Source organism: Streptomyces sp. NPDC001858, from assembly GCF_053594615.1.
This window is the reverse complement of sequence record NZ_JBSFEV010000021.1, coordinates 81304-137368: the sequence shown is the minus strand read 5'-3', so window position 1 is coordinate 137368 and position 56065 is coordinate 81304. Positions and strand designations below refer to the sequence as shown.

The following is a 56065-nucleotide window of genomic DNA, read 5'->3' as shown; positions in this document are numbered from 1 at the left end:
CGGTGCAGCGCCGCACGCTGCCCGCCCGGCCGACGCCCGCACCCGCGCAGGCCTCCGGCCGGGGTACGGACACCGACGCCGGAGGCACCCCGCCGGCCAAGGAACCCGCGCCGGGCCCACGACCGGCCGCCCCCTCGGCCTCGTCGACCGCAGCGGCACCAACACCGCCGAAGGCGAGCGGCACACCGTCCTTGGCCCCGGCCCCGATCACGTCTACGACGTCGGGTGTGCAACCGATCGGCATCCAGCGGGCGACACCCCGCCACGAACAGGCGCTGCCCGACGCCTCCCGTCCGGCCCCGGCACCGAACACGTCCGCGGCACCCGGAACGCAGCCGATCGGACTCCAGCGAGCGACACCCCGCCACGAACAGGCCCTGCCAGACGCCTCCCGTCCGGCCCCGGCACCGAACACGCCCGCGGCACCCGGAACGCAGCCGATCGGACTCCAGCGAGCGACACCCCACCACGCACAGGCCGTACGTGACGTCTCCGGCCCGACCCCGATCACGTCCGCGGCATCCGACGCGCAACCGATCGGCATCCAGCGAGCGACACCCCACCACGAACAAGCCGTGCCCGACCCCTCCCGTCCGGCCCCGGCACCGAACACGCCCGCGGCACCCGGCACGCAACCGATCGGCATCCAGCGGGCGGAAGCCCGCCACGAGCAGGCCGTGGCCAGCGAGTCGCGTCCGACGCCGGTCCGAGTGCAGCGTGCGGTGCCGGTCGCGGGTGACGCCGGTCCGTCGCCGGTAGCCGGCGGTGCGACGCCCGCCGTGCCGACCGGCCCCGCCCGGCCCGCCACGGTCGCCTCGCCCCCTCCGCCGGGAGGTTCCCCGTCTCCGCGGACATCGAGAACGGCGCCGCTTCCGCCCGCCGCCCCGGCGCGCTCCCTTGCGGCGAACACCGCACCCAGCGTGCAGCGGGCCGTCCCGGAGCGGACGGCATCGCCGCCGCCGACGCCTGCCCCAGCCGCACCTCACCCCGTGAGCACACGCCCCGCCCCCGCCGACACCCACACCGGGTCGTCGGCCGCCCGCACTTCCGGCTCCGTTCCCGCGCGCAGCGCAGACGCCACCCCGGCAACGGCCCCGCGCCTCAGCTCGCCCTCGGGCGACAGCGGTCGGACGTCGGCCCCAGCGGTTCAACGCGCGGCGACGACACCGCACCCGACCCCGGCCCCGACCCCGGTCACGCCTCCGTCCGTACAACGCGCAGCGACAGCCCCTCGCCCGACCTCGGCCCCCCACTCGGACCCGACCTCCGGTGAAGCTGTTCGGACGCCGTCCCCCGCCGCACAACGGCCGGCAACGGCACCGGTCCCGACCTCGAGCCTGACCTCAGCCCAGGCTCCGGCGACCAGCGACGCCAATCGGACGCCGTCCCCCTCCGTGCAGCGCACGGCAACGGCACCCGACCCGGCCTCGGGCCTGGCCCCGCGCCCGGTCTCCAGCCACACCGATCGGACGCCGTCCCCTTCCGTGCAGCGGACAGCAGCCAGCTCCTCGACCTCGACCCCAAACGTGCAGCGCGCAGCGACGGCCCCCAGCGCAACCACACCGCCCGCCCCGGTCATACCGGTCAGCCTCACCCACCCCGTCGCCGCGGGCGTTGAGACGCCGACGCCCCCCGGCCCGGTGACCCCCACGCGCCCGGCCCCCAACTCCCCCACCCCCGCCGCCGGTTCCTCGTCACCGTCGTCCACGACGAGCGTCCAACGGGCGGTCGGCGCCGGCCCGGCAAGCCCCCGACCTCGCGCAGGCCTCGGCGCCCCCACGAGCCTCCCCGCGGACCGACCGCGTCCGACGACGACACCGTCCAACGCCCCCGTGCCCGCAACCCCGGGCATCCCGCGTCCGCAGTCGGAGCCGCTCCAGCGCTCCACCCCCCTCGGCGCCCCCATACAGCGCACCGCGGCACCGACGACGCCCCCCGCGCCGTCCTCCCGCCCCGCGCCCGCGCCCGCGCGCCCCGCACTGGGCAGCCCCCTCGCCGCCCGCCCCGCCGACGCCAAGCCGCTCGACGCACCGAGCGTCGCCCCGCGTACGACGACGACGTCCCCCGCCGTACAACGCACCACCGCACCACCCCCGCCCCCTCACGCCCCAGCAGCCCCGCCGCTGCCCACCCCGGCGACACCGACGACCACTTCCCCCCTGCCCCCCGTCACCCGCGCAGTCCGCCCGACGACGACAACGACCGCCAAGCCCCCGACCCCCCTCTTCTCCACCCCCGTGGTGCAGCGCCACGCGGCCGCCGCGCCGCCCGTGCCGCTCCGCCGGCCCACGCCCGGCGCGCCCGCAGGCCTCCCGGTGGCCCGCCCTTACCCCACGCCCGCGGCCACCGCCACCCCCCTGCCGAGCATCACCCCCCTGCCGCCGGCTCAGCCCGCCGCCCCGGCCACCGCCGCTGCCCCCCTCCCGCTGCCCCTGCCCCTCCCCCCTCCCCCCACGATCCAGCGACGTGCCGCGGCCCTTCCCAACCTCCCGGCCGCCCGGCCCGCGCCGCCCGCCGGGGCGCCGAAGCCCCCCCGTGCCGTCACCTCCGGCTCCCAGAGCTCCTCGCACGCCGCACCGCAGCCGGGGTTCGACCCCCGCTCGCTCACCGACTTCCAGCTCGACGAGCTGACGCACCGTCTGACCGGGCGTATCACCCGGCTCCTGCGCACCGAACTGCGACTCGACCGCGAACGGATCGGCAGGCTCCGCGACCCCCGCCGCTGACCGACACGCGCTCCTCCCTCCCCCACTCGTCCTCCGCACTCCCAGAAAGGCCAGGCGGCTCCGATGCCCTCCGATCTCGACCCGGGCTCCACCATCTTCTTCACCCTGACCATCGACGGCGAGAGCCTCGGCTACTTCAACGGGTGTGAGGGACTCTCGTCCCAGGTGGAGATCGAGCACCGCCAGGAGGGCGGGAACAACGGCTTCGTCTGGGCGCTGCCGTCCCGTGTCACGTTCTCCAACATCCGGCTGACCCGGCCCCTCACGCCGGACACCGCCAAGGTCGCCAAGTGGATCTCGTCGATCACCACCGGGGTGACCCGGCCGACCGCCCAGATCGCGGCCCTGCGCGCGGACGGCTCCGAGGTCGCCCGGTGGGGCCTGATCGATGTGCTGCCGGTCAGCTGGCAGGGGCCGTCGCTCAACCCGGACAGCCCGGGCGTGGCGACGGAGGTCCTGGAGATCACCCACCACGGCTTCACCGACTGACGACCAGGGCGAGCAGGACGACCACAACGCGCACGACGACCAGCACAAGGCAGCAGCAGGGAGTGACAGGCCATGGCCAAGGGGAGCAAAGGCGGTGCCGGCAAGAGCCTGGTCCGTGCCACCCTCGCGATCCACGAACCGCCGGTGGGCACCAGCACGACGCCCGGCGGGCTGATCAAGTCGTTCGGGTTCGACTTCAACCCGGCGCAGTTGCAGCTCGGCCGCAAGGCCCAGTGGAAGGTCACGCCGACCGCGGCCGTCCGCGACGGCTCCGTACCGGAGTTCATGGGTCCGGAACCGCGCCAGTTGACCTTGGACATCTTCCTGGACTCCTCCGACCAGCCCGGCAGCAACACCGTCCTGAAGAAGGTCGAGTCGCTGCTGGAGTGCTGTGAGGTGACGACGAAGAGCATCGCCGCCAAGCAGCCCTCGCCGCCGTGGGTGGTGTTCCAGTGGGGTTCGTTCTCGACGGCCCGCTTCACCGCCTACGTGAGCAGCATCGACGTCACGTACTCGCTGTTCGGCACGACCGGTGTCCCGATCCGGGCCACGGCGCAGGTGCGGCTGCACGAGATCCCGAGCAAGACGAAGGGCCAGAACCCGACCTCGGGCGCGCTCACCGCCCAGCGCGTGCACCGCGTCGTCGCCGGCGACTCGCTCCAGTCGCTCGCCTGGCGCGAGTACGGCGACGCGTCCGCCTGGCGGTCGATCGCCGAGGTCAACGGCATCGACGACCCCTCCCGGCTGCCGACCGGCATCGAGCTCGTCATGCCGGCCGCCGAGGAGGTGCGCTACTAGTGGTCCAGTCCGCGTTCTCCAGCGTCATCCAGGTCACGCTGGGCGGCAGCCCCCTGCCCGTCGACTTCGCGCCGCTGCTCGTCGAGGGCTGGGTGGACCAGGGTCTCGGCGTGCCGGCCGCCTTCCGGCTGACGTTCCGCGACCCGTACCGCCTGGTCCTGGGCAAACTGGGCGTCAAGTTCGGCACGCCGGTGGTCCTCGCGCCGATCGCGGACGGCAAGGGCGCGGCCGACCCGCTCCTGACGGGCGAGGTCTGCGGCCTGGAGGCGGACTACGACGGCACCGGCACCTTCACCGTGATCCGGGGCTACGACTTCGGCCACCGGCTGATGCGTCAGCGCCGGGTCGCCGCGTACCGCAACCAGAGCGCCTCGGACATCGCCCGCAAGCTGGCCGCGCAGGCCGGCGTCCCGGTCGGGAAGATCCAGTCGACCAAGACCGTCTACGAGTTCATCAGCCAGGCCAACGTCACGGACTGGGACTTCCTGGCCCGGCTCGCCGACGAGAACGAGATGGTCATGTCGGTGGACTCCAAGGGGAAGTTCCAGTTCCAAAAGCCCGACCCGGCCTCGGGCGCGCCGCCCACCTCCACCCCGGGCGAGAAGAGCCCGTTCGTCCTGGAGGCGGGCACCGACATCCTGCGGCTGCGGGCCGCCGTCGCCGCCGCCGAGCAGGTCGGCACCGTCGAGGCGCGCGGCTGGGACGTCACGACGAAGAAGAAGCTCACCGCGACCGCGCCCGCGAAGACCAACCCGGGCATCAGCATCGGGACGACCCCCGGCGAGGCCGCCGCCAAGTTCAAACCGGCCAAGCTGGTCGACGCGCAGACACCGTACGACCGGCAGTCGGAGGTGAAGTTCGCCGCCGAGGCGCTCGCCGACGACGTCACCGGCTCGTTCGCCGAGCTGGAGGTCGTCGCGCGCGGCACCCCGAAGCTCCGCCCGGGCCTGCCCGTCACCCTCGCGGACGTCGGCGCGCCCTTCGAGGGCAAGTACACCGCGACGTCCGTGCGGCATGTGTTCGGCGACGGCAAGCACTACGAGGCCTGGGTCACCGTCAGCGGACGGCAGTGGCGGTCGCTGTTCGGGCTGACCTCCGGCGGCGGGGGAGGCGGCGCGGCAAACGGCCTGAACCTCCCCGGCACGACCAACGCGCTGGTCACGGACGTCCAGGACCCGCTCAAGCAGGGCAGGGTGAAGCTCCAGTTCCCCTGGCTCGACGACCTCTACATCAGCGACTGGACGCGGGTCGTGCAGTGGGGCGGCAAGGCCGGCGGCTCCATCTTCCCGCTCGACGTCGGCGACGAGGTGCTGGTCGCCTTCGACCGGGGCGCGCTCGACCACCCGTACGTCATCGGCGGCCTCTACAACGGCAAGGACCAGCCGACCCCGGTCAAGGACGTGCCGCTGCACGACGGGGCCCGGCGGCGCGCCGTCCGGCACACGCTGTCCGACCGCGACGGCAACCGCGTCGACCTGCTCAGCCAGACCACCGGCGGCCGCAAGCAGGGCGTCCGGGTCACCTCCGGCGACGACCGGCTCGTCATCAACCTGGACCGGACGAAGACCGAGATCACCATCGACAGCAAGGGCACGGTCAGCATCAAGGGCAGCCGCGCGGTGTCCGTCGAGGCCGGCACCGACCTCACGCTCAGCGCGCGCCGCAACCTCACCATCAAGAGCGGCGCCCTGCTGACCATCCGGGGCAGCTCGGTCAACGTCAAGTCGCTGACGGGCGTGCTCTCGGTGGACTCGGCCGGGCTGCTCAGCCTCAAGTCGGCCGGCGCGGCGATGGTCAGCTCGCTGGGCACCGTCCAGGTCAACGCCACCGCCAACGTCGGCATCAGGGCCGCGACCCTCATGCTCCAGGGCGTGGTCATGGTCAACAGCAAGCCGTACCCGCTGCCATGACCACCCGGATGCACGGAAAGAGAAGAAGGCAGGTGGCCGTCTGATGGCCGAGCAATTCGTCGGATCGGGCTGGGCGTTCCCGCTGCGCATCGGCCCCACCGGTGGCATCGCCATGGTCAGCGGCGAACGCGAGATCGAGGAGGCCATCCGGCTGATCCTCGCCACCGCCCCGGGCGAGCGCCCGATGCGCCCGGAGTACGGCTGCGCCATCCACGACCTGGTCTTCGCCCCGGTCAACGAGGCGACGGCCGGCCGGATCCAGCACGAGGTGTACACCTGCCTGGACCGCTGGGAGCCGCGCATCGAGGTCAACGACGTCGAGGTCACGGCCGGCGCCGAACAGGGCGTGCTCTTCATCGACGTCCGCTACTCGATCCGCGGCACCAACAACCCGCGCAGTCTCGTCTTCCCGTTCTACGTCATTCCGTCCCACGACGAGCCGGATCTCCCCGGCTCCTCCGGTACGGCTTCCGAAAGCGACCGCTGATGGCCCTGCCCTCCCCGAACCTGGACGACCGCCGCTTCCAGCAGTTCGTCGACGACGCCAAGCGCTACATCCAGCAGCGCGCACCGGAGTGGACCGACCACAACGTCTCCGACCCGGGCGTGACCCTCGTCGAGACGGTCGCCCACATGGCCGACCAGATCGTCTACCGCCTCAACCGGGTCCCCGAGAAGAACCATCTGGCCTTCCTGGACCTGGTCGGCATCCGGCTCTTCCCGCCGTCCGCCGCGCGCACGGAGGTGACGTTCTGGCTGTCCGCGCCGCAGGAGGAGCCGGTCCTGCTGCCGGTGGGCACGGAGGTGGCGACGGTCCGCACGGAGAGCGAGGAGGCGGTCGTGTTCGCGACGGAACGCGAACTCACCGTCGTGCCCTCGTGGTTGAAGCACCTGGTCGTGCAGCAGCGGGGCCAGCCGGTCGCCGACCGGACCACGGACCTCACCGAGGCCAAGGACGTGCTCTGCTTCTCGGAGGCCCCGCAGCCCGGCGACTGCATGCTGTTCGGCCTGAGCGCCGCCGTCCCGCACTGCGCGGTGGCCCTGGAACTGGACAGCCGCGTCGACGGCGTCGGCGTCGACCCGCGCCAGCCGCCGCTCGTCTGGGAGGCCTGGACGGAGGACGGCTGGCAGGAGTGCGAGATCGACCGCGACGGCACCGGCGGCCTCAACCGCCCCGGCGAGGTCGTCCTGCACATCCCCGGCGGCCATGTGCTGTCCCGCTCGGGCGGCCATGAGGCGGGCTGGCTGCGCTGCCGCGTCACCGAGCCCCTGCCCGCCCAGCCCTTCTACACCACCTCCCCGACCGTCCGCTCGGCCGAGGTCTTCACGGTCGGCGGCACCGCCCCCGCCGTGCACGCCGAGACCGTCGAGGACGAGGCCCTCGGCGAGTCGACGGGCCTGCCCGGCCAGCGTCTGGCGCTCGTCCACACCCCCGTGGTCGGCGACGACCCGCCGCTGCTGCTCCAGACCGCCGAGCACGAGGGCTGGATCGACTGGCAGGTCGTCCCCCACTTCGCCGCCTCCGGACCGGAGGACCGGCACCTCACCCTCGACGCGGCCACCGGCGAGATCGCCTTCGGCCCGGCCGTCCGCGAACCCGACGGCCGGCTCCGGCAGTACGGGGCCGTCGCCCCCAAGGGCTCGGTCATCCGCGCCCGCCGCTACCGCACGGGCGGCGGCCGGGCCGGCAACGTGGCCCGGGGCACGGTCCAGGTGCTGCGCACCTCCGTCCCGTACGTCTCGGAGGTCGTCAACCGCGAGGCCGCGCGCGGCGGCGTGGACGGCGAGACGGTCGAGGAGGCGAAGCTCCGCGCCCCGATCACGCTCCGCGCCCAGGAGCGGGCGGTGACCCTGCGCGACTACGAGGAGCTGGCGCGCCGCGCGGCCCCCGAAACGGCCCGCATCACCTGCCTGGAGGGCGAGCCGGACGAGCACGGCTCGTACGCCGTACGGGTGTTGGTGGTCCCGCAGGCGGTCCCGGACCCCGGCGGCCGCCTCCGCTTCGAACAACTGGTCCCCGGCGACTCCCTGTTGGACCGCATCACCCGCCATCTCGACGAACGCCGCCTGATCGGCACGAGGTTGGCGGTGGGCCCGCCGTACTACCAGGGCGTCACCGTGGTGGCGACGGTCCACGCCTTCCGCGGCGTCGACACCGACCGCGTCCGCCGCCAGGCCCACGACGCGCTGTACCGCCACATCGACCCGCTGACCGGCGGCGCGGACGGCAAGGGCTGGCCGTTCGGCCGCCCGGTGCAGGCGGGCGAGATCTTCGCAGTCCTGCAACGCGTCCCGGGCGTCGAACTCGTCGACCAGGTCATGCTGCACCCCGCCGACCCCCTCACGGGCAAGCGCGGCGAGGCGACCGACCGCATCGACCTGGCCGCCCCGGCGCTCGTCTTCTCCTACGACCACCGGGTCCGCGTGATCGGGGACGGCTCATGAGGGGCTCGATCGACGGCCTCGGCTCGTCCACCCCCATCGGCGCGATGCTGCCCGCCGTCTTCGCGGACGACGACCTGGCGCAGCGCTTCGTGGCGGGCCTGGACGAGGTCATGGCCCCCATCCTCAACGTCCTGGACTGCCTGCCCGCCTACTTCGACCCGGCTCTCGCCCCGGTCGACTTCACCCGCTGGCTGACCGGCTGGGTGGGCGCGGAGACGGACGGCACGGAACCGGAGCAGCGGCTCCGGGCCGCGGTCGCGGCCGCCGCCTATCTGCACCGGGTGCGCGGCACCCGCCGCGGCCTGGCCGAGGCCGTCCGCCTGGCCTTCGGCGTGGAGCCGGACATCTCCGAGAGCGGCGGCGCGAGCTGGACGGCCCGCCCGCTCGGCCCGTTCCCCGGCGAGCCCCGCCCCCACCTGCACGTCACGCTCCGCCTCCCCGACCCGCACCCCGCGGACGCGCACCGCCTGGACGCCCTCGTGGCCGCCGCCCGCCCCGCTCACATGCCGTACACGGTCAAGGTGACCGTCGCCGAAAGGACCCCGGAAAGATGACCACCCAGAACTGCGCCGAGTGCGGCACGCGGGCCGAGCCCGGCCAGTCGTTCTGCGACGCCTGCGGGGCCGTACTGAGCTGGACGGACCGGACGGACCGAACCCCGGCAAGGACGAGCCCGACGGCGACCGCGGACACGGGTTCATCCTCCCCGCCCCGAGACCCGGCCCCCAGCACACCGGCGCCGACGCCGACGCCGGCACCCGCACCCGCACCGGCATCGCCTGAGCCCGCGCCGCACGACGACGATGACGCCCCCTCATCCTCCCCCTCCTCGGACGCCGACCACGACTCGGACGACGAGGACACGACGGAGACTCCCCTCCCGGTGATCCCCCCGGAGGAACCCACACCGCCGCCACCGGCCCCGGCCCAGGCGGCACCCGCCCCCGCCGCTCCCTCCGCGGACGACGAGGCGATGGCGGCCCGAGCCCGCTCCCTCCTCGTCCCGGTGGCCGACACGGAACCCCGCCCCACCCCGCCCCCGTCGGTCGCCCCGGTCCTGCCGGGCCGGCCGGTCGCGGACCGCCCGCAGGTCCGCGCCCCGGGCCCGGTCCAGGGCGAGATGCACGGCGTCGCCTGCCCCTGGTGCGCGACCCCGAACAACCCCGACCGGCACTACTGCATGCGCTGCGCGATGCCGATGACCCTGGAGGACCGCTCCACCCAGCGCCTCCCGTGGTGGCGTCGCCTCTTCAACCGCAACGGCGAGGCCCACTGGGCGGGCGACCGCCCGCGCCTGCGCCGTACGTTCGACCGGATCGTCACCTGGGTGGTGGCGGCGGTGGTCCTCACCCTCGTGATCCTGGCGGCGGTGAACACGCCGGCCGCGATCCAGGCCACGAAGGACCACTTCGCCAAGCGCGCCCCGGTCTTCGCGGACTCGTACGCGGCGTCGCGCTCCTATCCGGGACACAAGCCCGAGCTGGCCTTCGACAGGATCAACAACACGTGGTGGGGCCCGGGCGTCGCGCAGTCGGGCGAGGGCGAGTGGATCGAGGCCAGCTTCGACCAGCCGATCCGGCTGCTGGACGTGGTCATCACCTCGGGCACGACGACCCGCCCCGACCAGTTCACCGAGTCGGCCCTGCCGCACCGCATCAAGGCGACGATCACCTTGAAGGACGGCACGATCACGACCCGCCAGCTCACCCTCGACCAGAGCGCGGGCGGCCAGCCGCGCTCGTTCCGGGTCGGCGAGGTGTCGAAGGTCCGCTTCACGATCGAGTCGTCGTTCCTGGCCTCGGGCACCAAGCAGGTGGCGATAGCCGAGATCGAGTTCTTCGGCAGGTCGAGCGCGAACTCGACGTGACGCACAGGTAGCCGAGGACAGCCGGTCGCAGCGCGGGAAGGCGACCGGCTTTCTCACGCACGGGCAATGCTTGCGTAACTCAAGCAACAGCTTTACAGTTGCCTAAGTTAAGCAACCAACTCAGCGCTCGCTGACCCGCTGCGGAAGGACCTCGCCATGCTCGCCTCCTTCATCCGCTTCGTCGTCTTCGGCGGCGGCACCGGAGTCCTCTGCAGCCTGGCGGTCCCGGCCCTGGCCACCCAAGTCCCATGGCCCCTGGCAAACGCCCTGATCACCGCCGCGTCGACCCTTCTGTGCACGGAGCTCCACGCCCGCTACACGTTCCGCACCGGCCGCGCGGGCTGGCGCCGGCACTGGCAGTCGGCAGGCTCGGCGGCAGCGGCGTACGCGGCGACAAGCATCGCAACCCTGACCCTGCACGCCCTCGAACAGTCCCCGACCATGCTGACGGAACAGCTGGTCTACCTCTCAGCCTCAGCCCTGGCAGGCATAGCCCGCTTCCTACTCCTCCGCCTGGTCGTCTTCGCACCCCCCACGCCGGCGTCCCCCCTCCGACTCCGAACCCCCCTCGCCCTCACGGCGTGAGCCGACGCCCGCGATACCCGTCCCAGGCCCGAGCCGCCGCGCACATCCCGTGAGTCCACTCCTCCGGCCGGTCACCGTCGGCGATCGACTCCCAGAGCCTCCGCTGAGCCCGCGCGAAGGCATCGACATGGAAGCCCGGCGCAGCAGCCCAAGCAGGATGCAACGCGGCAAGCCCCTCCGCCTCCGCAACCCGATGCCCCGAGGCGACAAGCCAGATCACCCACAGAGCCGGATCGATCCACCCGGCCCCCCGCGAAGCCCAGGCCCAGTCGACGATCCGGGCCCGCCCGTCCACCACAAGGACGTTGTCAGGCTTCCAGTCGGTATGCAGCAGGACGTCCCCCTCGAAGAACCGAGCATCGTCCGGATCCCTGACATAGGAGCTCATCCGCTCAGCCATACTTTTGAGTTCGGTGTCGACGGACGTCGCAACGGAGGCAAGCCGCTCCATGGCCCGCAGAACGCACGGCAGGTCGGGCGAACCGGGCGAGTAGTCGGCATGCCGCCCACCAAGATCCTCGAACCCGAGCAGATCCCACCCCCCTGCCCTGATCCGCCACCGCAGCACCGGGGCAAGACCACCGGTGTACGCGTTGACGTCGGCCTCCCGCTGCTGAGTCCAGACCCGAGGATGATCGAGCCGCAGCCCCTTCACAAAGACGGTCCCCTCATCGAGAAACAGCCGCGCGGCGATCTCACTGTTGAACCCGGCAGCGACCACCTCCACCCCCCGCACAGGCCCGGCAACCGCCTCGATCTCCTTGACCACGGCGGCGGGGATTTCGGCCAGTCGATGAGTTGCCACGAGTCTGCTCCAGAGACGGAAAGGAAAGGCAATGGCGGAAGGCCACCGTGGGGCGACGGCTCACTCGCAAGCCCCCACCCCACAGCGCTTGATCAGTTGTACGGGTTGTCGTCACCGCAGCCCGGCAGTGTCCGTGCGGTGAGCGCGTCGTGGTGACCCCGGAGTGCGATCACCGAACGCGCGAGCCGCTTCACGCGCTCCACCTCTCCACGGAGCCCTGGCTGCTCCACGAGACCGAGCCGCCGCCGGGCCTCACCGATCGCGACCAGCGCGACCATCGCCTGCCCGTCGTCCTCGGTGCGCTCCGCAACCAACTGCTCGACTTTCGGGATCAGTTGCTCCAGGTGCCCGGTGAAGTCCTGCGCGAACAGCCGTACTGTCTGATAGCGGGGCAAGCTCACCTGACCGAGAAACCAGGCAGCCGCCGCACGCATCCCAGTGAAGTCCTGGGCCTGTGAAGGGGTATCGGCCTCCAAGTCCACGGCGTTCACCTCGCGGCCCTCTTCGGAGCGCAGGACGAGTGCCAGTAGGCGACGATCGACGAGGAGTCCCGACGGGCGAGCATGCCCCGTCGGCAACGCTCCAAGCTCTCGATCGAGTTCAGGCAAGCCGGACACGTTTCGCCCTTCGGCGCGTACGTCGTGTATTCCCACTGTCCTGCGTCGGTGTCAGCGCACACCCCGTGTCCCGTACCGGGTAGCTGCCGCGTACTACTGTCCGCCATGGCTGCCTGCTTTCCTCAGGTGGTCCACGCCCCCGGACGTTCGCCGCGTCGCGGGGGTCTTGCCCCCAGTAGAGCTTCACTCCTTGCGGGGGCCTCGCAGAACAGCGAACGGGGAACCCCGCAAGCCTGTTTGGGGAACCCCGTTCCAGCTCATTCGGGGTTCCCCGACGGATCCCTCGGGCTACGCTGGACGGCGATCACTTCGGTTCCCGCTAGGTGGCTGCATGGACGACCGCGAGACTCGGCGAAGCGGATATCCGCTGACAGTGCCTGCCGCACTCCTCAATAGCGAAGTCATGCGGCAAGCGTGTTCCACCCGGAACTTCCAGGACATCTTCCGGCTCGTCAACCGCCGTACCGGATCCAGCCACGCGGCAATGGCATCGGCTGTCGGAAAGATGACCAGTTCTCGGGTCAGCGACATCATCCGTGGTGTCCGGGGAATCCGTGGGCGTGAAGTAATCGAGCGAGTGGCAGATGGGTTCGGCATCCCCGGTTACATGCTCGGCTTACCCGCACGTCCATGGGAGGGCAGAAGCGACACGGCCGAGGCGAACATCGACCGCCGGGTCTTCGTCTCCGCGACAGCCGCCGCCGCTCTGTCAACGGCCGCAACGCAGTTGAATCGAGGCCAGCGCGCCGTTCAAGCCCTCGAAGCAATGAGCAATGACAGCGCGAGCATGCTCACCTTGACGCTCGGTGAACTGATCGACCACTACACCTTGACGATCAACTCCATGCCCCCGGACGACGTGTACGACGAACTTCTGACCGTCAGGACATACGCAAGCCGTCTACTCGACACCGCCACACCACCGGGGCAGCGAACAGAAATCACGCTGGCCGTCGGCTGGCTTTCCTGCCTGCTGGGCATCGCCGCGGGTGACATGGGTGCGCATGCGGCGGCGCATATCTGGTGCAGCGATGCCGAACGACGCAGCCAGGAGGCAGGCCACCCCGAACTGTCAGGATGGGCCGTGCTGACCAAGTCGCTGATCGCCTTCTACCAGGGACGACCTCACCAGTCCGTGGCTTTGGCCTCTCAAGGGCAAGCCGGCACTTCGTCGGGAACCCTGGTGCACGCCAAACTGGCCACACAGGAAATGCGGGCAGCGGCACTGGCAGGCGACGCAGATCGTACGGAGACGGCAAGACGCTACGCGGCACGGGAAATTACCAGGCTGCCGGCCGACGTGAAAATCACCGGCCCCTTTTCGATTTCCCTGGGGGAGGATCCCCCGTACACGGCTACGTCCTTGATGCTGTTGGGCAGACACGAGGACGCGGTCTCCGCCACCCACCGCGTAATGCAGACGCTCTACCGTCCCGAGGCACGACAGCGGGGCGAACATCCGTCGAGCTACGCCCGCGCTCTACTGATTCTCGGCCTCGCCGAAGCCGGAGCCGGAAACCTCGACGAGGCCGTCTCCGCCGGACATACCGCCCTCGCGGGAAGCCGGCCGGCATGGCCGACCCTGACGCTTGCCGGAAAACTCGGCCGCGTACTCGAACGCGACTACGCCAACGCACAACAAGTGGACGAGTACCGAACCCGCTATCTAGAAGTGACGAGTCGACTGACCGGGGTGAAATGAGCAGCGGCGAACTGTCTGCGGACCAGATCCGCGACATCGTGGACTTCGTGGACATCGAAGCCCCGCCACCGCAGGACGAGCCAACCGCCCACTTCCTGTTCGGAACAGACCAGACACAGCCGGTTGATATTGCAGCGGAGCAATACCACAAAGGACTCGCACCGCTGATCATCACAACCGGAGGAATCAACCGACACAGCGGTGTTGTCGAGGCACGGAAATTTCACGATCTCCTGATCAAGCAGGGCGTCCCTGACTCTGCGATCCGCTGCGAGGAGCAGGCTGCCAACACATGGCAGAATGTAGAATTCTCTCGCGGCTATTTGCAAGAAGCCTTGCAATCAGGACTGAAAGTTACGGCCATCAGCAAGTGGTACCACCGCCGGACCCTGCACTGCCTGGCGACTCTGGTTCCCGGCATCGGCCCCTTCTACGCCATCTCTTGGGAGCCAGTCTATGCGGGCAGGGTAGTGAGTCGCACCGATTGGCCCGCTATTCCCGACGGCAGACGCCGAGTGATCCGCGAATGGGAAGAGGTTCCCCGACGCGTGTCGGAGGGAAGCTTCAAAGGCGTATATCGCGTCAACGGCGCTTGGCGCTGAGCTGAAAACGCGGTCCAATCCTCGACACGGAAGGCCCTATCTCGGGCTCGACAACCCGGACTACCCGGACATCGAGGAGGCACCCCAACCCCTGGGCTCCCTGCCCGCGCGCGGATGCGCCCGGTGCACCGAGCAGGGGTTCACCACCACCGGGCAGGAATTCCACAACTCCACGCCGGCCGTGAGCAACTCCATTACCGCACCCCGCTCTTGGGGAGTCCATACGGCCGACTCGCCTCCGAACAGTTTCTCGTAGGCGCTGTTGTGGGGCTCCATCTGGTGGGGCAGTTTATGGGGTGCGGCGAGGCCTCGGGCGAGGTCCTCGAAGAAGTTCCATGCGTCGAGAACCGCGCCCGGTGGGAGTTTTCTCCGGGTCGGGTCCTCGAGCCAGTGGTGGACTCGGGCCAGGTCCAGCAGCGCCGGCTCGGAAGTGTCCGGTCTCCGGCCCCGGCGGCTCGCATAGGCCCTCGCCTGCCGGACCGTCCCGAAGAGCGGTACGCGCGGGCCGTCCCCCGCTGCCGGCAGAGAGAGCAAGCGGTCGAGCTCGTCGTCCCGCCCGGCCAGCCACAGGACGACTCCGCTGCGCACCCGACCACGCCCGCGAATCCGGTACGGATAGGGGCCGTAAGCCCGATCGCCGCCCCCGCGCGCGAATATGTCCACCGTTCCGGTCTCCGTCACGGCGTCACATTGGCACGGTTCGGGAGATGCGTCGCGGCAATTATCGACGCCTCAGATTTACGGGACCTGGAACTCGATCTGGGTGATGGCCGGGCCGTCGCCCGTGACCTGGCCCTCGCCGATCTTCTCCGACCAGTAACCGTCCTTGTGGAGTTTCGCCAGAACGGTGGAGGAAAGGCTGACGGTGATCTGAATGCCGCCCTCGGGCGCGGGTACGCGATCAATACTCACTTCGTGGCTCATAGGGACGACGCTACCGCCAACAACTCCCGCACCAACGGCTGTTGAGGTTTTATCCAAGGTAATGGCGTATGCGCCGATCACACCCCCGCCGTCCCCGCCGCCCTCGCTCCCTCCAGCGGGATCTCCACCTGCGCCACGAAGTCCGAGACCATGCGGTCGAAGAGGGTTGCGAGGCGGTGGAGGTCCTCCGGGGCCCAGTCGGCCAGAGCGGCCTGCATGCCCAGCAGGCCCGCGTCACGGACTCGTGTCACCGCCGTTCGGCCCTCCTCCGTGAGCCGGATGAGCTGGGCCCGACGGTCGTCGGGGTCGGGTACCCGCGCCACCAAGCCGGACTTCTCCAACTGCCGCAGCTGACGCGTGACATGCGACGCCTCCACGGACAGGCGGACGGCGAGCACGCCGGGGCGCAGCAGCTCGTCCGTGGCCAGGTGGCGCAGGATCGCCACGGCGGCCCGGTCCAGCGGGAGTCCGACGAGGGACATCAGCCGTTCGTGCTGGCGGGCGCGACCGGCGAGGTACGTGATGCGGGTCAGGGCGCGCTCGATCGTGATCACGTCTGCGGAGACCTGTGCGGCGGCGACCGCTGCCGCGGGTGGCGCTGCGGGTGGCGGTGTGGATGACGGTGTGGGCATTACTCAACAGTACAGATACTTGCCAAACTCAAGCAAGATCCCCGGATCCTGCTGCGTATCCCCCTGCGTGCGGGACAAACGAAAGAGCCCCACCCCGTCTGACACGGGATGGGACTCGATCTCTATGGAGCGCCGGGCAGGCCTTGCACCTGCATCTCCCCGCAGGAAGCGGGGCGTCTTTCCTTGGACGACCAACGCAGAGGTCGTTCACCGTTTTTGCTTTCCGGTGACCGGCTCAAGATCAAGCTTACCCCACCTTTGAGGCGGCGATGACCACTGCCGACCACGCTCGACCACCGATGAGCGGGATGTGATCAGGCGACGTCGTCGACCTTCAACTCCGGTCCCACGACCAGGGTGATGACGTCGGCCGCGGCCGAACTGTCCGCCGTCGGCTGCAGTCCGGGCAGTCGGGAGGCGAGGACGGCGGCCTTGGCGTCGAGGCCCGTCGGATAGGTGACGGTCGTCTTCGTGACCGTCTCGGGCGCGTTGCCCGTCGCGGTGACGGTGTAGCCGGCCTTCTTCAACTTCTCGGCGACGGCGGCGGCGCGTCCAGAGACCCCGGTGCCGTTGAGGACCTGGACCTTCACGGAGGAGGCGTACACCACGTTCTTCTTCAAAGCGTCCAGCTGCGCCTTGGTGACCTCCTGGTCCTTGGCCAGGGAAGTGAACAGGTTCGCGGCCTGCGGGTACTGCCAGACGACGTTGGCCTTGTCGGTGGGCTGGTCGGCCTCACGCCCGTAGTTGGGCACGGTGAGGAAGCTCAGCCGGTCGCTCGGTATCCCCTTGAGCTCGTTGGCGAGCCCGGTCAGCGGCTGGATGCCGGCCATGTCGGGGTCGGTCGTCAGCGACTTGGTGGCGGACCGCAGGAAGCCGAGCATCGCGTTCGGGTCGGTGAGCTTGGACTTGGCCTTCTTGGCGAGGGCGTCCATGAACTCCTGCTGACGGCCGATGCGTCCGATGTCGGAGTTGTCGCCGACGCCGTAGCGGGCGCGGACGTAGCCGAGCGCCACCTCGCCCTTCACGGTCTGGCAGCCGGCGTCGATGTTCAGGTTGGCCTTCTCGGAGCGGATGGCCTGCTCGGGACAGACCTCGATGCCTTCCAGCGCGTCGACCATGCCCTTGAAGCCGGAGAAGTCGACCGACATGAAGTGGTCTATGCGCAGCCCGGTGTTGGTCTCGACCGTCTTGATGGAGCAGGCGGCGGCCTCGGCGACCTTGCCGTTGCTGCCGCCGATCGCGAACGCCTCGTTGATCTTGGCCTGGTGCACGGTGGACGAGTTGCCGTCGCCCTTCTCGCAGCCCGGTATCTCCACCCACGAGTCGCGCGGGAAGGACACGACCGAGGCCCACTTACGGTCGGCGGGTATGTGCAGCACCATCAGCGTGTCCGACTGCATGGTGGTCAGGTCCTTGCCGTACTTGGCGTTGGCGCCGTCGCGGCTGTCGGAACCGACGATCATGATGTTCTTCGAGCCGGGACTCAGGTTGGCCGGGCGGTCCTCGCCCAGCTTGTCGTCGACTTCCGCCACGTTGATGTTGTTGTTCAGGTCGTTGTAGACCCAGGCGCCGACCCCGCCCATCCCGAGGATGACAACGGAGGTCACGCCCGCGCTCCACGCGAGGATCCGTCCGCGCCTGGTCAGCCGCGTGCCGCCGCCGGCCTTGGATCCTGCCGCCCGGCCCCTGTTCCCCCGGCCGGTCGTCGCCTCCATCGGAGGCCGTCCACGCCTTCTCGTCCCGCTCACCGGCGCTCGCCCCTCCGTTTTCGGCCGTTTCACCCCGTACACCGTGCTCGGATCGTCGGCGTTGGTCACCGCCGAACGACGGAACCCTACATGCGTGTAGGAATACGTCCGAGAAGCACAGGCGACTCAGAAGACTCACGGAGACACACAAGGGTTGCCCCCGCGCGCCCCCGGACTGCCCTCACACGCCCGCCGTCCGCACCACGTCGAAACGCGGCCCATCAGGACCGGACGGCAAGGATCGACGAACGCACACCCCCACCCGATCGTCTCTTGCCCCCCACCTGTTCGTCTCTTGCCCCCCATCCGTTCGTCGGAAGGCTCATCCGTGGCTGCCCCCACGCCCCTCGACCACTCGGCCTCCGGTTACTCCGTCGCGCACGCCTACTGGCTCGCCGAGGCCGCCCGCGCCGCCTACAAGTCGCCGGAGGAGGCCGAAGACCTGTCCCGTTCCTGGGGCTTCGACCGCTTCCGCCACTTCTCCTCGCCGCACACCATGCCGTTCCCGATCGACGACACCCAGGTGTACGTCGCCTCGAGCGACCGGATGGTCGTCGTGGCGTTCCGCGGCACCGAGCCGCAGAACCTGCGCGACTGGCTGAGCGACGCCAACACCCCGCCCGTGCCCGGCCCGGCGCGGAAGGGGTTCGTGCACTACGGCTTCCACCGGGCGCTGGACGTCGTCCATCCGCAGGTCAGGGACACGGTCGCCGAGTTCAAGACGGACGGGCAGACGGTCTGGTTCACCGGGCACAGCCTCGGCGGGGCGCTCGCCATGCTGTCGGGCGCGCGTATGCACTTCGAGGCCCCGAACCTGGTCCCGGACGGCGTCTACACCTACGGCCAGCCGCGCACCTGCGACCGCGACCTGGCCAAGGCCTACGACACCGCGCTCAAGGGCCGTACGTTCCGCTTCGTCAACAACAACGACATCGTGCCGCAGGTGCCGCCCTCGCCCGCTTTCCAGCACGTCGACGCGGTCCGCTACTTCGACTCCGCCGGCAAGCTCCACGACCGTATGCCCGCGTTGGGCCTCCTCGGCGACAAGGTCAAGGGCGCGACGGCCGATCCCTTCGCGCCCGCGTCGGACGGTGTCCGCGACCACTTCATGGACACGTACGTGACGCTGCTGGAGAAGAACCTGTAGTGGGGCTCGGCCCCGATCCGCTCAGGCGGACCGGGGCCGGCCGTCGGGCTGCGTGAGGCAGGCGGGTCGGTTACGGGGCGTCGATCAGGTCGACCGGCGGGACCGACACCGTGCGGGCGCCCTCGGTGCCGCCGAGGACGACCTTGCGCAGGGAGACGTTGTTCTTGGTGCTGGTCTCCTGGAGGCGGTTCGCCGGGTTGGCGACGACCTGGATGTAGTAGGTGCCGTTCGGCAGGTCGGTGATGTCGAAGGACTGGCCGGGACGGTACTGGGTGTACGTGTCACCGGAGCCGACGTCGAGGACCTCGCGCACGGAGATGGAGTTCTGCTGGCCGCAGGCGGTCGACAGATCGGTGTTGTAGGGGTGCCAGTTGGCGTTCTTCACCGTGTAGTCGACGGCGTCGGTGTTGGCCAGGCAGAAGGCCTCCTTGCCGCTCTTCACGATGTCCTTCTGGTCCGCGGACAGCAGGTGGTAGCTGGCGAAGTCCGTGAAGTGCCAGTGCTCGTGGCCGATGCGCGGGTCCCACTCCATGGTGCCGGCCGGGGTATAGCCGATCTGCTTGCCGTCGGCGTCGTAGAAGTACTGGTACGAGTCCATCAGGTCGGCGCCGGGCTGGCGGAAGCCGTCCACGACGAGCGGGGCGGGGCCCGCGTTCCAGACGTTGGCGCTGAAGGCGAGGTAGTCCTTGCCGGGCGCGTCGCCGTCCTCCCCGTCGGTGACGGCGATGTCCCAGGCCGGCAGCGAACGCAGGTCCGGCTTGGGCACGTTGGCCGGGAGGCCGGCCCGCCCGGTGGGCCGCTGGGCGTTGGCCTTCAGCCCGGGCGCGATCCGGGAGCCGTCGGTGTGACCTGCGCCGTCGCCGAGGTGGTGGGCGAGACCGCGGTCCTCCAGGGCGTGGGAGAGCGCGGACGGGGTGGGAGCGTCGGCGCCGCGGGGCCCGTAGTGATGATTGCCCCCGGCCGCACTCGTGCCCCCGGCGGAGTGCCCCCCATGACCGCCATGGCCCGACGACGATGACGACATGGACGAACGCAGTCCGGCGCCGCCCGAACCGCCCGCTGCGCCTTCCCCGCCCTCGTCGTACTGCCGGACCGTCACCTTGATGGTCTGCTGGTCGTTCGGGATCCCGAACAGGTCGCGGTACTTCTTCGCGACCGACACCTCGGCCGTGTACTCGCCCGCGGGCAGGTCGATCTGCCGGTCGTAGTCGACGGCGGTGGTGTTGGCCGCCCAGCCCTTCTCGACGCCCCACACCGAGCCGAGCGTGAACGGGTTGGTGGGGCAGCTCTCCGGATAGTGCGAGGTCGCCGGGGCGTCCGGACGCAGCCGGCCGGAGGCGTTGTTGGGACAGAACGCGCCCGTGGTCTTCTGCACCTCGGCGCCGGACGCGTCCTTGATGGACACCTCCAGGAAGCCGGGCAGCCCGCTGAAGTCCTTGACGGTCCCGGCGGGCAGCGTCTTGGTCTTCACCTTGGATCCGTCGCGCAGGATCTGCTGGGCGACGACCGGGTCCTTGTACGACTTACGCGTCACCTTGAATTCGAGGGGCGCGTTGTCGACCGTGACATACGTACCGAGGTCGAAGTCGAGGTTGAACCCGCCCTCCCACTCGTACCGGTCGAGGATCACGGACTTCGAAGCGGCGACGAGCTTGAGCTCCGGCACGCCGGGTGTGCTCGCGGGCGCCGCGCCGGCGCCGGGAGCGGCCCCGGCGACGGCGACGACGGTGAGCGCGGCCCCCGCGGCGAACGCCGCACGCTGAAGGCCCTTGCGGTGGTGCTGTCTGGTCATCGGTTCCTCGTCTGCGAGTGCCATGGTCAGTGGCATCGGACTGGACAGCCCACAGTCCGACCACCTACCCCGGACGCACCCCACGCGCCCCGGCCATGACTGTGAGCACCCTGTGAGAGGCCCAAATGCCACCACCGGGTTGCCTGTTACCGAGAATCACCGACAGATCGCCCGCCAACTCCCCACCATTCACGCCCAGTTCCCCAAAAGGTTCACCCGTCCGAGTGACCCCTCGCCGCCCCCTCCACAGCGCGCCGCGGAGCGACCGACGCAGCCGACGCGGCCGGCGCCGTCGGCGACTCCAGGTGGACGACGACGGTGGAGTGGAAGCGCTGGACGGCGTCGTCGACACTGCGGATGAAGCCGGACTCGGCGTTGCCGCGACCGCTGCCCATCCCCTTGATGAGGCTGAGCCGGAATCCGCTGATCGTCGCCCCGTTCTTCGGCAGCAGGTCGGCCGGCTCCGGACGGAGTCGCTCCAGGGTCCCTCGGGGCCCGCCCGAACCGCCCTCGACCAGGGTCTCCACATGCAGGTCGGCAGGCGCCTCCGCCAGTCGCCGGACGAGCCGCTTCGCCCAGGTCAGCGGGTAGCCCTGGTCGGGCGCGGGAATCTCGACGGACGTCCGCAGCCGGCCGGTGCGCAGGTCGGCCCCGACCGCGAGCACCCCCGGCGTCCCCTCGATCCGCAGCTCCGCCTGCAGCTTCCCCTCCGCGCACAGCTCGTCGGCCATCCGGGCCCTGCGCTCGCCGGGATCCGCGCCCCGCCGGGCCCGCTGCACGGGCAGCACCTTCTGTCCGAGCTCACCGCCCAGCCCCAGGCTGACCTGCCGGATGAGCCGCTCCCAGCTCTCGACGACCTCCAGCGCCCGCGCGTCGCCCGGACACAGGGTCTCGTCGTCGATGCCCTTGCGCACGGGAACCCAGGACGCGCCCATGTTCTGGAAGCCGTGGCAGCCCGAGTTGTCGTGCTGGAGGTAGCGCAGCAGTTCCTGGAGCAGCCAGGCGTGTGCGCTGTTGCCGACTCCCTCGTGCCGGATGAGCAGTTGGGCCTGGTGGGCCACCTCGGCCCAGGACAGGTGCCGCAGCGCCACCTTGTGCTTGCGCCGGCCGTCGATCTTGACGTCGACGAGCGGACTGCCTTCGAGGGCGACGTCGTTGGAGAGCGTGATGACGGCCTCGTAGCCGCGCCGGGCGGCGATGTCCATGTAGGCCTGCACCTGCTCGGGGCGCAGCGCGTTGCCGTTGGTCTTCGTCTCGACGAGCGCGGTCCACAGTTTGCCGGCGCGCTCGACGCGGATGACGCCGTCCGGGCGGCGCGGGGAGTCGCCGTGCGGCAGGGAGACCTCGGTGAACGTCTCCATCCGGCCCGCCGGTGCGCCGAAGGCGGCCGTGAGCCGCCGCCCGAACTCCGGGACCTGCGCCATCACCGACAGCAGGACCGAGGTCGCCCGGGTCTCGCGGTCCGGGTCGCTCTTGAGCGCGGAGACGGGGAAGAGCCGGGCGTTCTTCCACGACTCGTTCTCCGCGAGGGACTTCTTCGCCGTCTTCGGCAGAGTCACCTTCTTCTTGGCGGTGCGGGGCCGGGCGGCGGCCTTGCGACCCGACTCCGCGTCGTCGGCGGCGGGACGCGGGGCGGGGACGGCGGGGAGCGGCGCGGCGGGAAGCGAGGCAGCGGCCTCCGTCGTCACCGGGTCGAGCTCGACGGCGGGCTGGACGGCGCCGTCGGCCTCCCCCGCCCCAGCCAAAGAAGCACCGGCACCGGCTTCGGCGTCCACGGTGTCCGCAATACCCGCAGTGTCCGCCGCGTCCGCCGCGTCGTCGATGTCGACGCCGAAGTCCGATGCGAGGCCGGCCAGGCCGGTGTCGTAGCCCTGCCCGATCGCGCGGAACTTCCAGTCCGCCCCGCGCCGGTACAGCTCGCCGAAGATGAACGCGCTGACCGATCCGGCGTCGTCGATGGCGAACCGCAGCAGGTCCTCCCCGGCCCCGTCGGCCAAGGTGACCCGGAGGTCGTCCAGTTCACCGAAGCCGGCGCCCTCGTAGCGGCTGGCGGCGACGACGATCCGGTCCACGTCGGCCGGGATCGCCGTCAGGTCGAAGCCGATCCGGTCCTCGCTGCCCTCCCCCACGGGCGCCTTGCCCAGGAGTTGAACGCTTCCGTCCGGGGCGTCGGGGTGGTTGTAGAAGTAGAAGTCGGCGTCGCTGCGGACCTTCCCCTTCTCGTCCAGGAGGAGGACGGAGACGTCCGCGTCGCCCTCCCCGGTCGGGCTGGCCCACCCGAGGCTCACGACCACCGCGTCGACGTTCTCACTCAGAGCCGCCAGACCCACGTTGGCGCCCTTGACCATCTCGTGCACAAGCCCCCCTAAACGGCCCCCACCGATGTGACACGCGCCACACACGACGCGCGGTCAGACTCTAATACCGACAGGGTGGATCTCGGGGCGTTCAGCAGGAAAAGCCGTACGGCGACGACCGGGGTGGTCGTCGCCGTGGAGAGAGGATCCGGGAGGATCAGAGGCCGTATCTGGGTTTCAGGTGGCGCCAGAAGTCGCGGAGCATCCACTTGTCGAACTCGGTGATCTGGGTGGCGCTGCCGGCGTTCATGAGGAAGCAGCACTGGCCGGTCGGGGTCCAGTCGTAGAAGTCGTCGAGGCCGAAGGTGTGGCCGACTTCGTGCAGGTAGATGTGGATGTTCTCCTGGTTCACGACGGACGTGAAGTACTCCTGGCCGACCCGCTGGCCCCAGTCGCCGCCGGCGCCGCCCTGGAAGCCCTTGGTGAGCCAGAGGGACTGGTCGTAGTGGCGGGCGGTGCCGCCTGGGCAGCGGGAGTAGTTGCCGTCCTGGTGGAAGAAGCGGCCGCAGTCGGGGGCGCACTGCGGGGCGCCGGCGCCGTCCAGGACGTTCGTGTAGACGTCGACCGAGGTGTCCGTCCACTGGAGGGTGGCGCGGTTTTTCACCGCCCAGCCGACGATGTTGACCGGGACGGTCGTGTACGGCCAGTTGTTGTAGCCCCGGCCGTTCTCCACCTGCGCGGCCATCCACTTGGCGAACTGCTTCTTCAAGGCCGCGTGGATCTGGTCGCGCAGCGCCGTGCTGACGGGGGCGTCGGACTCCCAGCGGACGCAGTAGTTGATGCTGCCCCGGTTGGCCATGACCTGGTCCCAGCCGTAGTTCCGGAAGCCGTAGAGGTCGGGGTATGTCGTCGAGACGTGGTTCCACACCTGGTTCAGCGGCTGGACCAGGTTCGACGGCGGGCTCCACTCCTCGGCGGCCTCGGCGCGGGGAGCGGCGACGCCGGCCGAGTGGAAGAGGAACGCGGCGAGCGCCGCGAGGACGGTGAGCAGTCTTACGGGATGCCTGTGCCTGTGCCTGTGCACGGTGAACTCCTCGTGTGGGGTACGGGATTCACTTGCCGGACTTCGTTGCCTGCAGCGTTCTTCTCTCGGTTGCCGCCGGGGGCGTCCAAGTTGCCGTGTTTCGGCCGTGACATCGTCCGGGTGGTTCCGTGGCGAGTCCGGGGTGGGGAGGGGGGCGTGGCCGTCATCATGAGCCGGTGTTTCGCTCCCTTCGCGCCCTTCGGGTCCCGTTGTCCGCGCTGCTCGCCGCGCTCGCGCTGCTCGTCGGGCCCGCGTGCGTTCCCGTCGGGCACGGGGTCGGTGCGCCGCCGGGGGCGTTCGGGGCGTACGTCGGGTACGACGACGCCGGCGTGCGGCGGATCGCGGAGCTCGACGCGTGGCTCGGCGCGGCCACCCCGCGCGTCGGGCACGCCTATCTGCCGGGCGATCGGTGGAGCAACATCGAGGGCGCGCCCGGGTATCTGGAGTACTGGGCGCAGTGGCGCAAGGCCCGCGCCGACCGGATGTTCGTCCTCAACGTGCCGATGCTGGAGGGCACCGAGGAGCATCTGCCGGACGCGGTCGTGCGGGAGGAACTGCGCAGAGGGGCTCGCGGCGACTACGACGAGCACTTCCGGACGCTGGCCCGGCGGCTCGTCGCGCTCGGGGTGCCCGATGCCGTGCTGGTGCTGGGGTGGGAGATGAACGGGATCACCTACTCCCATCGGTGCGGGCCCGATCCGCAGGCCTGGAAGCGGTACTGGGTGCGGATCGTCCAGGCCATGCGGTCGGTGAACAGGGGCGAGGACGGGGACGGGGGCGGGAGCGGGGACGGGAGCGGGGACGGGGGCGGGAGCGGGGACGGGGGCGGCGGGCGGCCTGGGTTCCGGTTCGAGTTCACGCCCAGTCGGGGGCTGGACGCCGTCCCGTGGACCGAGTGCTATCCCGGGGACCGGTATGTGGACGTCCTCGGCATGGACGCCTACGACCAGCCGCACGGCATGTCCTTCGAGGAGCAGGTCGCCGAGCCGTACGGGCTCGCGGCACACGTGCGGTTCGCGCGGGCGCACGGCAAGCCGGTCTCGTATCCGGAGTGGGGGCTGTACCGCAACGGCGACAACCCTGAGTATGTGCGGGGCATGCTCACCTGGTTCGCCGAGCACCGTCCGCTCTACCAGACCGTCAGCGACTACTGCCCGCACGGGGTGTGGCGGTGTCCCGACAATCCTCGGTCCTCGGCGGTCTACCGTGCGCTGGTCGCAGGGCCGTTCGGCTGAACCTCGCCGACCCGCCCGGCCCCTTCCCCTCCCCGGCCGCGCCACCGGTCCGATGATCGCAGGATGGGACGAGAACACCACGCGCATCTCCGCGCCGCACCCGGGGTCCGGGCCGCCCTCCTCGCCCTCCTCGCCCTGCTCCTGCTCGCGCTCGCCACCGTGCCGGCCGACGCCGGAAGCAACGGGAACCACAGGAACCAAGGGAACGGCAGAGACGGCGAGGCCGCCCGGGCCGTCCGTGCGCACGAGGCGGCTCGCAAGCGGGTCGACAGGCTCCGGCAGGCCGACGCCCTGGCCACGACGATCCAGGACGCCGAACGCCGCCGCCGGACCGTCCGCGACGAGCTGTGGGACCTGCTGCGGGCCGGGGCCCGCGGTTCCGGCGATCCGGTCGCCGTCGACCCCTCCGGGCGGTCCGGCCGCTGCCGCTTCGGACAGCGCAGCCGCCCACCCGAGCCCGACTCCGCGTGGAAACCCGACTCCGCGGCCGAGTCGCGCGCCGAGCTCTGGATCGCTCCGACCCGGCGCTACTGGCTCTCCGCCGGTTACGCCGCCAAGGGCTCCCGCTGGGCCCGCCGCCACACCGGCCAGGACTTCGCCGTGGACTCCGGGACGCCCGTGTACGCCGTCGGCGCCGGGACCGTCCGCGCCACGACCTGCGGCGACGGCTTCGGCAACCAGGTGCTGATCCGGCACGGCGACGGCTACTTCACGCAGTACGCCCACCTGTCCCGCATCGACGTACGCAAGGACCAGCGGGTGACGGCCGGCCAGCGCATCGGCCTGTCCGGCGCGTCCGGCAACGTCACCGGCCCGCATCTGCACTTCGAGGTGCGGATCACCCCGTATCACGGCTCCGAGGTGGCCCCACTGCCCTGGCTGCGCCGGAAGGCGGTCCTGGTGTCGGGAGCGCCGACGCTCCCCTGAGCCTCGGGGCTGCCCCACCGACCAGGGGCAGCCCCGAGTGCCGCCGGGGGGAGGCTCGGCGCCGGACGCCTTGCCATGACGGCCGTAGGGGTCCGGCCTGTCGACTCCCGGCGTGTCCGTCCCCCGGGCGGCGACTCCAGGCTGCCGTGCCCGGGGCGTCGACGCACACCGGTCCCGGGAAGATCCGTACACCTAGACGCCCTCCCGGCCGGGACGGACGCCCCTCCCCCGTATTACCTATACCTAGGTACTCGCGGGGATCTCCGTGCGTGAGGCGATCCTCAGCTTGGCGAGGATGTGCTCGACGTGCGCGTCGACCGTCCGTTTGGAGATGACGAGCCGTTCGGCGATCTCCCGGTTGGACAGCCCCTGCGCGACGAGCGCGGCGACCTCCCGCTCCCGCCGGGTGAGGGCGTCGGCGGAACGCGGCGGGTCGGGCGGCGTCCTGGGCGCGGGAGGACGCACAGCGCCACCGCCACCGCCACCGCCACCGCCACCGGCACCGGCACCGGCACCGGCACCGAATCCAGCACCCGAGTCAGCACCCGCACCCGCGTCGGCACGGCTTTCGGCGCCGGCCGCCTCCGGCACGTCCGCGTCCGCCCGTACCGCCGCCAGCACCTCCCGTCCCGACAGCCGCGCGCCCGTGTCCCGCCACCGCTCGAACCCCTCCGGGCCGAGTGCCGCCCGCACTGCCCGCTGCGCCGCCTCCTGCTCCTCGACGAGTCGCGGTAACAGCGCCACCGGATCCCCGCTGAGCCGGCGCGCGTTCTCCGCGTACCCGAGCAGCCAGCAGGCCCGTACGTACCGCTCCTGGCGGACCGCGTGCCAGGCCAGCCCCAGACAGGCCAGCGCCGCGACCAGCACCTCGCCGATCTCGCTGGTGGCCTCCAGGCCACGGCGCAGACACTCCTCGCCCTGCGCGTCCTGGCCGGTGAGCATGAGGATGACGCCCCGGGTGGCCATCGTGGACGCGTACAGCTGGCGCTCGCCGCGGCCCTCCAGATACGCGAGGCCCGTCGCGCACAGCTCCAGCGCGCCGTCGGTGTCCCCGAACACGGCCCGCAGCAGCGCGGCCTCGTAGTGGACGACGCCGATGCCGAGGCCGTCGCCCGACGCGACGATGCGCAGCCGGGCCGACTCCACCTGCGCGAGCCCCTCCTCCACCGCCCCGCCGAACGCCGTCAGCGCGCCCAGATAGGCCTCCGCGGACAGTTCGACCCGCGTCTCACCGCACCGCCGGGCCACCGCGTAGGCCTGCGGGAACCGTTCCAGCGCCGTGTCCATGTCGGCCGTCCAGACGGCGAAGATGCCGGTCATCAGGAGCCCCCAGGCGCGCTCGGGACCGTCCTGCGGGACCAGCTCCAGCCCCTTGTCGATCCAGTGCCGGCCCTCCGACAGCGTGCCCGCGGCCCGCCAGTACGGGCCGAGCCGGGTGGCCAGCCACAGCGCGTCCACCGCCCGGCCCTCGGCCGCGCACCCGTACTCCAGGGCCGCCCGCACATCGGCGGTCTCCTCGCGCACGGCCCGGTGCAGCACGGCCTGCGCCGGGCTGAGGAACTCGTCCCAGAACCGGCCGACCAGCCGCTCGTAGTAGGCGAAGTGCCGCTCGCGGACGGCGTTCCGCTCCCGGACGGCGTCGTCGGCGTCGCCCTCCGCGGCCGGGCGGCCGGCGCCGTACTCGCGGATGGTGTCCAGCAGGCGGTAGCGGGAGCCGTCCTCGCCGATCCGCTGTACGACTGACTTGTCCACCAGGCCGATCAGCGCGGCCACCACCTCGCTCGCGGGCAATGCGCCGCCGCCGCAGACCAGTTCGGCCGCCGACAGCTCGAACGAGCCCGCGAAGACGGACAGTCGGGCCCACAGCAGCCGTTCCTGCGGGGTGCACAGGTCGTAGGACCAGTCGATGGCCGTGCGCAGGGTCTGATGCCGGGTCAAGGCGGTGCGGCGGCCGCCGGTGAGGACCTCGAAGCGCTGGTCGAGCCGGGCGACCAGCTCGGCCAGCGGCACCGCGCGCAGCCGCACGGCAGCGAGTTCGAGCGCGAGGGGCATGCCGTCGAGCCGGTCGACGAGCGCCAGCGTCCGCTCCCGGTCGCCTTCCCCGACGGCGTTCCCGCCGGTGACGGCCGCGGCCCGCTGGAGGAAGAGGCTGACGGCGTCGCCCCTGGTCAGCGGGGCGATCGGGACGCAGTGCTCGCCGGGGACGTCCAGCGGCTGCCGGCTGGTGGCGAGCACGCTCAGCCCGGGGGCCTCGCGCAGCAGGATGTCGCAGAGCATCGCGCACGCGTCGACGAGGTGCTCGCAGGTGTCGAGCACCAGCAGCATGCGGCGCTCCCGCAGATGCTCGACAACCGCGTCCAGCGGAGTCATCCCGGACTGCTCGGGAAGCTCCAGCACTCCCGCGAGGGTCGCGGGCACCAACTCCGGGTCGTGCAGCGCCGAAAGCTCCACCAGCCGGACGCCGTCCGCGAACCGGGCCGCCGCCGCGCCCGCCGCCCGCAGCGCGGTACGGCTCTTGCCGACGCCGCCCGGCCCGACCAGGGTGACCAGCCGGAACCGGCCCAAGACCCCTCTGATCAGGTCGAGTTCCTCGATCCGTCCCACAAAACTGGTCATCTCCACGGGGAGTTGTCCGCCCCGCCGCTGACCGAAGCCGAATCCCATGCCACCCCCGCGCGCGCCCTTCACCGATCGACCACCACCATCACACCGTAAGCACACGACTGCCGAGCGTGAACGGCGTGGGGTGATCCTGATGGACGTAGGTATCACCCGGGACGGGGACGGAATTCGCGCGCCCGCACGAAGGATGACGGCGTCCCGGTCTCACCCGGACGAGTGAGTCCGGTGGCACTGGTGAGGTCAGTAGCACTGGTGAGGTCAGTGGGACTGGTGAGACCCGTGAGACGAATGCGGCCGGTAGACGGACAGGGCCCAGATCACGAAGACGTCGATGGCGATCTGGACAACCGCCCAGAACGGCGCGTACGGCAGGAACAGGAACTGCAGGATCAGACTCAGCGCGGCCAGCGCGATGCCGCTGACCCGCGCCCACTCGGCCTTCTCGATCCCGCCGAGCAGCGCCCAGCCGGTCAGGGTCGCGACCACGCCGACAATGAGCAGCAGCCAGCCCCACCCGGTGAGGTTCATCTCGTAGGCGTAGCTGCCGACCCGGGCGTAGACGTCGTCCTCGGCGATCGCCGCGATGCCCTGGAACACGGCGAGGACCCCGCTGACGAACATGAGCACGCCGCCGAAGACCACCCCGCCGGCGGCCAGCCCACCGCCCCCGGACGGAGCCGACGCCCGGCCGGGCGTGCCGGTGCCCTGGTGGGACGGGTCCCAGACGGGGGAGTCCTCGGGCCTCGACGGCTGGGGCCGGGCGTGCGCCTGGGACCGGGAGTGCGGCTGATCGCTCATGTTCCGACCATCCGTCCGGGGGAGGGCCGCCACCACGGGGGTGCGCCGTATGGGTGAGCCGGCATGCGGGCGGACCGGTCGGCCCCTTGACTGGAGTCTCCGGAGGATCGGTCTTGGAGGCGAGATGGCACGGACGAGCCCGACGACGGGCGTACTGCTGGCGGTGACGGCGCTGTGTTGTACGGCGTTGCTGACCGGCTGCTCCGACGACGACACCCCCTCCTCCGTGTCCAGCGCGGCCAGCAAGGCGGCCTCCGCCGCCGAGTCGGCCGCCCGGTCGGTGGCCGGCGAGGCGACGGCGGCGGCGTCCTCCCTCGCGTCGGAGGCCGGTGACGCGTACGCGTCGGCGACGGCGGAGCTGGGCCGCGAGCTGGACGAGATCAAGGGCGGCACGGACGTCGCGGACGACGTGAAGCTCGGCACGCCCGAGGCGGACGGCGACCGCAGCACGGTCGAGGTGACGGTCACCAACCGCGCCGACTCGACGAAGTCCTTCGCCGTGCAGGTGGACTTCGAGGACGCGAGCGGCAACCGGCTGGACCTGGTCCTGGTCACCGTCTCCGACGTGGCGGCGGGCAAGACCGGCACAGCCACGGCCCGCAGCAACCGCACACTCTCCGGCGAGGTGAAGACACAGGTGGGACGGGCGGTGCGCTATTAGGGCAGGCGGGCGACCGCCAGGACTGTCCTAGGCCATCCAGAAGAAGACGGCCGTCATCCGCCTCTCCTCCAGCGTGGTGCCGCAGTAACCGGTCGCGGTGTGCACGAGGTTGGCGTGGTAGAGCAGCAGCCGGTTGTACTTGTGGGGCACCCGGACGTCCTCCTCGAAGGCGTCCGGCGCGACGAACCGGGTGCCGAGGGCTTCGACGAGGTTGTCGTGCGGGGCCTGGACGACGTTCCCGCCGAGCCGGCCGCCGGGCAGGGACTGCCGGTAGAAGCTGGTCCCGCAGTCCTTGGGGACGGACGGGTTGAGGTAGAGCACGGCCGCGTACCGGCACAGCGACCGCGAGTCCGAGTGCGGCCGGGGCGTGCTCTCGCCCTCGCCGACGACCTGGACGCAGTTGTGGTTGAGGGTGCCGCCGCCGGGAGCCTGCTGCACCCACAGCTCCTGCGCGCCGGTCGCCTTCCTCACCAGCCGCTCCACGCGCCCGAGTTCGGCGGGTTCCAGCCCCGGCATGGCGCGCAGCCCCGGCCAGCTCTCCGCCGTGTACGGGTACCCCTTGACCCAGTCCTCCTCGGCGAGACAGCGCGCGCGGATGGCGGCGATGTCGGCGTCGGGGAAGACATCGTCGAGGACCCAGTAGTCCCGGCCCTTGGTGGGCTTGCGGTAGGGCAGGACGGGGAGGAGCGGGGCCTGCGGGGTCCGCTGCGGCCGCGGTGGCCGCTGTGGCATGGACATGCAGCGAACCTAGGGCGAGGCTCGACCAGGACTCGCCCGCGTTCTGGTCGGGATTCGCCCGAGAAGTGGTCAACATTCCGTCAACGGAGCCGGCGGAGACAGCGGCATATAGGACGGATTCTGTCCTCCAGGGCTGTCAGAGTGCCTTCACAGACACGAGCCCTATCACGCATACCATCACAAACCCCGCCACGAACGGAGTACCGCGATGAGCCGTCAGATCCAGGTCACCTTCGACGCCCATGACCCGCAGGCGCTGTCGTCCTTCTGGCGCGACGCGCTGGGTTACGTCTATCCCGCCCCGCCCGGCGTCGACCTGCCCGAGGGTGCGGATCCGCTGGCCGCGTGGGACGAGTTCCTCGCGGGGATCGGCGTCCCGGAGGCGGAACGGAACACGATGTCGGCCATCGAGGACCCGGACGGGCCCGGCCCACGGCTGTTCTTCCAGCAGGTGCCGGAGGACAAGGTCGCCAAGAACCGCGTCCACCTCGACGTCCGTGTCGCTCCCGGCCTGGAGGGGGAGGAGCGGATGGCGGCGCTGGAAACCGAATGCGTCCGCCTCGTCGCCCTCGGAGCGACCCGCGTACGCCGCCACGAGCCGGCTCCGCCGATGAGCACGGGCTGGATCGTGATGACCGACCCCGAGGGCAACGAGTTCTGCCTGGACTGACGCGGGGCCCTACCCCCGGTAGAAGAAGACCGAGCGCAACTGGAGCCGCTCCGAGGCGGGACGGCCGTGCGGACGCAGGGTCCAGGTGTCGCCGGCGCAGCCGGGCTCCGTGAAGACGATCGCGAACTCGTCGGTGTCGTTGTGCGGGGCGAAGGCGGGCGAGGACGCGTCGGGGTCCGCGACTTCGGCAAGCGTGATGCACTCGCCGCTGGCCGGGTCGGCGAGGCTGACCGACAGCGGCTGCCCGTCGAGGCCGATCACCTGGTACCCGAAGGTGCCGGTCGCGGCCTGGGCGGGGGTGGCCAGCACGGCCGTGAGGGCGAGGGCCCCGCAGGCGGCGGCGAGGGAGCGCAGAAGACGCACGAGGTTTCTCGTTTCGTGAGGAGAGCCGGGTTTCGCCTGCACCTTTGCCACCGGCTGCGCCCCCTACTCCACGATCAGCAGCGGGAAGGTTTCTCCGTCATCCGTTCGGACCAGCGAACAGATCGTCGGCGACGACGGCATGCACAGCCCGCTCGGACCAGCGCCATGCCCCGGCCGCTTTCCGCGTCCGCGAGCTCCTCCAACCTGCTGGGCGGGTCCGGTGGTTCGGGGTCCGCGTCCCACGCGCCGATCTAACGCCTGCCTCGAGCTCGCCTCCGCCGCCGCCGCTCGGGATCTCCGCGAGTCCGACGAGCCCGTCGCCGTGCTCACTGCGGCCCCCGCCCCCCTCGCTTACCTTCTGTACGCGATACACACAGGAACCTGCGGAATTGTGGCCTCCACCACAGCGCGCGGGGATCGGCCCTGCTGAAGTGACCGAATGATCGGTCTCCTGCTTCGCGCGCTCCCGTTCTGGGTGCGTGAGCCTCTGCTCGTCGTCTTCGGCGTCGTCTTCAGCGGCTTCCTCTTCTACGCGGCCGTCCGGGACGACGAGTGGAAGATGGCCGCCCTCGGGGCCGCCGTGGTCGTGTTCACCGCCATCCGTGTGCACACCATGAACCGCGCGTTCAAAGCCCGTCGACTGCTCAAGGACGCCGAGGGCTCGCCGGCCGCGTGACCTCGTCGCCTACCGAGATCTTTCCCTCGCGGTGCACGGTGAAGTATGCGCCGAAGGCGATGCCTCCGTCGGCGTCCGTGGTGCGGCGGTAGGTCGCCAGCGTGCGTAGGGGTTCCGGGCCCGCGCGTTGACCGGTTTCCTGGTCGACCATCGTGATCGCGCAGCGGATCGTCCGTTCGGTGAGGGTCAGTTCCGTGCCTGCTATGGCCAAGTGCGGGGTGTCGTCCTCGGTGTGCGGGGTGGGCCAGCCGTCGATGACCAGGTTGGGGCGGAAGCGGTTCATGGGGAGGGGGGTCGAACCCCGAGATTTCAACCGGTCGTTGAGGGAATCCAGGCTCGCGCTGGACACGACGTGCAGGCGGTTGCTGTTGCCTTCCGGGGGACTCACCCGGACCAGGGTGCTGGGGACGCCCAGGAAGTCGGTGAGCCAGGCGTTCGCCGCCGTGCCCTCGGCCTCGGCCTGGATCGGGTCGACGCCCGGGGCGCTCAACGTCAGTTCGTCGTCGACGAGTTGAGGGGTGATCAGGGCCAGGCGCGGGTCTCCCCACTGCCAGCGGACGTCGCCCCGCTCGTCGAGGATCGCGTAGGCGCGGTCGTTCAGGAGACCGCTCGGGGTCACCGTCGCCTCGGTGAGCGTGATGCCCGCACACCCCTTGACCGGGTAATACGTGATTCCCGCCAGCTTCGCCGCCGGCCTCGCTGCCGTCATCCCCGGCTCCCCCCCGTACCGTCCCGTCTCGTCCCGTCTCGTCCCCTACGGTCCTCCCCCTCCAAGAATTTTTTGCCAAATCCTGTGAGTCCGAACCGTGTCCCGCCCGTATTCCTCTCTGTCGGCGCCCACCGGGCAGCGACACAGCGGCGGATTCCCCGACCGGGCAGGAGGAACGGTGCAACTTTCGCGAAACGCGATGGGAACTCTCTTCGTGGGCGGCGCGATGGCTCTCACGCTCGGCGCGCTCGCCTACCCATCGATGCTCGGACTGGACACAGTGTCCACGTCCACCGACAGAATCATCGCCAACACCCAGTGGGGGCCGCTGACGGAAGGCGACCGCAACTTCGTCGTGGCGGTGCGCGCGGCCGGCCTCTGGGAGCACCCGGTCGGGCTGATCGGGCTCCAGAAGGGGCAGAGCCAAGAGGTCAAGATCGCGAGCCAGCACCTGGTCGACGGTCACGCGGCACTGGACGAGACCTGCCGCAAGATCGCGCCGATGCTGAACGTCACGATCCCCAACGTGGCGAGTCCGCAGCAGGAAGGGTTCGTCGCCACCCTCAAGGCCGACCAGGGCAAGCAGTTCGACATCGACTTCGCCAACATCCTGCGCCAGACGCACGGCTCGATCTTCAACACCGTGGCGAAGATCCGTTCGACGACGAAGAACACGCTGGTGCGCGCCCTGGCCGACCAGGCCAACGACACCGTGCTGGACCACATCACGGTGATGGAGAACACCGGCCTGGTCGACTTCGACACCACGCTGTTCAACCAGACCACCCCGCCGAAGCTGCCCAAGTCGGACATGACCCCGCCGGTCCCGCCCGCCGGTCAGCCGCTGGTCGTCCTGACCCCGCCGCCGAACGCCACGTCCACCCCGGTGGACCTCAGCAAGGCCATCAACGGTCAGCAGCAGCAGCCGCAGGCTCAGTAGGCGGTCTGTCGCTCAACGCTTCACGACAGCCAGGCCGTCGTGTCCGGGGGGAGGGTTCCTTCGAGGACTCCTCCTCCCGGTTCGTGGTCGTCCACGAGCGTGCTGGTGAGGAGTACTTCTCCCGGTGGCAGCGGTACCGGTGCGCTCGACAGGTTCGTGATGCAGCGCCAGGCGACGTCCGAGCGGGCGAAGTACAGCACGCCCGGGGTGTCCGTCGTCGTCGAGAGCCACGTGAGTTCTTCGCCCGACAGCAGTTTGCGGCGCAGGCGCAGGGCCGTCCGGTAGAGCTCCAGCGTGGAGCCTTCCACGCCGCTCTGCGCCTCGGCCGCGTAACGGGCGAAGGACGGCGGCTGCGGCAGCCATGCGCCGCCCGCGCCGAAGCCGTACGACGGTCCCGTCGTCGTCCAGGGCAGCGGGACCCGGCAGCCGTCCCTGCCCTTGCTCGCGTGGCCCGTCTGTTCCCAGAGCGGGTCCTGGAGGGCGTCCACGGGCAGGTCCGCCACCTCGGGCAGGCCCAGTTCCTCCCCCTGGTAGAGGTACGACGATCCCGGCAGCGCCAGCATCAGCAGCGTCGCCGCCCGCGCCCGGCGCAGGCCGGCCCGCTCGTCCACGCGCGGGGCGGCGCCGTCGGAGAGCAGCCAGGCGTTGTCGTCCGTGCCCGGTGGCAGCATCAGCCGTGAGGAGTGGCGGACGACGTCGTGGTTGGACAGCACCCAGGTGGCGGAGGCTCCGACCGCGCGGGCCGAGGCCAGCGACTCGGTGATGACCTCGCGAAGCTGCTCCGCGTCCCAACCGGCCTGCAGATACTCGAAGTTGAAGGCCTGGTTGAGTTCGTCCGGGCGGGCGTAGAGCGCTCGACGGGCTCCCGGGACCCAGGCCTCGGCCACGGCCGTGCGGGGCGGGGTGTAGGAGTCGAGGATCGTGCGCCAGTCGCGGTAGATCTCGTGGACCTCGTCGCGGTCGTAGAAGGGGTGCGTTCCGGGCGGCAGGTGGGACAGGGCGTCCTCGCCGCTCGACTCTGCGCTGCCCAGGTCGCGCAGGGGCTCGGTGAGGTCTTTGGCGAGGGCGTGGGCGACGTCGATGCGGAAACCGTCGACGCCTCGGTCGGACCAGAAGCGGAGGGTGGTGCGGAAGTCCTCGCGGACCTCCTCGTGGGACCAGTCGAGGTCCGGTTGCTCCCGGGTGAAGAGGTGCAGGTACCACTGGCCGTCGGGGATCCGCTGCCATGCGCTGCCGCCGAAGACCGACTGCCAGTCGGTGGGCGGCAGTTCGCCGTCCGGGCCGCGGCCCTCGCGGAAGACGTAGCGGTCGCGGGCCGGGGAGCCGGGGCCGGCCGCCAGCGCCTCCTGGAACCAGGGGTGCAGGTGGGAGGTGTGGTTGGGGACCACGTCGACGATCACCTTCAGGCCGAGCCGGTGGGCCTCGGCGGCCAGCGCGTCGAAGTCGGCCAGGGTGCCCAGACGCGGGTCGACGTCCCGGTAGTCGGCGACGTCGTAGCCGCCGTCGGCCAGTTCGGAGGGGTAGAAGGGCGAGAGCCAGAGTGCGTCCACGCCGAGGGCGGCCAGGTGCGGCAGCCGGTCGGTGACGCCCCTCAGGTCTCCGAGGCCATCGCCGTCCGCGTCGGCGAAGCTGCGCGGATAGACCTGGTAGACGACGGCCTGGCGCCACCAGTCGGAGTGGTGGGAGGAGAAGTCGGTCACGACCGGAAGTCTGTCCAACTTGCCGGGAAAGCGAACGTGCAGGTCATTCGGAGTAGATCATTCCGTACACGGCCGAAGTGCGGTGAAAGTGTGACGGATTCTTGGGCTCTTCGAGGTTTGACGCAGGTTGACAGCGGTCTGACCTGCACACGACGATGTGCTCACACTGTGACGCCCGTTACCAGAGGCACCAGTGTTCCTCCTGAGTTTTCCCCCTGAGTTTTCCTCCTGCCTGCTTCTCCTGCCTGCTTCTCCTGAGTTCTCCTTTCGAGCTCTTCTCCTGATCTGACCAGTCAGCCCTGGCGGCCGCCGAGTAGGCGAGTCGTCAAGAATGGGATTCGCATGTCCATAGCGAGACGTGTCACCGTGCGCCGCCTGCTGGGGACGGGCGCCGCTTCGCTCACCCTGTGCGCCGCCTCCGTCGCCGCCGCGTCCGGCGCCTTCGCCGGTACCGGGACGCCCGGCGGCGACGGCTGGAAGTCCGGCGGCCAGTACCAGCCGGGCACCGGCGCCGGCACCGAGACGGGGACCGACCGCTGCCAGTTCTCGCTCGACGGCAAGAACTTCTTCGACTCCGTGCGGGTCGACGACCAGAACCTCAAGCCGAGCCAGGACGGCAAGATCCACATCACCGTCCGGGCCGCCGCCAACGCCGGCACCTGCACCGCCTCCCTCGCCTCCTACCTCGCCCACGGCGCGACCTTCCGCACCTCCGGCGAGCAGGTCTTCGTCGACTTCGACACCGTGACGGTCAAGCCCGGCCAGACCGACACCCTCGACATCGCCGTGCCCGACGCGGGCTGCTACGCGCAGATCGACCTCTACCGGGGCGCGGTCAAGTTCGACGGCGAGCTCGACGCCAAGGACGGCTTCGTCCACGGCGAGCTGCCCAAGGGGCCGGACCGTCCGGTCATCAAGGACAAGCTGATCGCGGCCTGGAACGGCGGCACGAAGGACTGCACGGTCAACGAGGAGCCGCCGCCGGCCAACCCGCCGGCCAAGCCGCCGACCGCTCCGTCCACGCCGCAGACGCCGTCGACTCCGGCCACGAACACGCCGTCCGGCACTCCCTCCGGCTCGCCGTCCGGCACCCCGCCGCAGGGCACGACGACGTCCCCGTCCCCCTCCGGCTCGACGAGCCCGTCGCCGTCGGCCTCCGAGTCGACGACCGCCCCGGCCCCGACGCCCAACAGCGGTGGCGGCGACCTCGCGGAGACCGGCGCCAACAGCGACACCCCGCTGATCGCGGGCGGCGCCGCGGCGCTGCTGGCGGGCGGCGCGGCCATCGTCGTCGCGACCCGCCGCCGCAAGGCGACCCGCGCCTGACACCTGCTCCCCCCTCGATCGCCCCGGCACGCTCATCGTGCCGGGGCGATCGCGTGTGCGGATCGCGTGTGCGGACGGCGGCCCGAAAACCGGTGGAGCGGCGTCGCCGTGCGCCGCTACCGTGCTGCCCGACCGAGTCGCCTGGGCAAGGACGTGCCGTTGTACACCGTGTGAGACCCCCCGAGTGCTGATCTGTCGCGCGTCGCGCAGTTGCGCCGCGCTGCTTTTTGCTGCGGACTTCTCACTGAAACCGGTGTACTTCTGTGCTCGAAAACTGGGTGGTCATGCCCACCTGCCTGCCGCTCGTGCTGCGCCGTTGCCCTACGTGCGCGTCCGAGCGCTTCCGGGCGAACGGCAAATTCCGCGTCAACGCCCACCACAAACTCCTCGACGCCTGGCTCCTGATGCTCTGCACCGGGTGCGGGGAAACGGCGAAGCTCACGGTCCTGGAGCGGCTGCGGGTGCGCTCCGTACGGCCTGAGCTGCTGGACCGGTTGCACGCCAACGACCTCGGCCTGGCGGCCGAGTTGCTCCAGGATCCGGTCGTACGGCGCCGCAACCGCATCGCCCTCGACTGGGACGAGGCCTGGCGCCTGGACACCGGCGAACCGGACCGGGAAGTCAGAGACGTGATCGATGTATCGGTCCGCTTCGCGGCCCGGATCCCGGTCCGGCCGGTGCGGCTGATCGCCGAAGGCTGCGGTCTTCCACGGGCCGAGGTGGAGCGCCTGATCACTCAGGGCAGTCTCGTCTCCGCGGTCCGGCTGACCGGCAAGCTCTCGGACGACTTCACCTTCACCCTGAAGCGCTGAGCCCTCCTGGCGACGCTGGAGTGCCTCTACGGGCCTTCCAGCGTCGTCAGCCACAGCTTGACGTAGCGCTCCACGTCGACGTCCAACGCCACGTCCACCAGGGCCTGTTCGCGGATGCCGTCGTGGGTCTCGGACTCGCCGTGGCGGGGGCGGCGGTCGACGATCGTCTGGCCGCGGGACGGGCCGGCGGCGAGGGAGACCTCGACCGGGAGGCGTTCGGTGGTCAGGCCCGCCGGGTCGGCCACCGCGCAGACCGCGCCCGCGTCGCCGAGACCGCCGGTGGGGGCCGGGTCGCCGGAGGCGGCCGGGTCACGGTGGGCGAGCAGTTCGCCGGCGAGGCGCAGCCGGGGCTGCGAACTCGCCCGCAGCCGGGCCACGTCCGCCGCCGGGACCAGGACGCGGTTGAACACGTCCAGGCCGTACATCGTGATCGGCACGCCCGCGGTGAGCAGGACCGCCGCCGCCTCCGGGTCGTGCCAGACGTTGAACTCCGCGACCGGGGTGGCGTTCCCGGTCGTCACCGCGCCGCCCATGAACACGATCCGCTCGATGTTGCGGGTCACCTCCGGGTGGGTGCGCAGCAGGAGGGCGATGTTCGTCAGCGGGGCGGTGGGGATCAGGGTGACCGGGCGCGGGGAGGCCAGGATCTCGCGGCGCAGCAGGGTGACGGCGTCGACGTCGACCGGGCGGCGGGTCGGGGCGGGCAGGCCCAGGTCGCCCATGCCGTCCTGTCCGTGCACCGACGCCGAACGGGCGGGCTCGATCAGCGGGCGTTCGGCGCCCCGGGCGACCGGGATGTCCCCGGCGCCCGCGTGCTCCAGCACGGTCAGCGTGTTGCGGACGACCCCGTCCACGTCCGTGTTCCCGGCGACGCAGGTCACCGCCCGCAGGTCCAGGCCGGGATGGCGTACGGCGAACAGCAGGGCGAGGGCGTCGTCGACGCCGGTGTCGCAGTCGATGATCACGGGGATGGGCAGTTCACCGCTCTGCTCGGTCACTTAAGGACTCCTTCCGAACACCGACCCGGTCATCCCCGACCCTATGCGGCCACAACCACCCCCACAGCCCCACCGACCGACTCCCCCGGCCCGATCCGCCTGACGGGTCCCGCGGCCCGATCCCGCAGGCGGGTCCGGCGGCCTGAGTCCGCAGCCCGTCCTGCAACCCGGTCCCACGGCCTGATCCCGCAGGCCGACCCCACGGCCTGATCCCACGGCCTGATCCCACAGCCCGGCCTGCAGGCCGACCCCACAGCCCGGTCCCCCGCCCCGCGCCGCCCCCGCCTCGCCGAGACGGCGGCCGCCCCGCGGCCCGACGGCCGCCCGCCGGACTGTGCGCCCCACTTCCCAACCCCTGCCGGTCGCAGCCGGACCGGCTGCGACCGGCACCGCGTGCCGACCCGGCGACGCACCTCGGCGGCCTGGCACCGCCTCGCCGCGGCCCGGAGCCCGGCCGGTGGGCCGACAGGCCGGTGGCCGGGCGGCCGGGCCGGGGGGCCGGGGGCCGGGCGGCCGGGCCGGGGGGCCGGGGGCCGGTGGGCCGGTGGCCGGGCGGCCGGGCCGGGGGGCCGGGGGCCGGGGGGCCGGGGGCCGGTGGCCGGGCGGCCGGGCCGGGGGGCCGGGGGCCGGGGGCCGGTGGGCCGGGGGCCGGGGGCCGGTGGGCCGGGGGCCCACTCGCTCGCAGCAATGCAGTTAACCCGTACGGACCGCCTCGCTGGTCGGGGCGCAGCTGTGGTGTTGCCGTGGGAGGAGGCGGACCGGGACAGCCCGGCACGACCCCGCGCGCACTTCTGGAGGCAACCCCCGATGAGCCGTCGTACCCTCCTGGCCTCCTCCGCCCTGTTCCTCAGCGTCCTCACCGCCCTCACCGGTTGCGCCACCCTCGGGCTGGAGCACCCCCCGGCCGCCGCGCCCGCCAAGCCCACCGTCGTGCGGTCCTCGGCCAAGCCGACCGCGCCGGCCACCGCGCCCGTGCTCACCGAGGCGCAGGCGCAGGCCGCTCTCATCACCGAGACCGACCTCGGCGCGCCCTGGACCCGCACCCACGGCACGGCCACCTGGCGGGACGGGATGCTGAAGGCCACCACCCCCACCGCCGACTGCCAGAAGCTCCTCGACGACCTCTACGCCGACGAACTGCTCGGCGGCCCCGCCCGCGTGGTCGTCGCACTCGACGACGCCGACGCCGGCGCCCAGCTCCGCTACCAGCTCACCGGCAACCGCCCGGCGGACGTCGACCGCAAGCTGGCCTGGCTGAAGACGATGCCCCAGAAGTGCGCCCGGTTCACGGCGAAGGCGACCGGCGACACCGTGCTGGACGTGCAGGTCTCCGAGCTGCCGCTGCCGGAGGTGGGCGACGTCCGCCAGGGCCTGCGGGTGAGCCTGACCGTCTGGGCGACCGCCGAGGAGAACGGCGGCGACCCGACGGTCCTCACCCTCGACGTCGCCGCCGTCCGCACCGGCGAGGACGCCTTCGCCCTCACCAACGGCGGCCTCGCCGACCCGCCGAACGCGGCGACCCAGGCCGCCGTGCAACTCGGCGTACGGCGGCTCGCGGACGTCCGCAAGCAGGGGCGCGTGCAGGTGTGAACCCGGGAAGCGGCGTCCGCTACGGCTTTTCGTAGGGGTCCGCCGGCTGCTTCACCCGGGTGACCGTCGTCGCGGTCAGCAGCGGCGGCCAGGCCGCGTCGGAGCCGAGCTCGCCCTTCGGCAGCCAGGTTCCGGTGACGGCGACCCAGGTGTCGGCGGGCAGGACGGCGTCGTCCGCGCCCCGGATCTCGACCTTGCCGGTGGTCGCGTCGGCGGCGCAGCAGGTGACGGTCAGACGGGTGACGTACCAGGCGCCGTCGTCGCCGTGGGTGACGAAGCCGGTCAGCCGGACGGTACGGCCCGTCAGCGAGCGTCCGCTGTCGTAGATCGCGCGGGAGCTGAACTCGCCGACGGTGAGCGTCAGCGGGTTCCCGGCCGGGAGCGCCGGGAAGGTGCCGACGCCCTGCGCGGCCCGCTGGGCGGCTTCGCGGCCGGCGCTGTAGGAGCCGAGGGCGGGGGGCGGGAAGAGGAGGAGGGCGAGGGCGGGGAGGGTGAGCAGCCAGGCCACCCGGGGTCCGGCCGGGCCGTGCGAGTGCCCCTCGTGGCCTGCGTCCTCCTCACTGTGGTCCTCGTGGTCCTCGTGGTCCTCGTCCGGTGTGCGGTGGCGCAGGACCGCCGTCACCAGGCCCAGCAGGACCAGCGCGACCCCGGACAGGATCAGGTACGGCCGTAGGCCCGCCTGCACGTACCGCAGGTACAGCTCGCTGCCGAGGGTGATCCGCAGGACCGCGCCGCCGGTGAGGAGGAGCAGTGCCGCCGGTCCGTACCGCCTCACAGCAGCCACCACCCCACGAGGACGCTGGCGGTCAGGGCGACCACCCAGGTCGCCGACGCGAACCGCACGGCGAAGGACCGGCCGAAGGTGCCCGCCTGGAGGGCGATGAGCTTCAGGTCGACCATCGGGCCCACCACCATGAACGCCAGCCGCGCGGTGGGCGGGAAGGCGCTGAGGGAGGCGGCGACGAAGGCGTCGGCCTCGCTGCACACGCACAGCACGACGGCCAGCAGCGCCAGCAGCGGCACCGCGAGCCACGGGGACCCGGTGAAGACGTCGAGGACCGAGCGCGGGACGGCGATGTTGAAGGTCGCCGCGGCCGCCGCGCCCAGCACGAGGAAGCCTCCGGCGTGCAGGAAGTCGTGCTGAAGACCGGTGAGGAAGGCGCGGGGGCCCGTGGATTGAATTTCCGCTCCGGCGGCCGTCCGCGGCTTCGGCAGCCGCAGCCACTTCTCCTTCCCGAACCGCGCCCACAGCCAGCCCATCACCACGGCCGTGCCGAGCGAGGCGAGCAGCCGGGCCAGGACCATCTTGGGCTGCCCGGGGAACGCGATCGAGGTCGCGACGAGCACGACCGGGTTGATCGCGGGCGCCGAGAGCAGAAAGGCGAGGGCGGCCGCCGGGGCGACCCCGCGCCGCATCAGGCTCCCGGCCACCGGCACGGAGGCGCACTCGCAGCCGGGCAGCACCACCCCCGCGATCCCCGCGACCGGCACGGCGAGCGCGGGGTTGCGCGGCAGGAGCCGACGGAACACCCGCTCCGGGACGAACGCGCCGATCGCCGCCGACACGACCGTCCCGAGGAGCAGGAACGGCACGCCCTGGACGGCGATCGCGGTGAAGACCGTCCACCAGGCCGCCACCGGCGGGGTGTAGAGGTCGAGCGCGAGCAGCGGTCCGAGGACGGACACGACGGTGGCGATGGCGAGCAGCGCGGCGCCGCCCAGCACGGCGTACACGAACGCGCGCACGGCGAGCCGCAGGCCGTCGGCGACAGTCCGTTGGTTGTACACCCGCGGCACGCTAGCGACGACGGCTGTGCGTCACGTCAGACTTTCCGGAGAGCTTGCTGTGCGGGCGTCTGTGTGCGACCTAGGGCCTCACTACATCCACTTGAACAAGTTACTGCTGACGTAGATGCCGTCCGCCATGTACATGTGCTCGCAATAGGCGCCTTGCCCCGAAGCGATGATGAACCTCATAGCCACATCGCATTTGTCAATGCTGGGGTAGTTTTTCACAAGCTGCCAGCTTGCCGCCGCCGAGGCGTCGGCGGACGCCTGCGGGGTGGCGGCAGCGACGAACCCGAGGACCGCGACGGCCGTAAGGCCGGCGGAAGCGATCTTTCGCTTGAGCTTCATTGAACTGATCCTTAACGAAATGCGGAAATAGAGGAGTTGCACCTGGCAACACCCTCATCGTGGGTATCGGCATGGAGACACCGGACGCCCAACTGCCGTAACAGCCACGGTGCATGACGTGGATCACGCTGGAGGGTCGGCTACAGCGGGGGTTGGGCCGGGGCCGGGCCCAGGGTGGTCGTGCCGGGGGCCGTGCGGTGGCCGAGGCCGGTGCGGTAGGCGTCCAGGGCGGCCTCGACGCGGCCGGTGCGGCGCAGCAGGTCGCCCAGCAGGCGGCACAGGTCGGCGAGGTCGCCCGCCGCGCCCGCGCGCTCCAGGACGCTGAGGGCGCGCACATAGTGCTCCTCGGCGGCCTCCGTGTCGCGGGCGTCCTCGGCGATGATGCCGAGCAGCCGGTGCGCGCCCGCGGAGTGCACCGCGCCGCGCTCGGGGGAGAGGTCCCCGAGGACGTCGTTCAGCAGGGCGGCGGCCTCGTCGGACTTGCCCCTGCGGTGCAGTACGTCGGCCAGTTCGACGGCGACCTGGCTGCTGTAGAGCGCGGCGCGCTGGGCCGAGAGCATGGTCTGCGCCTGCTTCAACTCGTCCTCGGCGCGCTCCAGTTCGCCGTTCTGCGCGTAGACGTAGCCGCGCATCCAGTGGCAGTTGGCGAGTTCGGTGCGCAGCTGGAGCTGGCGGTACAGCTCGGCGGCCTTGGCCAGCGAGGCGTCGGCCTCGGCCAGGCGGCCCTCGGCGAGGAGAGTACGGGCGACGGAGCGGTGCATCCGGGCGACGAGCGCGGGGTCGCCGACCTGGGGCGCGAGGGCGAGGGCGAACTCGGCGGCCTGTGCGGCGCGGGCCGCCGCGCCCATGTCCATGTACGGGCCGATGACGGAGGCGTACAGCAGCAGCAGCGCGTCCGGGTCGTGCAGTCCGCCCCGGTTGAGCTCGTCGAGCGTGGACTCCAACAGGTAGACGGCGTATCGGAGTTCACCCGCGAGGTAGTGGGAGACGGCGCGTCCGCGCAGGGCGGGGACGCGGGCGGTGAGCGGGGCGTCGGCGAGACGGTTCTCGGCGCGCTCGAAGCAGCTTCGGGCCGCCTCCAGGTCGCCCGTTTCGAGCCCGCACTCGCCGAGGCCGAGCAGTGCGGTGGCCTGTTCCTCGGCCAGGCCGTGCTGCTCCGCCTCCGCGAGCAGCTCGGTGTACTGCCGGGTGGCCTCCTCGGCGTCGCCGGTGGCCAGCGCCCGCTGGGCCTCGGTGAGCCGCAGCCGCAGGTCGGTGACGAGCCGGGCGGGCCGGCCGGTCGCCAGCTCCTCGAAGTCGACGCCGAGCCGTTCGGCGATGTGCTTGAGCGCCTCGTCGGAGGGCCGCACGCGGCCCGCCTCCAGGGTGGACACATAGGCAGGGGTGTAGGTCGGCTCGGCCAACTGCCGCTGCGTCAGGCCTCGTTCGACGCGCAGCCGCTGCACCCGGCGGCCGACGACCTCCGGTTCGTCCCGCTCTCCCACGTTCGACTCCCCCAACTCCCCCTGTGCCTCTTGCCGTTGGACTATCTCAGCCCCTAGGTTAAACAGCGAGTTAAGCACGCTTAATGGCTTGCTGACGTGAGTATCGCAGTCGCCGACGTTGCGAGGTAGCCGTGCCCGGACGCACAGCCGCACGCCCTTCCGCGCCCTACGTCAGGGCCGTCGCCGCAGCGCTCCTGGCTGTCACGGCCCTGATCACCGCGGCCAACGCGGGCCCGGCCAGAGCCACGGCCACCGACGACCCCACCCCGGCCTCACATCAGCCGGCGGAGCGCCGCTAGGCGCTCCGCTGGAGGTGCCGCGATGTGCCGTCGTTTTGCCGCAGCGCCGTCGTGGCTGGTCGCGCCCGCGCGGCGGAGCCGCAAATGTGAGCGCCCCGCGCCCCTTCAGGGCGCAGCCGACCTCGCCCGACCCGCTCAGGGCGCCGGGGCGCTCCACCGGAAGTGCCGCGAGGTGCCGTCGTTCCGCTGCCGCGCCGTCGTGGCTGGTCGCGCCCGCGCGGCGGAGCCGCAAATGTGAGCGCCCCGCGCCCCTTCAGGGCGCTCTCAGGTCGCGCTCAGCTGTCGTAGTTGCTGGTGGACGTGGTCCAGGGCGCCCTCGCGCCGGCCGGGCACTCTGGCCCGCAGCTCGGCGAGCGCCGGGCCGAGCTCGCGGGCTCGGGCCGCGCTGTCGATCCGCCCCCACTGGTGGTGCGCCCGGTCCACGGCCGCCTCCACGGCGGGCGCGTCGAACGGCTGCCCCACCTCCAGCCGGACGACGGCGACGGCCATCCACGTCCGGCAGCTCCGCTCGGCGTCCCCGGCGAACATCGCCAGATCCGCCCGGACCTCGGCCCAGTGCAGGGCCTCCTCGGACCCCCGCCCATGGGCGACCACGGCGGCCTGCTCCCAGCGCGCGGCGAGGGAATCGGCATCGGCGTGCCGCCCGGCCTGCACGGCGCCGGAGATGGCGGTATGCGGATCGGCGACCTGGTCCTTCAGCCGGTCTGGGGCCGACGGCACGGACAGCACCAGGTCCGCCGTCTCGCCCTCCCCCGCGAGTCGAGCGAGCGCGGCGTGATGCAACCGCGAGATCTCCGGCCGCTCCCCGCTGCGCAGTATCGTCGCGACCGCCTTCATGTAGGACGGCGCCGCGATCCCCCGCCGCCCCGCAGGGGGAGGCGCGACCCGCCCGTACACGGCGGCCCCGGGCCCGCAGTCCAGCGCGTTCGCGCCCAGCCACTCCCAGGCCTCGGGGTCCGCGTGCAGATCGAGCACGATCGTCGTGGACCCGGCCGCCCGCAGCCGCAGCTCCTCCCGGAACCAGTGCCACGGCAGCGCCGTGTACCGCACGGTCGACGGCGTCGTGCGCGCCAGCGCGAGATGCGGCAGCCGCTGGCGGCGGTCGAGGTGCAGCTGTCCGGCGACGAACAGGGTCAGCGGTCCGGGCGCCGCCGCCGCGGCCCGCAGCCGCGTCAGCACGGCCTGCGGCTCCAGCGGATCGGCGAGCTCGACGACGTTCGCGGTGTCGGCGCCGGCCAGCACGGAGGGCGACACGGCCGCCAGCACGGGGAGCACCGAGGCCGCGTCCACCAGACGCCCCTTGCCCATGGGCGAGGCCGCGAGCACCAGCACGGTTCCGGTCATGGTCCCCTCCCCTGTCGATCACGTACGTCAGCACGGTAACCGCTGCTGCTGCAAAGGGAGGTCTCAGGCCTGCAGCCGCCGGACGGCGAAAACGGTCGTGTCGTCGTCGAGACGCCCCCCGCAGTGCCGCAGCGTGCCGTCCCGCACGAAGACGACCAGGCGGCCCGGTTCGGCGTCGCGCGGATCGCGGGCGACGGCCGCCGCGACCTCCTCGGCCAGCGGATAGAACTCCCCGGCGCGGTCCCGTGCCTCGGTCACCCCGTCGGTGACGAGCAGCAGCGTCTCACCGGGGGCGACGGCCACCCGCAGGACCGGCGGCAGCGGCCGCGGCCCGTCCTGCGGCTCGACGAGCTCGCCGAGCCCGAGCGGCAGCCGGTCGCCGTTCGGCAGCACCCGTACCGCGCCGGCCGCCCCGCCGACCGCGAGCACCGGCTCATGCCCGAACCCGACGATCTCGACGGTCTCCACGTCCGCCCCCACCTCGCCCTCCTCCCGGACCGGGAAGCCGATGAGCACGGCGGTCGCGAAGCGGTCGCCGTCCGCCCGGCCGAGGGCCACCGTGTGCTGACGATGCCGTCGCATCCGGGTCTCCAGCCGCGCGGCGACTACGCCCAGGTCCGCCTCGTGGTACGCGGCCTCGCGGAACGTGCCCAGCAGCGCCGCCGCCGTCTCCACCGCGCCCAGCCCCTTGCCCTGCACATCGCCGAGCAGGACGCGGGTGCCGTGCGGGCCGGGCTGGATGTCGTAGAAGTCGCCGCCCATCCGCGCGTCGGCGTCGGCCGCGAGGTAGGCCGCCGCGTGGTCGAGGCCGCCCCAGCCCGGCGGCAGCGGGCGCAACACCGTACGGCGGGTCGTCTCGGCGACGTCCATCATGTGCAGCATCCGCCGCTCGGCGCGCACCCGGACCGCCGCGGCCAGCACCGACAGCAGCCCGCCGACCAGCACCAGGACGAAATCGGCGGGGCCCTCCCGGTACTCGGAGGGCCAGGTGGCGTCGCTGGTCGTGTAGGCGAGCAGGGCGAGCCCCGCGAACAGCGCCGTCGTCCAGACCCCGCACAGCGCGGAGGCGATGGCGGCGACGAACACACACCACGAGACGATCCGGAACTCACCGGTGGTGTTGAAGTCGGCGTAGGTGATGACGACGAGCACGAGCAGCGGCACCAGCCACGTGATGCTGCGGCCCTTGATCTGGAGCAACTGGTGACGTTGCAGGACGTCCCGGCGCCGGACCCGCGGACGACGACGGTCCATGGGACGAGCGAAACACGCCCCGCGACCGCCCGCATCCGGGAACCCCGCCCCGGGCTAGCTCGTCGCCCGACTTGCCAGCGCACCGCCCCAGGTGTGCCCTGGAGGGAAGGCGGGACGAGGAGAGGAGTGCTCCCATGGCTCATGCGGCGCCCACGCCGGCAGTGCCGGCCGTGCGGAACCCGTTCGCCCGACCACGCACACCCGACGTGTTCAGCGAACGGTTCCATCAGAACGCCCAGCGGTCGACGGCCGTGGTACTGGGGCTGGTCTACGGCTACTGGGTCGCGGCCAACAACCGCTCCGGCGGCCCGATCACCGGCTGGAACCTCCTGCTCGGCTTCGTGAGCGCGTTCGTGTTCGCGGCCCTGTACCTGGTCATCCACTCCCTGGCCCCCCACATGCGGCGCGAACTGCACGCCTTGCTGTGGACGGCCTTCACCGGCTGCGCCTTCGGCTTCCTGTACGCCCAGACCGGGGCGTCCGTCCTGCGGGCCACGGGCATGTCGCTGGCGGTCTCGGCGATCACCCTGGTCACGCTCTTCTACCGCTACTACACGCGCGAGGACGGAGAGGGACACCGCGTCCGCTGACCACTCCTCACACGGGCCCCGGCGTTGTACGCCGGGGCCCGTGCATTCCCTCATCCCTCCACTCACCGGCCGGCCGGGATCCGCTCCCAGCCGTCCGACGAGGTCTCTCCCCCAGAACCAGGAAACACCCGTTCGGCCGAACCCTCCACCGGAACATGTCACGGCGCGCCACCCGTACGGCCGCGACGGGCTCGCGCTCCGCGCCCCGACCCCGTTGCCTTGAGGCGTGTCCCGAAGCCTGCGGACCGCTCTCTCGGCCGCCCTCATCGCGCTGTCCTGCCTGTTCGTGCCGTTCGGCGCGCTCGCAGCCTGGGCGGCCTACGGCCTCACCGACACCCGCGGCTATGTGACGACGATGGCCCCGCTCGCCTCCGACCCGGCCGTGCGGGACGTCGTCGTGGACACGGTGGGTGACGGGGTGGCCCGCGAGTCCGGGCTGAACCCGGTGTTCCTGCGGGAGGCGGTCCGCTCGTTCACCGCGACCCGCGCCTACCGCAGCGCGTGGGACGCGGGCAACGAGGCGGCGCACACGGCGGTGATGCACGCCCTCCGCGACGACGGCCACGAGGGCCGCGGCGGACGCGGCGGGCGCGAGGGGCGCGCCGAGGAGCCGGTCACCGTCGACCTGGCGACCGTCACCGCCCCGCTCAAACACCAACTGACGGTCGATCACGTGCCGTTCGCCGACCGCATCACCGTCGAGCACACGCGCGTGGCGCTGCTCCCCTCCGAGGACCTGGCCGCACTCCGGAAGGGCTATCGCGTGCTGGACGTGGCCGGTTTCTGGCTTCCCCTGGCGGCCGTCGTGTTCGCGGTGGCCGGGATCGCGGTCGCGGCCTGCCGGCGCCGGGCGATCACCGCGACCGCCCTCGGGACGGCCCTGGGCGGCGCGTTCCTGGGCCTCGCGGTCGCCGTCGGCCGCCGGTTGACCCTCGCCGACCTCCCCGACCCGGCCCACCGCCCGGCCGCGGGCGCGGTCTACGACGCCCTCACCGCCACCCTGCGCACGGCCTCCTGGCTGCTGCTCGCGGTGGGCCTGACGGTGGCGGCGGCGACCTGGCTCAGCCGGCCCGGTTCCCCGCCGGCCCGGCTGCTGCGACGGCGGCGAGGGTCCGCAGCGCCCGCGCAAGCTCCGGGGGCGGAGCCGACGCAAGTCCGAGCCTGACCGCGTCCGGCGTGCGATGCGGGTCGACGGCGAAGGCGGTGCCCGGGGTGACGGCGATGCCGTGCGCGGCGGCAGCGGCCGTGAAGGTGTCCGCCCGCCACGGCGCGGGCAGCTCCCACCAGGCGAAATAGGCGCGCGGATCCGTGCGGACGGTGAACCCCGCGGGGTGCCCGACGAGGTGCTCGGCGAGGATCGCCTGCCGCCGGGCGACGTCCGCCCGCTTCTCCTCGACGAGCCGGCGCACCACCCCGTCGCCCGTCCACCGCACGGCCGCCTCCACCGCGAACCGCCCCGCGCTCCAGCCACCGGACCGCACCGCGGCCCCCACCGCCTCCGTCCGCTGCTCGGGCACGACGAGCAGCCCGACGGTCAGCCCGGGCGCGACCCGCTTGGACAGCCCGTCGACGACATGGGTGAGCCCGGGGGCGTGCACGGCGAGCGGCACGGCGTCCGGGTGGAGGAACGACCAGATGCGGTCCTCGACGACGGGCAGCCCCGACGCGACGACCAGCCGCCCGAGTTCGTGCCGCCGCCGCTCGCTCATGGTCGCGGCCGTCGGGTTGTGCAGGGTGGGCTGGAGGTAGAGGGCGGAGAGGGGCGCGGCGCGGTGGAGGGCGGCGAGGGCGTCCGGTCGCACGCCCTCCGCGTCGCCGGGCAGCGGCACGAGCACCAGCCCCAGCCGCCCGGCGATCTCCTTGACCAGCGGATACGTCAGTTCCTCCACGCCGACCCGGCCGCCCGGCCGGACCAGGGAGGCGAGGGCCGCGGCGATGGCCTGACGGGCGTTGCCGGTGAAGAGGAGCCGGGCGGGGTCCGGCCGCCAGCCGGGGAGGGCGAGGAGTTCGGCGGCGGCCTCGCGGGCGGCCACGGTCCCGTCGGCGGCGCCCGGTCGCATCGCCTCGGTCAGCGCGTCGGCCCGCAGCAGCGGCGCAAGGGAGGGCGCGAGCAGCTCGGACTGGCCCGGCACGGCCGGGTAGTTGAGCTCCAGGTTGACGGGCGTGGCGGTGGCCGACTCGATGAGCGCGCGCCCCTGCGGCACGCCCGGCGCGGCCCGCACGAAGGTGCCCCGGCCGACCTCCCCCACCACCAGCCCGCGCCGCACGAGTTCGCCGTAGACGCGTCCGGCCGTGGAGGGCGCGATGCGGTGCCGGCGCGCGAACCAGCGCTGCGGGGGGAGCCGTTGGCCGGGGCGGAGCCGACCGGCCGTGATGTCGTCGGCGATGCGGTCGGCGATGGACCGGAAGTCAGACCGGAAGTCACCCACCTCCCCGCCCTCCTCTCTCCGATGATTCTCTGAATCTTTGACTCTCTGGGATTGCACCGAGGGCAAAGATCTTATTGCACCGAGGATTTGGGCCGCCCTAGTGTCGATCGCATGGCGCTTCCGCTACCACTTCCGCTTCCCCTGGTCCTCGTCCACGGCCACCCCTTCGACCACACGATGTGGAACCCGCAGATCGAGGCGTTCTCGCCGACCCGCCGGGTGATCGCCCCGGACCTGCGCGGCTACGGCGCCTCCCCGGCGGCGGTCCCCGGCATCACGCTGCTCTCCGACTTCGCGCAGGACATCGCGTCGCTGCTGGACGAGCTGGAGGTGGAGACCTTCGTGCTGGCCGGTCTGTCGATGGGCGGCCAGATCGCCATGGAGTGCTGTGCGCGGCTCGGCGACCGCGTCCGGGGCCTGGTCCTCGCCGACACCTTCGCCGAGCCGGAGACCCCCGAGGGCCGCCTCGCCCGCAACGCCATGGCCGACCGGCTGCTGGCGGAGGGCATGACCGGCTACGCCGACGAGGTCCTGGAGAAGATGGTCGCCCCGTACGCCGACCCGGCCGTCAAGGCGCATGTGCACCGCATGATGACGGCCGCCTCCCCCGAGGGCGCGGCGGCCGCCCTGCGCGGCCGGGCCGAACGCCCCGACTACCGGCCCCTGTTGACCCGGATCACGGTCCCCGCGCTGGTCGTGGTCGGCGAGGACGACGAGTACACCCCGGTGTCGGACGCGGCGGCGATGCACGCGGCGCTCCCCGACTCCACGCTCCATGTCGTCGCCCGCGCGGCCCACCTGCCGAACCTGGAGCGGGCGGCGGAGTTCAACAAGGTGCTGGCGGACTTCCTGGCGAAGGTCGAAGCGAACATCGAGGCGAACGTCGAGGCGTAGGTAGCCTGGCCGGGATGCGTTCGACACGCGTGCGGCTGCTGGGCGCCTGGTGCGCGGGGCTGCTGCTGGCCGGGGTGAGTGTGGTCGTCGGGTGTCGGGTCGCCGACGCCGACGGCGTCACGCCCGTGCCGCAGCTGCTGGCCTTCCTGCCGTGGCTGATCGTGCCCACCGGGGCCGGGATCCTCGTCACGCTGCTCGCCCGCTGGTGGACCGGGCTGGTGTGGGGGGCCGTCGTGCTCGGGCTGCTCGCCTGGTTCGTGGAGCCGTACGGGACCGGCGACGAACCCGGGGGACCGGCGCTGGCCCGGCTGCGGGTGCTGACGTCGAACGTCGAGTTCGGGTGGGCGACCGACGCCCTGATCCCGGTGGTCCGGCGCGAGCGGCCGGACCTGGTGTTCGTGCAGGAGTGCGAGTACACCTGCCAGGCGGCCGTCCGGACCCGGCTCGGCGGCGCGTACCCCTACCGGCAGGCCGTGCCCGGGGAGAGCTCCGTCGGCTCGGTCGTCCTCAGCCGGTTCCCGCTGACGGCGGCGCGGGCCGTGCCCGGCGAGATGGGGATGCCGGGGGCGGTCGCCGACGTCGACGGACGGACCGTACGGCTCCAGCTCGCGCATCCCAAGCCGCCGCTGCCCGGCCAGGTGCCCGTGTGGCAGCGGGAGCTGGGGCGGCTGCGCGACTTCGCCGCCGCCCACCGGGACGGTCCGCTGATCCTCGCCGGGGACTTCAACGCCTCCCAGGACCACGCCGTCTTCCGCCGCATCCTGGACACCGGGCTGCGCGACGCGGCCCGGCTCGCCGGCGCGGACCGCGAGCCCAGCTGGCCGAGCCGCACCACGCCCGCGTTCGGCGCGCAGATCGACCACGTCCTCGTCTCGAAGCAGTTCGCGGCGAGCGACGCCCGCTTCCTCCACCTCGACGGCACCGACCACCGAGCGCTGCTCGTGACCCTCACCCTGCACGAGGCCTGACGGCCCGGACGACGGCGAGAGCCCTGAGCAGGTCGGGCGAAGTCGGCTGCGGTTCGGTAGCGCCCTGAAGGGGCGCGGGGAACTGCGCGACCGGCCACGATGGCGCCGCAGCGGAACGACGGCGCATCGCGGCAGATCGCGGCACTTCCGGCGGAGCGCTCAGCGACCGATGTCGTCGCCGTCCTTGCGCCAGACGGCCACGACGGCCGGGCGGACGTACTTGCCGGCGCCGTCCGGCCAGGCGCTGGCCGGCTTGTCGACGGTCGCGCCGTCGATCTCGCCCGGGTGCTGCACGGCGACGAGGACCCGGCGGTCCTGGATCAGCGGACCGCAGGTCTCCGCGCCCTTGGGCACGGTCAGGAACTGCTTGAGCTCACCGCGCCGCGGACCCGTGGTGGCCACGCCGAAGAGCCCGTCGTGCGAGCCGAGCTGGGCGCCGTCGGTGGATATCCACAGGTTGCCGTACGGGTCGAAGGCCACGTTGTCCGGGCAGGAGATCGGGCTGACGTCGTCCTTCGGGAAGCCCGCGAAGTAGGTCGCCGGGTCGTCGGGATCACCGGCGACCAGGAACAGCGACCAGGCGAAGGCGAGGCTCTCCGGGCGGTTGCGGGCCTCGGTCAGCTCCAGGATGTGCCCGTGCTTGTTGGCGTTGCGCGGGTTGGCCTCGTCGGCCTTGGCGTTCGCGCCGACGCCGCGGTTGGTGTTGTTGGTCAGCGCGACGTACACCTTGCCGCTGACGGGCGACGGCTCGATGTCCTCGGGCCGGTCCATCTTCGTCGCACCCACCTTGTCGCCGGCCAGCCGCGTGAAGACGAAGACCTCGTCCGCGGTCATGCCCTCGACGTGGCTGACGGCGCCCTTGGCGGTGGCGGTGGCGATCGGGATCCACTCGCCGCTGCCGTCGAACTCGCCGTCGGCGGGCAGCTTGCCGGTGCCGTCGATCTCGATGGCTGGGGAGTCGCCGGTCAGCCTGGCGACGTACAGGGTGCCCTCGTCGAGCAGCGACAGGTTGTGCTCGCGCACGGCCCGGCTCGACCCCTTCTTCATGCGCTTGCTGCCGACGAACTTGTAGAAGTAGTCGAACCGCTCGTCGTCGCCGGAGTAGACGACCGGCCGCCCGTCGGAGGTCATCCGCACGGTAGCGGCCTCGTGCTTGAACCGGCCGAGCGCGGTGTGCTTGCGGGGAGTGGAGGTCGGGTCATACGGATCGAATTCCACGACATACCCGAACCGGTGCACCTCGTTGGGCTCCTGGGCGACGTCGAACCGCTTGTCGAACCTCTCCCACTTGCGCTCGGTGGCTCCGGTCCCGATCCCGTAACGCTTGTCGGTGGCCCGGCTGCTGTTGGCGAAGTACTGGTTGAAGTTCTCCTCGCCGTGCAGCGTGGTGCCCCAGGGGGTGGTGCCGCCGGAGCAGTTGTTGAGCGTGCCGAAGACCTTGCGGCCGGTCGGGTCGACGGAGGTCTTCAGCAGGTCGGACCCGGCGGCGGGCCCGGTCAGCCGGAACTCGGTGGTCGCGGTGACCCGCCGGTTGAGGTGGTGGCGCGGGACGGCGGTCAGCTTCCCGGTCCGACGGTCCTCCTCGACGACGACGGCGGCCAGCCCGTGCGCCGCCCAGGCGACCTCGACCTGCTGCCGGGTCGGGTTGGCGGCGTCGTAGCCGCGGAACATGAGGATCTCGTCGGTGTACTCGTGGTTGGCGACGAGCAGCTGCCGGTCGCACTCGCCCGGGAGCGGCAGCAGCGCCAGGAAGTCGTTGTTGTACCCGAACTGACCGGCCTGCGCGGCGGCGGTCTGGTTCTCCGGGTCGAAGGCGGGAGCGCCGCGCAGAATGGGCTCGCCCCAGCGGATGACGACGTTCTGCGCGTACCCGTCCGGGACGGTGACGGCGTCGAGGGTGTTCGGAGCGACGGAGCTGTAGCGCAGCCCGCGGGCCGCCTTTCCGGCTCCGCCGGGTTTTTTGGTGCCCGGCGCGGCCGCCGCGGCCGGCAGCGCACCGGCGGTCCCGGCGGCGGCCGCGACGGTCACGACGGCGGCGGCGCGCATCACCGTCCGGCGGCCGATGGCCCCGGCGATGACGTCACCGACGTACTCGTTGTCGCTGGTGTTGGGCACCTCGTGGAAACAGGCGTCACCACACCGGAAACGGCAGGTCATGGCGGAGCGACCGCCGGGATGGGACTGGGACGGCGTTCCGATCAACGGCAGAAGCTTGCGCACCTTTAATCTCCCCTTGCATGCCCTTGGTGTGAGCGTGACGGTAGGGGTACGTATGTGCGCAGGCGCTGCCGCAGCGTGAACGAAGGGTGAATCCCAGGCAGCCACAAGGGTGTTGGGCTTGCGCGCAGGGGGCGGGGAGGCGGTATTGACACACCTGGATTCCCCACACTCACCCCTGCCCAAGATCACCACCCAGGGCCGCTAACCTTACGTGTCCGTCCTGGCCAGGGATTTACGGGCATCAACTCATGCGAAGGGTTGCGCATATGGGCATTCTCACTCTCCTGCGGAACGCGTTCGGCAGGTCCCGCAAGGGGCGTCCCGCCGAGGCAGAGGGTGCGGAACAGGTTCCTTCGCAGGAACGAACCGCCGCCCCCGAGGAGCGGGACCACGAAACGCCGGCCCCGAAGCCGGAACCGACGGTCCCGTCCCCGTCCCCCGAACCCACCCCGACCGCCCAGATCCCCGAACCCCGCCCGTCGACCGACGACGAACACGACCTGGTCGCGGCAGCCTTCGACAACGTCTCAGTCCCAAAGCCCACAAGGCCGACCGACGCCGAGACCCCCACCCCCGAGCCGACGAAGAAAGCGACTCCGGCCGCGACTGCACCGCTCCCGGAGGAGGCCGACGCCTCAGAGGCCAAGGTGACGGCTGAGGCCGATGCGAGCCCTGAGGCTGCGACGACGGCCCAAGCCGGGGCGACCGCTGAAGCCGAGGCCGAGGTGACGCCTACGGCGGACGCCGAGGCGAAGGCAGAGCCGACGTCCGAGGAGCCGGCATCGGAGACCCAGGCCGAGGCCGAGGCACCGACGGCGGACGCCGAGGCGGAGCCCGAGCCTGCGGCTGTGGCCGAGGCCGAGGCCGAGTCGACGACCGAGGAGCCTGCGGCGGAAGCCGCGCCGGCCGCCGAGACCGTCGCTGAGGCACCCGCAGAGGCGGCGGCGTCCGAGGAGCCCGCGTCAGAAACGGCGACGGTGGCCGCCGAGACCGAGCCGACGGCGGAGGCCGAGGCACAGCCCGAGCCTGTGGCCGAGGCCGAGGAGCCGACGTCGGCCTCGACGACCGAGGACGCCGAGCCCGAACCGACGGCGGAGGCCACGCCGACCGCCGAGACCGCGGAGCCGACGTCCGAGCCCGAGGCGGCAAAGCCCGCGCCGGAACCGACGGCCGAGACCGCCCCCGACACTGAGCCGGAGGCCGAGACCACCCCCGAGCCCGAGGCTGAGGTCGCCCCGGAGCCGGAGCCGGTCCCGGTTCCCGTCGCCGAGGAACCGTCCGCCGAGCCGGAGGCCGCTCCTGCCGCCGAGGCGGAGCCCGAGGCCGAGGTGTCCCCGGAGCCCGCGCCCGCCGCCGAAGCGAAGCCCGAAGCCGAGGCCGAGCCCGCTGCCGCAGCAAAGCCGGAGGCCACGCCCGCCGCCGAGGCGGAGCCCGAGGCCGAGGTGTCCCCGGAGCCCGCGCCCGCCGCCGAAGCGAAGCCCGAAGCCGAGGCCGAGCCCGCTGCCGCAGCTA

At 71.8% G+C, this 56065-nt stretch carries 51 protein-coding genes and 2 pseudogenes (1 of these 53 cut by a window edge); 27 read left to right on the top strand and 26 right to left on the bottom strand.

Features of this window, described 5'->3' with window-relative positions; translation table 11 throughout:
• A protein-coding gene (locus ACWCPF_RS27095; RefSeq protein WP_451047698.1) for a hypothetical protein crosses the window boundary here: on the bottom strand, positions 1–244 show its 5' portion. It extends 176 nt beyond the left edge of the window; the window shows 244 of its 420 coding nt (coding positions 1–244); it begins with the start codon at positions 242–244; its stop codon lies beyond the left edge, outside the window.
• A gap of 1588 nt (positions 245–1832) precedes the next feature.
• Between ACWCPF_RS27095 and ACWCPF_RS27090 the strand changes: the two genes are divergently transcribed.
• The 9 genes from ACWCPF_RS27090 to ACWCPF_RS27050 all read left to right on the top strand — a co-directional run bounded on the left by ACWCPF_RS27090 (position 1833) and on the right by ACWCPF_RS27050 (position 10820).
• Positions 1833–2726, top strand: a complete 894-nt coding sequence (locus ACWCPF_RS27090; RefSeq protein ID WP_451047697.1) for a hypothetical protein — start codon at positions 1833–1835, stop codon at positions 2724–2726.
• A 63-nt stretch (positions 2727–2789) separates the two neighbouring features.
• Entirely contained in the window at positions 2790–3215 is a 426-nt protein-coding gene (locus ACWCPF_RS27085; protein WP_363169642.1) for a phage tail protein, read from the top strand.
• 72 nt (positions 3216–3287) lie between these two features.
• Entirely contained in the window at positions 3288–4013 is a 726-nt protein-coding gene (locus ACWCPF_RS27080) for a CIS tube protein (protein ID WP_451047696.1), read from the top strand.
• On the top strand, positions 4013–5923 hold the full coding sequence (locus ACWCPF_RS27075) for a VgrG-related protein (RefSeq protein ID WP_451047695.1): 1911 nt from the start codon (positions 4013–4015) through the stop codon (positions 5921–5923). Before ACWCPF_RS27080 ends, ACWCPF_RS27075 begins: the two co-directional genes overlap by 1 nt.
• A gap of 43 nt (positions 5924–5966) precedes the next feature.
• On the top strand, positions 5967–6410 hold the full coding sequence (locus tag ACWCPF_RS27070; protein ID WP_351905984.1) for a GPW/gp25 family protein: 444 nt from the start codon (positions 5967–5969) through the stop codon (positions 6408–6410).
• Positions 6410–8368 (top strand): putative baseplate assembly protein, encoded by a 1959-nt coding sequence (locus ACWCPF_RS27065; RefSeq protein ID WP_451047694.1) that lies wholly within the window; start codon positions 6410–6412, stop codon positions 8366–8368. The genes ACWCPF_RS27070 and ACWCPF_RS27065 overlap by 1 nt, the downstream gene beginning before the upstream one ends.
• Positions 8365–8922 carry a phage tail protein gene (locus ACWCPF_RS27060; protein ID WP_451047693.1) on the top strand — a complete coding sequence of 186 codons (558 nt, stop codon included), beginning with the start codon at positions 8365–8367 and terminating at the stop codon, positions 8920–8922. Before ACWCPF_RS27065 ends, ACWCPF_RS27060 begins: the two co-directional genes overlap by 4 nt.
• Entirely contained in the window at positions 8919–10235 is a 1317-nt protein-coding gene (locus ACWCPF_RS27055; RefSeq protein ID WP_451047692.1) for an NADase-type glycan-binding domain-containing protein, read from the top strand. Before ACWCPF_RS27060 ends, ACWCPF_RS27055 begins: the two co-directional genes overlap by 4 nt.
• Before the next feature lie 156 nt (positions 10236–10391).
• Entirely contained in the window at positions 10392–10820 is a 429-nt protein-coding gene (locus tag ACWCPF_RS27050) for a GtrA family protein (RefSeq protein WP_451047691.1), read from the top strand.
• Here ACWCPF_RS27050 and ACWCPF_RS27045 read toward each other — a convergent pair.
• Both ACWCPF_RS27045 and ACWCPF_RS27040 read right to left on the bottom strand, forming a co-directional pair.
• The gene (locus ACWCPF_RS27045; protein ID WP_451047690.1) at positions 10810–11625 is read right to left on the bottom strand and encodes an aminoglycoside phosphotransferase; all 816 of its coding nucleotides are present in this window, start codon (positions 11623–11625) and stop codon (positions 10810–10812) included. The two genes, ACWCPF_RS27050 and ACWCPF_RS27045, sit on opposite strands and share 11 nt — an antisense overlap.
• A 92-nt stretch (positions 11626–11717) precedes the next feature.
• The gene (locus ACWCPF_RS27040) at positions 11718–12233 is read right to left on the bottom strand and encodes a DUF6415 family natural product biosynthesis protein (protein ID WP_451047689.1); all 516 of its coding nucleotides are present in this window, start codon (positions 12231–12233) and stop codon (positions 11718–11720) included.
• Positions 12234–12573: 340 nt separating this feature from the next.
• Between ACWCPF_RS27040 and ACWCPF_RS27035 the strand changes: the two genes are divergently transcribed.
• Together ACWCPF_RS27035 and ACWCPF_RS27030 are read left to right on the top strand one after the other, a co-directional pair.
• Positions 12574–13944 carry a hypothetical protein gene (locus ACWCPF_RS27035; RefSeq protein ID WP_451047688.1) on the top strand — a complete coding sequence of 457 codons (1371 nt, stop codon included), beginning with the start codon at positions 12574–12576 and terminating at the stop codon, positions 13942–13944.
• Positions 13941–14546: a YdcF family protein gene (locus ACWCPF_RS27030; protein ID WP_451047687.1), complete on the top strand. Its 606-nt coding sequence runs from the start codon at positions 13941–13943 to the stop codon at positions 14544–14546. Before ACWCPF_RS27035 ends, ACWCPF_RS27030 begins: the two co-directional genes overlap by 4 nt.
• 60 nt (positions 14547–14606) lie before the next feature.
• Here ACWCPF_RS27030 and ACWCPF_RS27025 read toward each other — a convergent pair whose 3' ends face one another.
• The 4 genes from ACWCPF_RS27025 to ACWCPF_RS27010 form a co-directional block, all read right to left on the bottom strand.
• On the bottom strand, positions 14607–15227 hold the full coding sequence (locus tag ACWCPF_RS27025; RefSeq protein ID WP_451047686.1) for a hypothetical protein: 621 nt from the start codon (positions 15225–15227) through the stop codon (positions 14607–14609).
• A 57-nt stretch (positions 15228–15284) separates the two neighbouring features.
• Positions 15285–15470, bottom strand: a complete 186-nt coding sequence (locus ACWCPF_RS27020) for a hypothetical protein (RefSeq protein WP_451047685.1) — start codon at positions 15468–15470, stop codon at positions 15285–15287.
• A gap of 77 nt (positions 15471–15547) precedes the next feature.
• Positions 15548–16102 (bottom strand): MarR family winged helix-turn-helix transcriptional regulator, encoded by a 555-nt coding sequence (locus ACWCPF_RS27015; protein ID WP_451047684.1) that lies wholly within the window; start codon positions 16100–16102, stop codon positions 15548–15550.
• A gap of 314 nt (positions 16103–16416) precedes the next feature.
• Positions 16417–17817 (bottom strand): LCP family protein, encoded by a 1401-nt coding sequence (locus tag ACWCPF_RS27010; protein WP_451047683.1) that lies wholly within the window; start codon positions 17815–17817, stop codon positions 16417–16419.
• A gap of 361 nt (positions 17818–18178) precedes the next feature.
• Between ACWCPF_RS27010 and ACWCPF_RS27005 the strand changes: the two genes are divergently transcribed.
• Entirely contained in the window at positions 18179–18997 is an 819-nt protein-coding gene (locus tag ACWCPF_RS27005; protein ID WP_451047682.1) for a lipase family protein, read from the top strand.
• A 70-nt stretch (positions 18998–19067) separates the two neighbouring features.
• Here ACWCPF_RS27005 and ACWCPF_RS27000 read toward each other — a convergent pair whose 3' ends face one another.
• The 3 genes from ACWCPF_RS27000 to ACWCPF_RS26990 all read right to left on the bottom strand — a co-directional run bounded on the left by ACWCPF_RS27000 (position 19068) and on the right by ACWCPF_RS26990 (position 24170).
• A complete protein-coding gene (locus tag ACWCPF_RS27000; RefSeq protein ID WP_451047681.1) occupies positions 19068–20789 on the bottom strand; it encodes a lysyl oxidase family protein in 1722 nt (573 codons plus the stop codon).
• A 212-nt stretch (positions 20790–21001) separates the two neighbouring features.
• Complete coding sequence (locus ACWCPF_RS26995; protein ID WP_451047721.1) at positions 21002–23137, bottom strand: TerD family protein; 2136 nt, start codon at positions 23135–23137, stop codon at positions 21002–21004.
• Positions 23138–23303: 166 nt separating this feature from the next.
• On the bottom strand, positions 23304–24170 hold the full coding sequence (locus ACWCPF_RS26990) for a hypothetical protein (RefSeq protein WP_451047680.1): 867 nt from the start codon (positions 24168–24170) through the stop codon (positions 23304–23306).
• Positions 24171–24346: 176 nt separating this feature from the next.
• Here ACWCPF_RS26990 and ACWCPF_RS26985 point away from each other — a divergent pair, with 176 nt between their 5' ends.
• The gene (locus ACWCPF_RS26985; RefSeq protein ID WP_451047679.1) at positions 24347–25405 is read left to right on the top strand and encodes a glycoside hydrolase family 26 protein; all 1059 of its coding nucleotides are present in this window, start codon (positions 24347–24349) and stop codon (positions 25403–25405) included.
• A 63-nt stretch (positions 25406–25468) separates the two neighbouring features.
• Positions 25469–26332 carry a M23 family metallopeptidase gene (locus ACWCPF_RS26980; protein ID WP_451047678.1) on the top strand — a complete coding sequence of 288 codons (864 nt, stop codon included), beginning with the start codon at positions 25469–25471 and terminating at the stop codon, positions 26330–26332.
• 243 nt (positions 26333–26575) lie between these two features.
• Here the strand turns inward: ACWCPF_RS26980 and ACWCPF_RS26975 are convergent, their stop codons facing one another.
• Positions 26576–28996, bottom strand: coding sequence for a LuxR C-terminal-related transcriptional regulator (locus ACWCPF_RS26975; protein WP_451047677.1), 2421 nt, complete (start codon positions 28994–28996; stop codon positions 26576–26578).
• Between the two features lie 216 nt (positions 28997–29212).
• Positions 29213–29752 carry a DUF7144 family membrane protein gene (locus tag ACWCPF_RS26970; RefSeq protein ID WP_451047676.1) on the bottom strand — a complete coding sequence of 180 codons (540 nt, stop codon included), beginning with the start codon at positions 29750–29752 and terminating at the stop codon, positions 29213–29215.
• A gap of 124 nt (positions 29753–29876) precedes the next feature.
• Here ACWCPF_RS26970 and ACWCPF_RS26965 point away from each other — a divergent pair, with 124 nt between their 5' ends.
• Positions 29877–30413, top strand: coding sequence for an FxLYD domain-containing protein (locus ACWCPF_RS26965; RefSeq protein WP_451047675.1), 537 nt, complete (start codon positions 29877–29879; stop codon positions 30411–30413).
• 27 nt (positions 30414–30440) lie between these two features.
• Here the strand turns inward: ACWCPF_RS26965 and ACWCPF_RS26960 are convergent, their stop codons facing one another.
• The gene (locus tag ACWCPF_RS26960; protein ID WP_451047674.1) at positions 30441–31151 is read right to left on the bottom strand and encodes a DUF6445 family protein; all 711 of its coding nucleotides are present in this window, start codon (positions 31149–31151) and stop codon (positions 30441–30443) included.
• A 208-nt stretch (positions 31152–31359) separates the two neighbouring features.
• On the opposite strand from ACWCPF_RS26960, the gene ACWCPF_RS26955 reads away from it, so the two are divergent.
• On the top strand, positions 31360–31821 hold the full coding sequence (locus ACWCPF_RS26955; protein ID WP_451047673.1) for a VOC family protein: 462 nt from the start codon (positions 31360–31362) through the stop codon (positions 31819–31821).
• A 9-nt stretch (positions 31822–31830) separates the two neighbouring features.
• On the opposite strand, the gene ACWCPF_RS26950 is transcribed toward ACWCPF_RS26955, so the two are convergent.
• On the bottom strand, positions 31831–32184 hold the full coding sequence (locus tag ACWCPF_RS26950) for a hypothetical protein (RefSeq protein WP_451047672.1): 354 nt from the start codon (positions 32182–32184) through the stop codon (positions 31831–31833).
• 140 nt (positions 32185–32324) lie between these two features.
• A pseudogene (locus ACWCPF_RS26945) lies at positions 32325–32435 on the bottom strand (ATP-binding protein); the annotation flags it as partial.
• Between the two features lie 188 nt (positions 32436–32623).
• Here ACWCPF_RS26945 and ACWCPF_RS26940 point away from each other — a divergent pair.
• Positions 32624–32860 carry a hypothetical protein gene (locus ACWCPF_RS26940; protein WP_451047671.1) on the top strand — a complete coding sequence of 79 codons (237 nt, stop codon included), beginning with the start codon at positions 32624–32626 and terminating at the stop codon, positions 32858–32860.
• Here the strand turns inward: ACWCPF_RS26940 and ACWCPF_RS26935 are convergent.
• Positions 32829–33569, bottom strand: a complete 741-nt coding sequence (locus tag ACWCPF_RS26935; protein ID WP_451047670.1) for an MOSC domain-containing protein — start codon at positions 33567–33569, stop codon at positions 32829–32831. The genes ACWCPF_RS26940 and ACWCPF_RS26935 overlap by 32 nt on opposite strands.
• 199 nt (positions 33570–33768) lie before the next feature.
• Here ACWCPF_RS26935 and ACWCPF_RS26930 point away from each other — a divergent pair, with 199 nt between their 5' ends.
• Positions 33769–34509 (top strand): DUF4142 domain-containing protein, encoded by a 741-nt coding sequence (locus tag ACWCPF_RS26930; RefSeq protein WP_451047720.1) that lies wholly within the window; start codon positions 33769–33771, stop codon positions 34507–34509.
• Positions 34510–34529: 20 nt separating this feature from the next.
• Here the strand turns inward: ACWCPF_RS26930 and ACWCPF_RS26925 are convergent, their stop codons facing one another.
• On the bottom strand, positions 34530–36209 hold the full coding sequence (locus ACWCPF_RS26925; RefSeq protein ID WP_451047669.1) for a glycoside hydrolase family 13 protein: 1680 nt from the start codon (positions 36207–36209) through the stop codon (positions 34530–34532).
• A 342-nt stretch (positions 36210–36551) separates the two neighbouring features.
• Here ACWCPF_RS26925 and ACWCPF_RS26920 point away from each other — a divergent pair, with 342 nt between their 5' ends.
• Positions 36552–37535 carry an LAETG motif-containing sortase-dependent surface protein gene (locus ACWCPF_RS26920; RefSeq protein WP_451047668.1) on the top strand — a complete coding sequence of 328 codons (984 nt, stop codon included), beginning with the start codon at positions 36552–36554 and terminating at the stop codon, positions 37533–37535.
• A 284-nt stretch (positions 37536–37819) separates the two neighbouring features.
• On the top strand, positions 37820–38347 hold the full coding sequence (locus ACWCPF_RS26915; RefSeq protein ID WP_451047667.1) for a DUF1062 domain-containing protein: 528 nt from the start codon (positions 37820–37822) through the stop codon (positions 38345–38347).
• A gap of 26 nt (positions 38348–38373) precedes the next feature.
• Here the strand turns inward: ACWCPF_RS26915 and ACWCPF_RS26910 are convergent, their stop codons facing one another.
• Positions 38374–39345, bottom strand: a complete 972-nt coding sequence (locus tag ACWCPF_RS26910) for a nucleoside hydrolase (RefSeq protein ID WP_451047666.1) — start codon at positions 39343–39345, stop codon at positions 38374–38376.
• An 807-nt stretch (positions 39346–40152) separates the two neighbouring features.
• Here ACWCPF_RS26910 and ACWCPF_RS26905 point away from each other — a divergent pair.
• Positions 40153–40935 (top strand): hypothetical protein, encoded by a 783-nt coding sequence (locus ACWCPF_RS26905; protein WP_451047665.1) that lies wholly within the window; start codon positions 40153–40155, stop codon positions 40933–40935.
• Between the two features lie 19 nt (positions 40936–40954).
• On the opposite strand, the gene ACWCPF_RS26900 is transcribed toward ACWCPF_RS26905, so the two are convergent.
• The 4 genes from ACWCPF_RS26900 to ACWCPF_RS26885 form a co-directional block, all read right to left on the bottom strand.
• A complete protein-coding gene (locus ACWCPF_RS26900) occupies positions 40955–41710 on the bottom strand; it encodes a TIGR03943 family putative permease subunit (protein WP_451047664.1) in 756 nt (251 codons plus the stop codon).
• Complete coding sequence (locus ACWCPF_RS26895) at positions 41707–42723, bottom strand: permease (protein WP_451047663.1); 1017 nt, start codon at positions 42721–42723, stop codon at positions 41707–41709. The genes ACWCPF_RS26900 and ACWCPF_RS26895 overlap by 4 nt, the downstream gene beginning before the upstream one ends.
• Before the next feature lie 90 nt (positions 42724–42813).
• Complete coding sequence (locus tag ACWCPF_RS26890; protein ID WP_451047662.1) at positions 42814–43071, bottom strand: hypothetical protein; 258 nt, start codon at positions 43069–43071, stop codon at positions 42814–42816.
• 140 nt (positions 43072–43211) lie between these two features.
• A complete protein-coding gene (locus tag ACWCPF_RS26885) occupies positions 43212–44555 on the bottom strand; it encodes a tetratricopeptide repeat protein (protein WP_451047661.1) in 1344 nt (447 codons plus the stop codon).
• Positions 44556–44686: 131 nt separating this feature from the next.
• Here ACWCPF_RS26885 and ACWCPF_RS26880 point away from each other — a divergent pair, with 131 nt between their 5' ends.
• On the top strand, positions 44687–44854 hold the full coding sequence (locus ACWCPF_RS26880) for a hypothetical protein (RefSeq protein WP_451047660.1): 168 nt from the start codon (positions 44687–44689) through the stop codon (positions 44852–44854).
• Between the two features lie 264 nt (positions 44855–45118).
• Here ACWCPF_RS26880 and ACWCPF_RS26875 read toward each other — a convergent pair whose 3' ends face one another.
• Positions 45119–46198: a hypothetical protein gene (locus ACWCPF_RS26875; RefSeq protein WP_451047659.1), complete on the bottom strand. Its 1080-nt coding sequence runs from the start codon at positions 46196–46198 to the stop codon at positions 45119–45121.
• Between the two features lie 63 nt (positions 46199–46261).
• Positions 46262–47452: a PP2C family protein-serine/threonine phosphatase gene (locus tag ACWCPF_RS26870; RefSeq protein WP_451047658.1), complete on the bottom strand. Its 1191-nt coding sequence runs from the start codon at positions 47450–47452 to the stop codon at positions 46262–46264.
• Positions 47453–47586: 134 nt separating this feature from the next.
• On the opposite strand from ACWCPF_RS26870, the gene ACWCPF_RS26865 reads away from it, so the two are divergent.
• Both ACWCPF_RS26865 and ACWCPF_RS26860 read left to right on the top strand, forming a co-directional pair.
• Positions 47587–48042: a hypothetical protein gene (locus ACWCPF_RS26865; RefSeq protein ID WP_451047657.1), complete on the top strand. Its 456-nt coding sequence runs from the start codon at positions 47587–47589 to the stop codon at positions 48040–48042.
• 226 nt (positions 48043–48268) lie between these two features.
• Positions 48269–49207 (top strand): hypothetical protein, encoded by a 939-nt coding sequence (locus ACWCPF_RS26860; RefSeq protein ID WP_451047656.1) that lies wholly within the window; start codon positions 48269–48271, stop codon positions 49205–49207.
• Here ACWCPF_RS26860 and ACWCPF_RS26855 read toward each other — a convergent pair.
• A complete protein-coding gene (locus ACWCPF_RS26855; RefSeq protein ID WP_451047655.1) occupies positions 49104–50471 on the bottom strand; it encodes an aminotransferase-like domain-containing protein in 1368 nt (455 codons plus the stop codon). The genes ACWCPF_RS26860 and ACWCPF_RS26855 overlap by 104 nt on opposite strands.
• Before the next feature lie 111 nt (positions 50472–50582).
• On the opposite strand from ACWCPF_RS26855, the gene ACWCPF_RS26850 reads away from it, so the two are divergent.
• Both ACWCPF_RS26850 and ACWCPF_RS26845 read left to right on the top strand, forming a co-directional pair.
• The gene (locus ACWCPF_RS26850; RefSeq protein ID WP_451047654.1) at positions 50583–51365 is read left to right on the top strand and encodes an alpha/beta fold hydrolase; all 783 of its coding nucleotides are present in this window, start codon (positions 50583–50585) and stop codon (positions 51363–51365) included.
• A 14-nt stretch (positions 51366–51379) separates the two neighbouring features.
• Complete coding sequence (locus tag ACWCPF_RS26845; RefSeq protein WP_451047653.1) at positions 51380–52333, top strand: endonuclease/exonuclease/phosphatase family protein; 954 nt, start codon at positions 51380–51382, stop codon at positions 52331–52333.
• Between the two features lie 159 nt (positions 52334–52492).
• On the opposite strand, the gene ACWCPF_RS26840 is transcribed toward ACWCPF_RS26845, so the two are convergent.
• The gene (locus ACWCPF_RS26840; protein ID WP_451047652.1) at positions 52493–54553 is read right to left on the bottom strand and encodes a PhoX family protein; all 2061 of its coding nucleotides are present in this window, start codon (positions 54551–54553) and stop codon (positions 52493–52495) included.
• Between the two features lie 266 nt (positions 54554–54819).
• On the opposite strand from ACWCPF_RS26840, the pseudogene ACWCPF_RS26835 reads away from it, so the two are divergent.
• A pseudogene (locus ACWCPF_RS26835) lies at positions 54820–56065 on the top strand (VWA domain-containing protein); the annotation flags it as partial.

What these genes read in the sequence shown, in the direction of transcription:
- ACWCPF_RS27085 (WP_363169642.1), top strand. Translation starts at nt 2,790, where the DNA reads ATGCCCTCCGATCTCGACCCGGGCTCCACCATCTTCTTCACCCTGACC.
- ACWCPF_RS27080 (WP_451047696.1), top strand. Translation starts at nt 3,288, where the DNA reads ATGGCCAAGGGGAGCAAAGGCGGTGCCGGCAAGAGCCTGGTCCGTGCC.
- ACWCPF_RS27070 (WP_351905984.1), top strand. Translation starts at nt 5,967, where the DNA reads ATGGCCGAGCAATTCGTCGGATCGGGCTGGGCGTTCCCGCTGCGCATC.
- ACWCPF_RS27065 (WP_451047694.1), top strand. Translation starts at nt 6,410, where the DNA reads ATGGCCCTGCCCTCCCCGAACCTGGACGACCGCCGCTTCCAGCAGTTC.
- ACWCPF_RS27060 (WP_451047693.1), top strand. Translation starts at nt 8,365, where the DNA reads ATGAGGGGCTCGATCGACGGCCTCGGCTCGTCCACCCCCATCGGCGCG.
- ACWCPF_RS27055 (WP_451047692.1), top strand. Translation starts at nt 8,919, where the DNA reads ATGACCACCCAGAACTGCGCCGAGTGCGGCACGCGGGCCGAGCCCGGC.
- ACWCPF_RS27050 (WP_451047691.1), top strand. Translation starts at nt 10,392, where the DNA reads ATGCTCGCCTCCTTCATCCGCTTCGTCGTCTTCGGCGGCGGCACCGGA.
- ACWCPF_RS27035 (WP_451047688.1), top strand. Translation starts at nt 12,574, where the DNA reads ATGGACGACCGCGAGACTCGGCGAAGCGGATATCCGCTGACAGTGCCT.
- ACWCPF_RS27030 (WP_451047687.1), top strand. Translation starts at nt 13,941, where the DNA reads ATGAGCAGCGGCGAACTGTCTGCGGACCAGATCCGCGACATCGTGGAC.
- ACWCPF_RS27020 (WP_451047685.1), bottom strand. Translation starts at nt 15,470, where the DNA reads ATGAGCCACGAAGTGAGTATTGATCGCGTACCCGCGCCCGAGGGCGGC.
- ACWCPF_RS27015 (WP_451047684.1), bottom strand. Translation starts at nt 16,102, where the DNA reads ATGCCCACACCGTCATCCACACCGCCACCCGCAGCGCCACCCGCGGCA.
- ACWCPF_RS27010 (WP_451047683.1), bottom strand. Translation starts at nt 17,817, where the DNA reads ATGGAGGCGACGACCGGCCGGGGGAACAGGGGCCGGGCGGCAGGATCC.
- ACWCPF_RS27000 (WP_451047681.1), bottom strand. Translation starts at nt 20,789, where the DNA reads ATGACCAGACAGCACCACCGCAAGGGCCTTCAGCGTGCGGCGTTCGCC.
- ACWCPF_RS26995 (WP_451047721.1), bottom strand. Translation starts at nt 23,137, where the DNA reads ATGGTCAAGGGCGCCAACGTGGGTCTGGCGGCTCTGAGTGAGAACGTC.
- ACWCPF_RS26980 (WP_451047678.1), top strand. Translation starts at nt 25,469, where the DNA reads ATGGGACGAGAACACCACGCGCATCTCCGCGCCGCACCCGGGGTCCGG.
- ACWCPF_RS26975 (WP_451047677.1), bottom strand. Translation starts at nt 28,996, where the DNA reads ATGGGATTCGGCTTCGGTCAGCGGCGGGGCGGACAACTCCCCGTGGAG.
- ACWCPF_RS26970 (WP_451047676.1), bottom strand. Translation starts at nt 29,752, where the DNA reads ATGAGCGATCAGCCGCACTCCCGGTCCCAGGCGCACGCCCGGCCCCAG.
- ACWCPF_RS26965 (WP_451047675.1), top strand. Translation starts at nt 29,877, where the DNA reads ATGGCACGGACGAGCCCGACGACGGGCGTACTGCTGGCGGTGACGGCG.
- ACWCPF_RS26960 (WP_451047674.1), bottom strand. Translation starts at nt 31,151, where the DNA reads ATGTCCATGCCACAGCGGCCACCGCGGCCGCAGCGGACCCCGCAGGCC.
- ACWCPF_RS26955 (WP_451047673.1), top strand. Translation starts at nt 31,360, where the DNA reads ATGAGCCGTCAGATCCAGGTCACCTTCGACGCCCATGACCCGCAGGCG.
- ACWCPF_RS26940 (WP_451047671.1), top strand. Translation starts at nt 32,624, where the DNA reads ATGATCGGTCTCCTGCTTCGCGCGCTCCCGTTCTGGGTGCGTGAGCCT.
- ACWCPF_RS26935 (WP_451047670.1), bottom strand. Translation starts at nt 33,569, where the DNA reads ATGACGGCAGCGAGGCCGGCGGCGAAGCTGGCGGGAATCACGTATTAC.
- ACWCPF_RS26930 (WP_451047720.1), top strand. Translation starts at nt 33,769, where the DNA reads ATGGGAACTCTCTTCGTGGGCGGCGCGATGGCTCTCACGCTCGGCGCG.
- ACWCPF_RS26920 (WP_451047668.1), top strand. Translation starts at nt 36,552, where the DNA reads ATGTCCATAGCGAGACGTGTCACCGTGCGCCGCCTGCTGGGGACGGGC.
- ACWCPF_RS26915 (WP_451047667.1), top strand. Translation starts at nt 37,820, where the DNA reads ATGCCCACCTGCCTGCCGCTCGTGCTGCGCCGTTGCCCTACGTGCGCG.
- ACWCPF_RS26905 (WP_451047665.1), top strand. Translation starts at nt 40,153, where the DNA reads ATGAGCCGTCGTACCCTCCTGGCCTCCTCCGCCCTGTTCCTCAGCGTC.
- ACWCPF_RS26890 (WP_451047662.1), bottom strand. Translation starts at nt 43,071, where the DNA reads ATGAAGCTCAAGCGAAAGATCGCTTCCGCCGGCCTTACGGCCGTCGCG.
- ACWCPF_RS26875 (WP_451047659.1), bottom strand. Translation starts at nt 46,198, where the DNA reads ATGACCGGAACCGTGCTGGTGCTCGCGGCCTCGCCCATGGGCAAGGGG.
- ACWCPF_RS26870 (WP_451047658.1), bottom strand. Translation starts at nt 47,452, where the DNA reads ATGGACCGTCGTCGTCCGCGGGTCCGGCGCCGGGACGTCCTGCAACGT.
- ACWCPF_RS26865 (WP_451047657.1), top strand. Translation starts at nt 47,587, where the DNA reads ATGGCTCATGCGGCGCCCACGCCGGCAGTGCCGGCCGTGCGGAACCCG.
- ACWCPF_RS26850 (WP_451047654.1), top strand. Translation starts at nt 50,583, where the DNA reads ATGGCGCTTCCGCTACCACTTCCGCTTCCCCTGGTCCTCGTCCACGGC.
- ACWCPF_RS26845 (WP_451047653.1), top strand. Translation starts at nt 51,380, where the DNA reads ATGCGTTCGACACGCGTGCGGCTGCTGGGCGCCTGGTGCGCGGGGCTG.